Origin of the sequence: Xanthomonas translucens pv. cerealis, assembly GCF_006838285.1 — a bacterium.
GTDB lineage: Bacteria > Pseudomonadota > Gammaproteobacteria > Xanthomonadales > Xanthomonadaceae > Xanthomonas_A > Xanthomonas_A cerealis.
In genome coordinates this window covers 3769565-3827235 of sequence record NZ_CP038228.1, presented here as the reverse complement: position 1 = coordinate 3827235, position 57671 = coordinate 3769565, and the positions used below count along the sequence as shown (strand labels likewise).

Below are 57671 nucleotides of genomic sequence, written 5' to 3'. Positions count from 1 at the left end.
CCGACTGCACAGTGCGCTACAGCGGCAGCGCAATCTGCAACGGGTCGATGCGGCCTTCGCCGCGCATGATCTTCTTGAACTCGGCGCGGCTCACCGACACGTAGCGCTCATTGCCGCCGATCTCCACCTGCGGGCCGTCCTGCATGGCGTGGCCGTCCGCGTCCACGCGCACGGTCATCGTCGCCTTGCTGCCGGTGTGGCAGATGGTCTTGATTTCCTGCAGCTCGTCGGCCCAGGCCAGCAGGTACTGGCTGCCTTCGAACAGTTCGCCGCGGAAATCGGTGCGCAGGCCGTAGCACAGCACCGGGATGCGCAGCCGGTCCACCACCTCGCTGAGCTGCCAGACCTGCGCGCGGCTGAGGAACTGCGCCTCGTCCACCAGCACGCAATGCAGTGCGCCGTCGCGGGCGATGGCGTCCAGCAGCAGCGTCAGCAGGTCGGTGTCCGCCGCGAAGGTATTGCCGTGCGCGCGCAGGCCGATGCGCGAGGCGACCACGCCGCTGCCGTCGCGGTGATCCAGCTGCGGTGTCAGGATCGCGGTGCGCATGCCGCGCTCGCGATAGTTGTGCGCCGATTGCAGCAGCGTGGTGGTCTTGCCGGCGTTCATCGCCGAATAATAGAAATACAGTTTCGCCATGGCCCGATTCTAGCGCGGCGACCGGCTGCGCCGTAGACCGGAAGCGCCAGGAAAATCCGTTCAGCGCCGGCGCGCCCGCACCGACATCGGCGCCGGCCGGCGCCCGTTACAATGCGCGGCCCAGGGAAGTCTTCATGCACGGTCTCAATCCCCCCCAACGCGCTGCGGTGCTGCATTGCGAAGGCCCGTTGCTGGTGCTGGCCGGCGCCGGCAGCGGCAAGACCCGCGTGATCGTGGAAAAGATCGCGCACCTGATCGCCACTGGCCGCTATCCGGCCAAGCGCATCGCCGCGATCACCTTCACCAACAAGTCGGCCAAGGAAATGCGCGAGCGCGTAGCCAAGCGCATCCGCGGCGATGCCGCCGATGGCCTGACCATCTGCACCTTCCACGCGCTGGGGCTGAAATTCCTGCAGATCGAGCACGCCGCGGTCGGGCTCAAGCGCGGCTTCTCGATCTTCGACGCCGACGATGCCGCCGCGCAGATCAAGGACCTGATGCACGGCGCCAAGCCCGATGCGATCGACGACGCCAAGAACCTGATCTCGCGCGCCAAGAACGCCGGGCTGTCGCCGGAGCAGGCGATGGCCGCGGCGCGCAGCAACCGCGAGCAGGAAGCGGCCAGCCTGTACGAGCGCTACCAGGTGCGGCTGAGCACGTTCAATGCTGTGGACTTCGACGACCTGATTCGCCTGCCGGTGCAGGTGTTGGAGGAGAACGAGGACATCGTCATGGCCTGGCGCGAGCGCATTGGCTACCTGCTGGTGGACGAGAGCCAGGACACCAACGACGCGCAGTACCGGCTGCTGAAGATGCTGGCCGGCCCGCGCGGCAACTTCACCTGCGTGGGCGACGACGACCAGAGCATCTACGCCTGGCGTGGCGCCAATCCGGAAAACCTGATGCAGATGGGGCACGACTATCCGGCGCTGCAGATCGTCAAGCTGGAGCAGAACTACCGCTGCTCCAACCGCGTGCTGCGCGCGGCCAATGCGCTGATCGCGCACAACCCGCACGAGCACCTGAAGACCCTGTGGAGCGACCAGGCCGACGGCGAGCGCATCCGCGTGTGGGAATGCCGCGACAGCGAGCACGAGGCGGAGAAGGTCGCCGCCGAGATCGCCTACCTGGGCACCGCCAAGCAGGTGCCGTGGAGCGATTTCTGCATCCTGTTCCGCGGCAATTTCCAGTCGCGGCCGCTGGAAAAGGCCTTGCAGATCGCCGGCGTGCCGTACCACATCACCGGCGGCACCGCGTTCCTGGAACGGCAGGAAGTGAAGGACGTGCTGTCGTGGCTGCGGCTGCTGGTCAATCCCGACGACGATGCCGCGTTCCTGCGCGCGGTGCAGGCGCCCAAGCGCGAGGTCGGCGCGACCTCGCTGGCCAAGCTGGCGGAACTGGCCTCGGCCAAGCATCTGCCGATGTCGCGCGCGGCCGAGTCGATGGGCGCGCTGCAGCAGTTGCCGCCGCGCGCGGCCAACGGCCTGAGCGATTTCGTCGATACGCTGCAGGAGTTGCGCACTGCCTCGCTGACCCTGTCCTCGGCCGACGTGGTGCGCCAGCTTGCCGAGCAGTCGGGGCTGATCCGCGAACTGCGCAGCCAGTGCAAGGACGAAGCCACCTTCCAGCGCCGCCGCGGCAACCTGGAAGAACTGGCCAAATGGTTCGAGGGCGGCCCGCGCGGCGCCACTGTCGGCGACCTGGCCGCGCAGCTGGCGCTGCTGTCGCGCAACGACAAGGACGACGGCGGCAATCAGGTGCGGATGATGACCATGCACGCGTCCAAGGGCCTGGAGTTCCGCTACGTGTTCATCGTCGGCTGCGAGGACGGCGTGCTGCCGCACGAGGTCAGTCTGGAGGAGGGCAACCTGCAGGAAGAGCGGCGCCTGCTGTACGTGGGCATTACCCGCGCCAAGGAACAGTTGTGGATGAGCTACAGCAAGCTGACCCGCAAATTCGGCGAGCATATCCGGCTCAAGCCCAGCCGCTTCTTCGCCGAGATCCCGGCCGAGGAAATGCAGCGCGACGGCGCCGATCCGGTGGCCGACGCCGAGCGCAAGAAGGAGCGCGCCAATGCCGGGCTGGCGGCGATCCAGGCATTGTTTGATTGAGGTGGGATTGGGGATTCGTAACGGCGGTTGTGCGCCGCGCCGCGGGTACTGGGGTGTAGTGCGCACATGTGCTGGAGTTCCCTTCTCCCATCGGGACCACGGTGGTTCCTTCTCCCATCGGGAGAAGGTGGCCCGCAGGGCCGGATGAGGGTACGGGCGCAGCCTGAGAAGTGCGAGCACGCCAGGCTGATGTCGCGCCGAGGTACCCTCACCCCAACCCCTCTCCCGGGGGGAGAGGGGCTAAAAAACAGGTGCTTGTGCATGCCAGCCGGGTGCACTGTGGGAGGGACTTCAGTCCCGACGCGGTTTCACCTGGCTGTGGGACTGCTGGCTTCGTTCGTCGCGACTGATGGCCCACGGCCACCCCGAGTCGCTCCCACAGAAAAACCAGAGGCTGCTTTCGCAGCCTCCGCGCGACTTACGACGACAAATGCTCGATTGCCGCGACGCTGCCGAGGCGGTCGCCCAGGCGCTTGAGCAGGGCCAGGCGGTTGCCGCGCAGCGCCGGGTCCTCGACGTTGACCATCACCCCGTCGAAGAATGCATCCACCTGCGGCCGCAGCCGCGCCAGGACGTTCAGCACGGCGACGTAGTCGTGCTGGCGCAGCGCACCGCCGGTCTCCACGATCGCCGCTTCCACCGTCTCGGCCAGCGCGCTTTCGGCCGGCTCGCGCAGCAGGGTCGGGTCGATCTGTGCCGGAATCGCGCCCTCGGCCTTGCGCAGGATGTTGCGGATGCGCTTGTTGGCCGCGGCCAGCGCCTCGGCCTCCGGCAGGGTGGCGAAGATGCCGATTGCCTCGATGCGGCGGTCGAAGTCGTAGAGCGATCCGTGGGTGGCGGTCGCGGCTGAAGCCGCTCCTACAGAAGCTGCGGTTCCTTCAGCCCCGACCGAGAACAGTGCCGCCACCGCATTGAAGTGCGTCGCCGGCACGCCCTTGTCGGCGTAGTAGCCGCGCAGGCGGTCGAGGATGAAGTCGAAGATTTCCTGAAGCTCAGCAAGCGTGGTGCCACCAATGTTCGGAACAGCATTGGCATCCGCGCCCGAAGCGCGTGCTGTTGCGGCTGCTTTTTCAGCCTGCTTGTCCTTTTGTTGGGTCTTTGCAAACGCAACAGCATCCAGTGCCTGGTCAAGCAGACCGCGCACATCCACATCAAACCCACTCTCGATCACCGTCCGCGCCAACCCCAGCGCATTGCGCCGCAGCGCGAACGGGTCCTTGTTGCCGGTCGGCTTCAGCCCCGCGGCAAACCCGCCGGCCAGGGTGTCCAGGCGCTCGGCGATGGCCAGCACCTTGCCCAGCGGCGACAGCGCGATGTCGTCGCCGGCGAAGCGCGGCTGGTAGGCCTCGTCGATCGCCAGCGCGATCTCGCCCGGCTCGCCGGCGGCCTTGGCGTAGTGGCGCCCGGCGATGCCCTGCAGTTCGGGAAATTCGTTGACCATGCGCGACTGCAGGTCGTTCTTGCTCAACTCGGCGGCGCGCCGCGCCTGTGCGGCGTCCACGCCGACCAGCGGCGCGATCGCCTCGGCCAGCGCGGCCACGCGCCGCACCTTGTCGGCGATGCTGCCGAGCCTGGCCTGGTAGGTCACGCTGGCCAAGCCTTCGCCCATCGCGACCAGGCCCTGCTTGAGGTCCTCGTCGAAAAAGAACTTGGCGTCGGCGAAGCGCGGCCGGATTACCCGCTCGTAGCCCTTGGCCACTTCGGCCACGTCGCGCGAGACGATGTTGGCGATGCCGATGAAGTGCTCGGTCAGCTTGCCGCCGTCGTCGAGCACCGGGAAGAATTTCTGGTTGCTCTCCATCGTCTCGATCAACGCTTCCTGCGGCACCGCCAGGAACGCCGGCTCGAAGCGGCACAGCACCGCCGACGGCCATTCGACCAGGTTCACTACCTGCTCCAGGTTGTCGTCGGAGATGCGCGCGCTGCCGCCGGCCTGACGCGCAGCCTGCTCGACCTCGGCGACGATGCGCGCGCGGCGCGCATCCGGATCCACCAGCACCTGCGCCGCTTGCAGCGCGGCCACGTAGTCGCCGGGGTGGGCCAGCACGACCGGCGCGTCGTGCAGGAAGCGGTGGCCGCGGCTGACCCGGTCGGCTTGCACGCCGAACAGCTGCACCGGCACCACGGCGCTGCCGAACAGCAGCACCAGCCAGTGCACCGGCCGCGCGAAGCCGTAGTCGTGGTCGCCCCAGCGCATCGGCTTGGGGATCGGCATCGCCGCGATCGCCTCGCGCAAGATCTCCGGCAGCAGTGCGGCGGTCTGCGCGCCCGGAGTCACTGCGCGGTGCACGAAACGCTCGCCCTTGGCGTCGCTGGTGCGCTCCAGCGCGGTCCAGTCGATGCCGGCCTTGGCGGCGAAACCGGCCAACGCCTTGGTCGGCTGGCCATCGGCGTCCAGCGCGATGTTGAGATACGGGCCGAGCACTTCCGAGCGCTGCTCCGGCTGTTCGGCGGCCACGCCCGGCAGCAGCACCGCCAGCCGGCGCGGGGTGGACAGCGGCTTGGCGTCGCCGCGTTCGACCGCGATGCCGCGCTTCTCCAGCCCGGCGATCACGCCGTCGAACAAGGCCTGCGCCAGGCCCGGCAGCGCCTTGACCGGCAGTTCCTCGGTACCCAGTTCGATCAGCAGGGGATGTAGTGCGCTCATGTGTCAGACCTTGCTAGCGGTTCCCTTCTCCCTGCGGGAGAAGGTGCCCCGAAGGGGCGGATGAGGGTACGGCGGAGCCTTTGGAAGTTCAGGTCTGCAGGGCTTCGCCCCGTACCCTCACCCCAACCCCTCTCCCGATGGGAGAGGGGCTACGAAGGCTTCAGCGCTTCACGCCGGGGAAGCCCAGCTTCTCGCGTTGCGTGTGGTAGGCCTTGGCCACCGCCTGCGCCAGCGCGCGCACGCGCAGGATGTAGCGCTGGCGTTCGGTCACCGAGATCGCGCGGCGCGCGTCGAGCAGGTTGAAGGCGTGGCTGGCCTTGGTCACCTGCTCGTAGGCCGGCAGCGGCAGGCCGAGCTCGACCAGGCGCTGCGCCTCGCGCTCGCAGGCGTCGAAGCGGTGGAACAGCTCAGCCACGTCGGCGTGCTCGAAGTTGTACGCGCTCTGTTCCACCTCGTTCTGGTGGTAGACGTCGCCGTAGGTCACCGGCGCCCCGTCCGGGCCATAGGTCCATACCAGGTCGTAGACGTTGTCGCAGTTCTGCAGGTACATGCACAACCGCTCCAGGCCGTAGGTGATCTCGCCCAGCACCGGCTTGCACTCCAGGCCGCCGGCCTGCTGGAAGTAGGTGAACTGGGTGACCTCCATGCCGTTGAGCCATACCTCCCAGCCCAGGCCCCAGGCGCCGAGCGTGGGCGATTCCCAATTGTCCTCGACGAAGCGCAGGTCGTGCACCAACGGGTCGATGCCCAGCGCCTGCAACGAGTCCAGGTACAGCTGCTGGATATTGTCCGGGTTCGGCTTCATCGCCACCTGGTACTGGTAGTAGCGTTGCAAGCGGTTCGGGTTCTCGCCGTAGCGGCCGTCGGTGGGGCGGCGGCATGGCTGCACGTAGGCCGCGTTCCACGGCTCGGGGCCGAGCGCGCGCAGGAACGTGGCCGGGTGGAAGGTGCCGGCGCCCACTTCCAGGTCCAGCGGTTGGATCAGCACGCAGCCGTGCTGCGCCCAGAACTGGTTGAGGGTCTGGATCAGACCCTGGAACGTGATCGGAACGGACCGGGAGACGGGCATGCAACAAAGGCCGGCAAAGGGGGTGCGCTAGTATAGCGACCGACTTGCGGGGACTTCCGCGCACCGGACCTGACCATGGATTCGCGACCTGCCGCGCAGCCGCCCGCCGTGCCTGTACCCGCCGCCGTGTCGCTGCCGGCCGGGCGGCTGAGTGTCGCGCCGGTGGCCGCGGCGCTGCTCGCCGACGGCCTGGTCGCGCCGGCCGAGCGCGGCCGCATGCAGTTCTCGGCGCAGTCCGCGCGCACCGTCAGCGACGTGCATCCGCTGGTGCTGCTGTCCAACCTGAAGCTGGCCGCGACCCGTCCGCCGGGCAGTGAGCTGGGCCTGGAGCGGCTGACCGAATGGCTGGCGCAGCGCTGCGGCCTGCGCTACCTGCGCATCGATCCGACCCGGGTCGACGTGGCCGCGGTCACCGCCGTGGTCTCGCATGCCTACGCGCGCCGCCACCGCATCCTGCCGCTGGCGCTGGACGGCGAACGCCTGCTGGTGGCGACCAGCGAGCCGCTGGCGCTGGACTGGCTGGCCGACGTGCAGCACCTGGCGCGGCGCCGGATCGAGATCGCGGTGGTCAACCCGCTGGACCTGCACCGCTACACGATGGAATTCTTCGGTGTGACCCGCTCGGTGCGCGGCGCCAAGGACGGGCGCAACGAGCAGAGCAGCGGCCTGCCCAGCTTCGAGCAGCTGGTGGAACTGGGCCGCGGCGGCGACGTCAACGCCGACGACCACCACATCGTGCACATCGTCGACTGGCTGCTGCAGTACGCCTATGAGCAGCGCGCCAGCGACATCCACCTGGAGCCGCGGCGCGAGGCCGGGCGCATGCGCTTCCGCATCGATGGCGTGTTGCACAAGGTGCTGGAAGTGCCGCCGGCGGTGATGACCGCCATCGTCAGCCGGATCAAGGTGCTCGGGCGCATGGACCTGGCCGAGCGCCGGCGCCCGCAGGACGGGCGCATCAAGACCCGCTCGCCGGGCGGGCGCGAGACCGAGATGCGCCTGTCCACCATGCCCACCGCGTTCGGCGAGAAGTGCGTGATGCGCATCTTCGACCCGGACGCGGCGTTCAAGAGCGTGGACCAGCTCGGCTTCAGCGCGCAGGAAGCGGCCGGCTGGGCAGCGCTGGTCGAGCGCCCGCACGGCATCGTGCTGGTCACCGGCCCCACCGGCTCGGGCAAGACCACTACGCTGTATTCCACGCTCAAGCGCCTGGCCACACCGGATGTGAACGTGTGCAGCGTCGAGGACCCGATCGAGATGATCGCGCCGGAGTTCAACCAGATGCAGGTGCAGACCAACATCGACCTGGACTTCGCCAGCGGCGTGCGCACCCTGCTGCGGCAGGACCCGGACATCATCATGATCGGCGAGATCCGCGACCTGGAAACCGCGCAGATGGCGGTGCAGGCCTCGCTGACCGGGCACCTGGTGCTGTCCACCCTGCACACCAACGACGCGCCCTCGGCGATCACCCGCCTGCTCGATCTGGGCGTGCCGCACTACCTGGTCGCCTCCACCCTCAACGGCGTGCTGGCGCAGCGCCTGGTGCGCACGCTGTGCAGCCACTGCAAGCGCCCGCACACGCTCAGCGACCTCGAATGGGACGCGCTGCGCGTGCCGGGCGAAGCGCTGCCGCAGGCGCTGCACACGCACGCCCCGGTCGGCTGCCTGGAATGCCGCCGCACCGGCTACCTGGGCCGTGTCGGCCTGTACGAACTGCTGCCGGTGACGCCGCGCCTGCGCACGCTGATCCGCGCCGACATGGACTTGGCCGGCTTCAGCCGCGCCGCGCAGGCCGAGGGCGTGCGCAGCCTGCGCCGCGCCGGGCTGGAAAAGGTGGCCGCCGGCCTGACCACCATCGAGGAAGTGCTGTCGGTGCTGCCGCCGCGCGAGTGAGGCGCGCGCTGGCGCACCGACGCCGTCGTCGCACCGGGCACGCCAAGCGCCAGCGTGCGGGCCGGTCACGCATGCCGGGTTCGCTGGCCGGCGGCCGCAAACGACTGTCGTGCAGCTGAATTGCGACGCGCGATCGTGGCGCAGTGCGCCGCCGGCTTGGAAAAAGCCGCGACGGTCTGACTACAATCGGGCTACCCCCCAACCGAGTTGCCACCCGCCGATGACGCCTGCGCCCTTCCTGATCCTCGAAACCGGCGAGCCGGTGGCGACGATGCGGCGCTACGGGCGCTTTCCGCACTGGATCCGCGTCGCCGCCGGCCTGGCCGCGCGCGACACGGTGGTGGCCGATGTCGCCGGCGGCGCCGCGTTGCCGGCGCGCGACGGCTTCGCCGGAATCATCGTCACCGGCTCGGCCGCCTTCGTCACCGACCGCGCCGAGTGGAGCGAGCGCTCGGCCGACTGGCTGCGCGAGGCCGCCCACGCCGGCACCCCGCTGCTGGGCATCTGCTACGGCCACCAGCTGCTGGCGCATGCGCTGGGCGGGGAAGTGGCTTACAACCCGGCCGGGCGCGAATCGGGCACCGTGCACATCGATCTGCACCCGCCGGCGTTCGACGATCCGCTGTTCGCCTGCCTGCCCGAACGCTTCCCGGCCCACGCCACGCACCTGCAGACGGTGCTGCGCGCGCCGGCCGGGGCCACCGTGCTGGCGCGCTCGGCGCAGGACCAGTGCCATGCCTTCCGCTGGGGCGAGGCCGCCTGGGGCGTGCAGTTCCACCCGGAATTCGCCACCCACCACATGCGCGGCTACGTGCACGCCCGCGCCGAGTGTCTACGCAGCGCTGGACGCTGTGCCCGTACCATCGCCCGCGAGGTCAGCGCCGCGCCGCTGGCGCGCAAGCTGTTGCGGCGCTTCGTTCAGCACGCGCGCGGCCAGCAAACCGCCGGCGGCCAGGCAAAACCGCGATAATCTGTACACGCGCCGCGCTGTACGGCGTCCCCCACTTCGGATTGGCAATGATCGAGATTCGCAAGCTGCCGGCTTCGGCCGGCGCGGAATGGCTGTTGAGCGGGATTGCGCTGCTGCGCCGCGCGCCGCTGGCGTTGGGCCTGCTGGGTGTGATCTGGGGCCTGGCGGCGCTGCTGGCGCTGCTGCTGGGCGCACTGAGTCCGACCCTGGGCATGCTCGCGCAATTGCTGCTGGGCCTGGCCGGGCCGCTGCTGTTCGGCGGGCTGGTGTGGGCGGTGCGCGAGGTGGACCAGGGCCGCACCGCGCAGCCGGCGCACCTGCTGCAGGGCCTGCACGACGGCCGCGCGCCGCGCCTGCTGGTGGCGCTGCTGCCGCAGGTGCTGGTCGGCCTGGCACTGGGCGCGCTGGCGCTGGTGGTGGTTGGGCAGAGCGGCTGGGAGCAGCTGGGTACGGTGATGAACAAGCTCAACGAGCTCGGCCAGTCCAGCGCCCAGCCGGATCCGGCGCAGGTCGAGCAACTGGTGGCCGCGCTGCCGGCCATGCGCATCCTGCTGTGGCTGCTGCTGGTGTTAGTCGGCTTCGTGGCGGTGACGCTGACCCTGTTCGTGCTCGCCCCGCAGGTGATGTTCGACGGCCGCAACGGCCTGGCGGCGATGCGCAATAGCCTGCGCGCCTGCCTGCACAACGCGCCGGCGATGCTGGTGTTCTTCGTGCTCGCCTTCATCGCCATGTTCGCGCTGTATTTCTTGCTGGCGCTGGTGGTGCTGCTGGTGCAGGCGCTGGCCGGGCCGACCATCGCCGCCTTGATCGCGCAATTGCTGCTGATGGCGCTGGCGATGCCGACCCTGGCCGGCGCGGTGTACGCGGCGTGGAAGCAGATGTTCGTGCACGGCGGCGATGCCGCGCCGGCGGTGCCGCCGCCGCCGTCGAATGTGTTTGTGGCTTGAGGCTGGGAATCGGGAACGTCGGTGACAGCAACAGCAGGCGGCCCTTCGGGGCCGCTTCTGTGTTGCGCGATGTGCGGGCGCGATCCGGTGGCTGCGGCGGCACTGGCGGTGCCTGCTGCTGCGGAAGGGTTTCGGCCCCGGCGCACCACGCCGTTCCCGTTGCCTATTCCCTGGCCTCGATTTCCGGCTTCTTGGTCACCGCACTGGCGGCGATGATGCCGATCTCGTACAGCAGGCACATCGGGATCGCCAGCATCAGCTGCGAGACCACATCCGGCGGGGTCAGCACCGCGGCCAGCACGAAGATGCCGACCACCGCATAGCCGCGGCCTTCGCGCAGCTGCTGCGGGGTGACCCAGCCGAGCAGGGCCAGGATCACCAGCGCCACCGGCAGCTCGAAGCTGGCGCCGAAGGCGAAGAAGATCGCCAGCACGAAATCCAGATAGGCGCCGGCGTCGGGGGTGAGCTGGATGATGTCGGGCTTGAACGTGGTCAGGAAGTGGAACACCGCCGGCAGCACCAGGAAATAGGCGAAGGCGCAGCCCACGTAGAACAGCAGCACCGCCGAGGCCAGCAGCGGCAGCGCCAGGCGCTTCTCGCGCTGGTACAGGCCCGGGGCGACGAACGCCCATGCCTGGTACAGCAGCCACGGCACGGCGATGAACACGCCCACGAAGAAGGTCAGCTTGAGTGGGGCGAACACCGCGCCTGCCGGGTGGGTGGCGATCACGCTCTGCCCGATCGGCAGCTGCGCCAGCATCGGCGCAGCCAGCCAGGTGTAGATGCGCTTGGAGAAGGGCAGCAGCGCCAGCACCACCACGCCAAGACCAGCCAACGCGCGCACCAGGCGCGCGCGCAGTTCGACCAGATGCTCGATCAGGCTGCTTTCGGCTTCCGGATTCATCGCGGCGGCTCAGGATCGGCGCTGGGCGGTGCGCTGCCAGGCGCCGGCGTTGCGGGGGCCGGGTGTGCGGCGGATGACGTTGCGTCGGCTGGTACGTGCGCATGCGTTGCCGGTGCCGGTTCCGCCGCTGGTGCCGCCTGTGCTGGCGATTCGATGGCGGCAGGCGCCGCGTCGGCGAGCGGTTCCGGCCCGGTCGGGTCGATCTCGCGGCGCAGCGCGTCGGTGTCGCGCCGCAGCTGCTGGCCGCTGTCGCGCAGCTGCGATTCGGCCTGGCGCAGCGAGGCCTGCACGTCCTGCAGGCTGCGCTTGAGCTCCTCGGCTTCCAGTTCGCGCTCCAGTTCCTGTTTCACCGAATCCCACTGCGCGCGCGCGCGGCGCACCCACAGGCCGGCGAAGCGCGCGGCCTTGGGCAGGCGTTCCGGGCCGAGCACCACCAGTGCCACCACTGCGATCAGCAGCAGTTCGCTGAATCCGATATCGAACACGCCGGCGGCTTCCTATTCAGCGCGGGTCGCGGTCGCGTTCGGCCTGGGTCTGGCGGGACTGTTCGCTGCTGCGCGACTCGTCGCCGAGCTGGCCGGCGGGTTTGTCCTCGTCGCGCATGCCTTTCTTGAATTCCTTGACCGCACTGCCCAGATCCTTGGCGCCGCTGGTCAGTCGCTTGGTGCCGAACACCAGCAGCACGATCACCAGCACCACAAGCCAGTGCCAGATGCTAAAACCGCCCATGATCCGCTCGCAGAGAAGTCGTAAGGAACAACGAGGATAACGCACCGCGCCGCGGTGCGTTCAGTGCTGCACGCGGTGCCGCCGATTCTAGTGGTTGCCGTCCAGCGACTCGGTGCGGATCTCGCCTTCGGACACCGGCTGGAAGCCCTGCTGCGCCGGCTTCTGCGGCGGGGCCTGCAAGGGCGCGGTGCTGGTGCCGTCGGCGGCGGCGGGTTCGGCGACCGCTGGCGCTGCGGCTTGCGCCGACGCTTGCGGGCGCGGCGTCGGCGGTGCGCTGGCGGTGCCGCGGTTCTGCCGCGCCGCGTAGGTGGCTTCCTCAAGCTTGTCGCGGAAGGCGACCACGTCGCTGGACGGCAGGCCGGTGGTGCGTCCTTCGAAGATCATGCGCGGGGTAGTGTTGCTGCCGTATACGTTGAGATCGGCGGCATCGTCGATCTGCAGTGCCGCGCCGTCCAGCGCCACGCCGGCGAACAGGCCGCGCGCGCGCGACCACGACCAGATCTCGGCCTTGAGCTGGCCGTCGGTGGCGGCGGAAGCGTTGCGCCCGACCGGGCCGGCGGCGACGCCGGCATCGGCGCCGAGGGTGAACTTGCCGTTGACGATGTTGTCCAGGCTGCGGTCGTTGCGGAACACCAGTACCACGTCGGAGGACTGCACGCCGACCTGGAAGCCGATGCTGCCGCCGGTGAGCTTGACGAACACCGGGTTGGACCAGGTGCCGTCGGGGCGCTTGACCGACATCAGGCCGTGGCCGCGGCGGCCGCCGATGACCAGGCCGGCCTTGAGCGTGTCCGGGATCACCACGATCGCGCGGCCCTCGTCGAGCAGCTTGTCGGGGATGGATTGCTCCGGGATCTGCTGGATGTCGGTCAGCACGCGCAGCGCGTTGCGGGCGCGCTCGTCTTCTTCCGGGCCGGCCACGGCGTGGCCGACGAACAGTGTGGTACTCAACAACAGCGCGAGGCGCGGCAGGCGGGGCATGGCGAGCTTCCGAAATAGGTCCGCAGCAAAATACTGCAAGTCCTTGAATTTAGTCACAGCGCAATGAATCGGCAATGAGCGCGCGCGGCCGTCATGCGCACTGGCGATCGTTGCGATCGACACCATCGCCACGCGCGTGGCGGGCGCCTCTGCCACAATGCACGCATGATCGATACCCCCGATACCGCCGTGCTGGTGGTGAACCTAGGCACGCCCGACGCGCCGACCGCGCCTGCGGTCGCCCGCTACCTGGCCGAATTCCTCGGCGACAAACGCGTGGTCGCCATCCCCAAGCTGTTCTGGTGGCCGCTGCTGAACTGGGTGATCCTGCCGCGGCGCTCGCCGCGTTCGGCGGAGAAATACGCGCTGGTGTGGTTGCCGGAAGGCTCGCCGCTGGCGGTGTACACCCGGCGCCTGGCCGAAGGCATGCAGCGCGAACTGCCCGGCCACCGTGTGGCCTGGGCGATGCGTTACGGCACCCCGGCGCTGGCACCGGCACTGGACGCGTTGCGCGACGCCGGCGTGCGTCGGATCGTGGTGCTGCCGCTGTACCCGCAGTATTCGACCACCACCACCGCCTCGATCGAGGACGTGGCGCAGGCCTGGCAGGCGCGCAATCCGCAGCTGCCGCTGACCCTGATCGAGGACTATCCCACCGACCCGGCCTGGGTCGATGCGGTGGCCGACAGCGTGCGTGCGCACTGGGCGCAGCACGGCCGCGGCGAGACCTTGTTCTTCTCCTTCCACGGTCTGCCGCAGCGCGTGGCCAACAACGGCGATCCGTATCCGCAGCGCTGCGAGGCCAGCGCGCAGGCGATCGCCGCGGCGCTGGGCCTGGGTGCTGACGAATGGCGGCTCGGTTACCAGTCGCGCTTCGGCGCCGAGCGCTGGCTGCAGCCGTATGCGGAGCCGAGCCTGTGGCAGTTGGCCGAGCAGGGCACCAAGCGGGTCGATGTGATCTGCCCGGGTTTCGCCACCGATTGCCTGGAAACGCTGGAAGAAGTGGCGATGGGCTTCGTCGAGACCTGCGCCGCGCGCGGCATGCAAGTGCGCTACATCCCCTGCCTCAACGACGCCCCGGCGCACGCGCGCGCGCTGGCGCAACTGGCCGCGCGCACCGCATGACGCTGCGCGCGTTCGCCTGCCCGTCGCGGGTGGGCACGCTGGCCGGGTTGCGCAGCGGCGATCCGCATGGCCCCAAGATGCTGGCGGTGCATGGCTGGCTGGACAACGCCGCCAGCTTCGTGCCGCTGAGCGCGCAACTGCCGCAGCTGGACCTGGTGATGCTGGACCTGCCCGGCCACGGCCACAGCGTGCCGTTGCCGGCCGGCGCCGACTACCTGCTGACCGGCATGCTGCATCCGCTGCTGGACGCGGCCGACGCGCTGGGCTGGGAGCGCTTTGCCGTGATCGGCCATTCGATGGGGGCGGCGATCGCCAGCACCCTGGCCGCGGCGGCGCCGCAGCGCATCGAGAAGCTGGTCGCGATCGAGATGCTCGGCGGCCTCGCCGAGACTGTGGAAGGCACCCTGGAACGCCTGCGCGACAGCGTCGCCGTGACCCGCCGCGGCAACACCTCGCCGCTGCGCCTCTTCCCCGACCTGGCCGCGCCGGTACGCGCGCGGATGCTGGCCAACCAGCTCAGCGAGCCGGCGGCGCGGCTGCTGGTGGAACGCGGGGTCGAGGCGGTGGAGGGCGGCTACGTGTGGCGCAGCGACCGGCGCCTGACCCTGCCCACTGCGGTCCGGCTGAGCGAGGCGCAGGTGCAGGCGTTGCTGGCCGGCATCGACTGCCCGGCGCGGGTGATCTACGCCGACCCGGCGCAGCCGTACTTCCCCGAGGCGTTGCGCAACGCGCGTGCGGCGCGGCTGCGCCACGGCCGCGTGCACGTGGTGCCGGGCACCCACCATCTGCACATGGAGCAGCCGGCCGCGGTCGCGGCGCTGTTGCACGACTTCTTCTGAGCCGCCGGCCGGCGCCATGCGGGGGAGCGGTCGGATCGCGGCTCAATGCGGCAAATACACACGGCTTGTGAAGCTTGTGTGTAGAAAAAATTTCGCTTAAGTTTCCGCCACGCCTGCCGACAAAACAGGCATAGACGCGATACGTCTTGCGTACGCGGCCCGATCCCGGCGTCCTGACATGCCGGCGTAGCGCCGTTCGGACCGTATCGTTCGCTGGCGCCGGAGGTCGCGCCAGGTGTGAGGTAGGCGGGGAGAGGGGGCCTGCCGGGCGCTGCGCATGGAGTGTTTCTTCCGCAGCGCTGAGGCGAAACCCGCCGATGGTCCGCTGCGTGGCAGCGCGACTCAGTTCAACAGCCGCCGCAATTGCGCCTTCAGGCGCCGTCCCTGCGCATGGAAATAGTCGCGCTCGGCACGCCAGGCCGGGAACCGCGCTTCCACTTCGTGCCAGAACGCCGGCGAGTGGTTGGCTTGCAGCAGATGGCACAGCTCGTGGACCAGCACGTACTCGAACGCCGACGGCCGTCCCAGCACCAGCGCCAGGTCCAGCGCCATCGAACCGTCCGGCGCCAGCGAGCCCCATTGCGAGGACATGACCTTCAGCCGCACCCGCGCCGGCGCGCGCGGCAGCGAGGGCAGGTATTTGGGCAGCCAGTGGCCGACGTCGGTGCGCGCCTGCGCCTCGTAGAACTCGCGCAGCGCGCGCGCGATCGCCGCATCGGTGGCGCGCGCCGGCAACTGCAGCACCGCGCCGTCGGCATCGACCTGTAGCCGCGCATAGCGGCCCTCGCTCCAGCGCAGCGGCAGGCGTTCGCCGCGCAGCGGCAGCCAGCCGGGCACGCCGCGTTGCAGGCCGGGTTCGTCGCCTTCGTCCTGGTAGCGCGCCAGCTGCTCGCCGAGCCAGTGCCGATGTTCGAGCAGGAAACGCTCGCCGGCCACCAGGCTGGCGCGCAGCGGCAGGGTCAGGCGAGCGCCGCGTTCGTCGACGCTGAGCTTGATCCGCCGCGCACGCGGGTCCCGCACGCGCAGCACCTCGATCTCGCGCTCGTCCAACCGCAGGCGGACGAGGTCGCGTTCGACGGCCGCCGTGGGCGGCGCGAGCAGGCGACGAAGGAAATCGGGCATGCGCACAGCATACCGCTCATGCGCGCGCGCGGTGACAGCGCGCACCGATCGTGGTGCATGCTTCAGCTGCGTTACGGTCACAGTCGCCCCGGAGTGTTCGGCAGTGAATCCGGGCAGCCCACGCAGCGGCCCCTGTAGGAGCGGCTTCAGCCGCGACGAACGCAGCCGGGAAATGGGCCGGCTGCGGTGCCGGTCCGGGCCGATGGCTCCAGGCGCGATCCGCCGGGATGTGCCGGCCTCGCCTCAGGTCTCCGCCTTGCTTAGCTTCAACGCCTCTTCCAGCAGCAGGAACAGGCGTCGCACTTCGGCACTCATCAGTGCGAAGCGGGCGTCCAGTTCGGCGCGCACGCCGTCCTGGTCGGCGTTCTCCAGCTGGTCCAGGGCGCCGTCGAGGAACTTCAGCTTGCGGATCACCAGGTCGTCGCCGAGCACGAAGGAGACGTGGTCGTCCAGGATCAGCGCCAGTTTGGTGACCTGCTTGCCGGCTTCCAGGTGCTTGTCGATCTCGTCGCAGCGCAGTTCCTGGTGCTGGCACTTGACCACCGCGCCGCCTTCGATCGGATCCTTCATCTCGCACTCCTCGCCCAGGCTGAGGCCTTCGGGCAAGGGTTCGCCGGCGATCCAGCCGGTCAGGATCGAGCGCGGCGCCACTTCCGCGTTCAGCGGCAGCGCCGGGAAGCTGCCGAGCACGCCGCGGATCTCGGACATCACGTTCTCGCCGCTCTTGCGGCTGGAAGTGTCCACCGCGACGTAGCCGTGTTGCAGGTCGAGCATGGCGTCGGTACGCGAGGATTTGACGAAGGCGCGCGGCAGCAGTTCGTGGATCAGGTCGTCCTTGAGCCGCTTGCGCGCCTTGCCGCCAGGCCGGCGGCCTTCCTTCTCCTCGATCTCGGCGACCTTGCGCTCGAGCAGGTCGTTGACCACCGAGCCGGGCAGGATCTTGTCTTCGCCGCCGACGGTCAGCCACAGGAACTCGGCGATGCGGTGCGACAGCACTTCGCGCTCGTCGCGGCCGAACGGGGAGATGAAGCCGCGCGAACTCATTTCCAGCGGGCCGACCGGCTTGAGCTGCACTTCCGGCAGGAGCTTGTCGATCTCGGAGAAGTCGAGGGTGGTGGGGAAGCGGAACAGGGTCAGGTTGCGAAAGAACATCGAGCATCCAGCAGAAGGAAACGGAACGGCCCGGCGCTGTGCGCAGGGTGGGCGGCGGGCATTGTCGCATCGCTCCCGTCCGGATACCGCAACACGCGGTTCAGCGGCGCGCGCGCAGCGCCGGCGGCGGCCTCACGCGTCGTCGTCGAGCGGCCAGGCGCTGGTGGGCGCGGCATCCGGGCACCAGGCGGCTGACCACCGAATAGCTGTCCTGCTCGATCACGTGCCAGGTCACGCCGAGTGTGCGCAGGTAGTCGGGCAGCACCTGCGCGGGAACGCCGGGTTGCTTCTGCTCCAGGTTCACCGCGACCAGTTCGAACGGCACCGGCGCCTTGCGCTGCAGCTGCAACAGGATGTCCAGCAGGGTCTAGCTGTCCTTGCCGTCTGACAGGCACACCATCACCTTGTCGCCGGCCTCGATCATGCCGAAATCGGCAATGGCCTGGCCGACCTGCCGGTATAGGCGCTTGCCCAGCGACGGCGCGCGCCGCGCGCGCGGCGCGGGATCGGCGAGGCGTTGCGGCAGGGGCAAGGCCGCAGGTGTCATCGGCGCGCATTGTAATCGGCGCGCGGCGCGGATCGCGTCGCCTGGCGCCGTGCAGCGCCAAGCGGGAAGGTCTGCGCGCGCTGGCGCGCACGCTGTGCGCCCCGATGGCGCAGCGCAGCAAGCGTTTCGCCGGTGGGCTGGGTAAAGTCCGCCTGTCACCCCGGCTTGCGAACCGCATCTGATGGCTCCGTCGGCTTCTCTTCGCAGCGACGCCTTTTTTAGCGCGATTTCTGATAGCGCTACCATAACGTCGCGTATGCCGCTGCGCGCGAGGCGATCAAATTGCCGAGCGGAACGTTACGTTGGATCCTGCGTCGCTGTGCAGAACTGCCTGCATTACCCGCAGCACAGCTGCGCTGGCCGACCAAGTCGCTTGCCCCACGCGCGTGCCGGTGGCCGCGTCCCTCACGCCGATCGCCGTCGCTGCGGCAGCGCGACAGCAACGCGCATCCTCTTCCTCCCACTCGACAGGACTCCCTCTCCCATGAGCAACTCCCCCTACATCGGCGCCAAGGAATACTTCCCGGGCATCGGCCGCATCGCGTTCGAAGGCAAGGCTTCGGACAACCCGCTGGCGTTCAAGGTCTACGACGCGCACAAGCGCATCGGCGACAAGACCATGGCCGAGCACCTGCGCTTCGCCGTCGCCTACTGGCACAGCTTCTGCGGCAACGGCGCCGATCCGTTCGGTCCGGGTACGCGCGCCTATCCGTGGGACGCCGGCAGCGATGCGCTGGGCCGCGCCGAGGCCAAGGCCGATGCGGCGTTCGAATTCTTCACCAAGCTCGGCGTGCCGTACTACTGCTTCCACGATATCGATCTGGCGCCGGACGCGGACGATGTGGGCCAGTACGAGAAGAACCTCAGGCATATGGTCGGCATCGCCAAGCAGCGCCAGGCCGACACCGGCATCAAGCTGCTGTGGGGCACCGCCAACCTGTTTTCGCATCCGCGTTACATGAACGGCGCTTCGACCAATCCGGACTTCAACGTGGTCGCGCGCGCGGCGGTGCAGGTCAAGGCCGCGCTGGATGCCACCGTCGAACTGGGCGGCGAGAACTATGTGTTCTGGGGCGGCCGCGAAGGCTATGCCAGCCTGCACAACACGCAGATGAAGCGCGAGCAGGACCACATGGCGCGCTTTTTGACCATCGCCCGCGACTACGGGCGCAGCATCGGCTTCAAAGGCAATTTCCTGATCGAGCCCAAGCCGATGGAGCCGATGAAGCACCAGTACGACTTCGACAGCGCCACGGTGATCGGCTTCCTGCGCCAGCACGGGCTGGATCAAGACTTCAAGCTCAACATCGAGGCCAACCATGCCACGCTGTCGGGCCACAGCTTCGAGCACGACCTGCAGGTGGCCAGCGACGCGGGCCTGCTCGGCAGCATCGACGCCAACCGCGGCAACCCGCAGAACGGCTGGGACACCGACCAGTTCCCGACCGACCTGTACGACACGGTCGGGGCGATGCTGGTGGTGCTGCGGCAGGGCGGGCTGGCGCCGGGCGGGCTGAACTTCGACGCCAAGGTGCGGCGCGAGTCGTCCGATCCGCAGGACCTGTTCCTGGCCCACATCGGCGGCATGGACGCGTTCGCGCGCGGGCTGGAAGTGGCCCATGCGCTGCTGACGTCCTCGCCGCTGGAGCAGTGGCGCGCCGCGCGCTACAGCAGCTTCGACAGTGGTGCCGGCGCGGCGTTCGCGGCCGGCAACAGCACGCTGGCGGAGCTGGCGGCGCACGCGGCCAAGGCCGGCGCGCCCAAGCAGGTCAGCGGTCGCCAGGAAGCCTACGAGAACCTGATCAACCAGTATCTGATCCGCTGATGCGGAACTTGCCGCCCGCCGCCGCGTCAGTGCCGTTTGCTACGCGCGGCGGCCGGTGCGGCCACCGAATCGCGCTTGATCAGCTGATGAGCGAGCACATGATCGATCTTCGTCCGAGCCGTGCGTTCCTTGCTGCGGATGCTGCGCAACAGGATGTCGATCGCCGCATCGGCCATGGCCGCGATCGGCTGGCGGATGGTGGTCAGTTCCGGCCACACGGTGGTCGCCGCCGAGGTGTCGTCGAAGCCGACCACCGACAGGTCGCGCGGCACATCCAGGCCGCGCCGGTGCGCGACGGAGATCGCCGCGGCGGCCATGTCGTCGTTGCTGGCAATGATCGCGCTGGGACGATGGCGGCGCGACAGCAGTTTCTCGGCGGCGTCCAGGCCGGAGCGGTAGGTGTACTCGCCTGGCTGCAGCAGGTGCCGGTCCAGGCGCAGCCCGGCCTCGGCCAGCGCCGCCTGAAACCCTTCGAAGCGGCGCGCGCTGGCCGACAGGTTGGAGCGGCCGGCGATGTAGCCGATGCGGGTGTGGCCGCGCGCGATCAGGTAGGCGGTAATGTCCTTGCTGGCGTTGAACTCGTCGATGTGCACGCAGTCCACCTGCTTGCTGAAGCGGTCGGAGGCGATCGCCACCACCGGCACCTTGGCGCGTACCAACTCGCGGACCGCCGCATCCGATTCGCACAGCGGGGGCGGCAGGATCACCCCGGCCACGCCGCTCTTGGCCAGCTTGCGCGCAGCCTTGCGTTCGGCTTCGGCGCCAAGGTCGTCCCAGTAGTCCATCACCACCTGGATGGAGGTACGCGAGGCCGCGCGCAGCACTCCGACCAGCAACTCGCCCAGGTAGGCGCCGCCGGGGTTGCTGTAGATCAGCGCGACCCGCGTGCTCTGCGCGGCGGCCAGCGCGCTGGCTGCCAGGTTCGGCGTGTAGCCGAGCGTGTCGACCGCGCGCATGACCTGTTCGCGGGTACTGTCGCGTACGTTGCCTCGGCCGTTGATCACCCGCGATACGGTCATCGGCGAGACCCTGGCCAGTGCGGCCACCTCGTCGATGGTCACGGCGAGGCTCTTGCGGCGAACCGATTTCCTGACCTTCTCCAAGATGCGCCTCTTCGTTGGCTTGCGGGCGTCGATCGCGACCGGGGACGTGCTGCGCCAGCCGCGTTTGCGGCGCCGCCGCGACACGGTCCGGATCCCGACACGAGTAACGCCTGCATGGTACCGGGAAGCCGGCTGAGCGGCGACCGCAGGCGTGCGCCGCTGCCGCGGCGCGGGAGACGCGCATGAGCGCGCGCTTGCGCGCGTTGGCGGCGGCGTTGCGTACGTGGCCGCTGTCGATGCAGCGCCTGCCTGAGGCTAGCGCTTCTATTTCCGATCGCCATGGCCCAGGCCGAGGACGGCTACGATCTATGGTTGAGCGACCAGCCGCTGGCCGCCCGCTCACCGCCATCCGCACCACCATCGTGCATGTCGGCGGCATCACCCATGTACGCCGGCTGGCCGACTTCGCCGCGCTGCATCAGGTGCGCACCGGCTTCTACGGCGCCACCGACCTGTCGCCGGTGTGCATGGGCGGCGCTGCACTTCGACACCTGGGTGCCGAACTTCGGCATCCAGGAATACATGTTCCATTCCGACGAAGCCAACGCGGTGTTCCCGCACGACTACAGCTTCCATGCCGGCCGCCTGCATTGCGGCGAGACGCCCGGGCATGGCGTGGACATCGACGAAGCCCTGGCCGCACGCTATCCGTACGCGCCCAAGCAGCTGCCGGTGGCGCGGCTGGAAGACGGCGCGATGTGGGACTGGTGAGGCGCATGCGCTGGGGACGCGCACTGCTGTGGGTGCTGCTGGGGATCGTGGCGATGCAGAGTGCATCGGCGCAGCGCGGGCCGGCCGCCAACAGTGCCGAATTCGATTGGTTCGAATACCGCGGCGACGATGCGGTGTTCGCCACGCCGCTGCCGCCCGGCCACTACCGCAACCCGGTGCTGGCCGGCTTCCATCCCGACCCCAGCGTTGTCCGTGCCGGCGACCGCTACTACCTGGTCAATTCCAGCTTCGCCTATTTCCCGGCGCTGCCGGTGTTCGAGAGCCGTGACCTGGTGCACTGGCGGCAGGTCGGCAACGTCGTCGAGCGCGCCGGGCAACTCGATTACGACGGCCTGCGCGCGCGTCCGGGCTGGCTGACGCTGCAACCCGATACGCATGGTCTGGACGGCAGCGGCAATCCGGCATTCCTGGCCTACGGGCAGCAACACATGCGCTTCGACGCCAGCACCGCCGTGCAGATACCGGCGCAGCCGGGCCTGGTCGCCGGCCTGGCCGCGTTCCAGAATGCCGATGCCTGGTACGTGCTCGGCGTACGCCGCCGCGGTGCGCGCGCCGAAGTGTTCCTCGACAAGCGCGACGGCAAGCGCACCACCACTGTCGCGCGCAGCGCGGTCGATACCAAGGGCGCGCTGCGCCTGAAGATCGCCGGCGACGGCGGCCGCTATGCCTTCGCGTACGCCGCCGACGGCCAGGTCTGGTATTGGCTGCGCCGCGGCGACCATGCGGCGATGCTCAGCACCGCCGTGGCCGGCGGTTTCACCGGCACCACCCTCGGGCCGTACGCCCGCCGCGAACCGGATCGATCCAGCAAGGAGTAGGCAATGCACACCGAGACTGCGCCGTACCAAGGACGTGGCCGCCGCCTGGCGACGCTGGCGCTGCTGTTGGCCATCGCGCCGTGCGCGGCGCCTGCCGCGCAAGCGCCGCCGTACCTGGACACCCAGCGCAGCTTCGAGCAACGCGCCGCCGACCTGGTGTCGCGAATGACGCTGGAGGAGAAGGCCGCGCAGATGCAGAACGCCGCGCCGGCGATCCCGCGCCTGGGCGTGCCGGCCTACGACTGGTGGAACGAGGCGCTGCATGGCGTGGCCCGCGCCGGCGGCGCCACCGTGTTCCCGCAGGCGATCGGCATGGCGGCCACCTTCGACCTGCCGCTGATGCACGAGGTCTCCACCGCGATCAGCGACGAGGCGCGCGCCAAGCACCACGAGGCCCTGCGCCACGACCAGCACGAACGCTACCAGGGCCTGACCTTCTGGTCGCCGAACATCAACATCTTCCGCGACCCGCGCTGGGGCCGCGGCCAGGAGACCTACGGCGAGGATCCGTTCCTCACCGCGCGCATGGGCGTGACCTTCGTGCAGGGCCTGCAGGGCGAAGGCGCGGATGCGCCGAAGAACGCACAAGGCGAGGCCTACCGCAAGCTCGACGCCACCGCCAAGCATTTCGCCGTGCATAGCGGCCCGGAAGCCGACCGCCACCACTTCGACGCGCACCCGTCGCAGCGCGACCTCTACGAAACCTACCTGCCGGCATTCGAAGCGCTGGTCAAGCAAGGCCAGGTGGATGCAGTGATGGGCGCCTACAACCGCCTGTACGGCGAATCGGCCAGCGCCAGCAAATTCCTGCTGCGCGACGTGCTGCGCGATCGGTGGGGCTTCGACGGCTATGTGGTGTCCGACTGCTGGGCGATCGTGGATATCTGGAAGAACCACAAGATCGTCGCCACCCGCGAGCAAGCCGCCGCGCTGGCGGTGAACAACGGCACCGAACTGGAATGCGGCGAGGAGTACTCCACGCTGCCGGCCGCGGTGCGCAAGGGCCTGATCAGCGAAGCCGACGTCGACAAGGCGCTGCAGAAGCTGATGTATGCGCGCATGCGCCTGGGCATGTTCGATCCGCCGGACACCCTGCGTTGGGCGCAGATTCCCCTCTCGGCCAACCAGTCGCCCGAACACGACGCGTTGGCGCGGCGCACCGCGCGCGAATCGCTGGTGCTGCTGAAGAACGACGGCGTGCTGCCGCTGTCGCGGGCGAAGATCAAGCGTATCGCCGTGATCGGCCCCACCGCCGACGACACCATGGCGCTGCTCGGCAACTACTACGGCACGCCGGCCGCGCCGGTCACCGTGCTGCAGGGCATCCGCGAGGCCGCGCCCGATGCCGAAGTGCTCTACGCAAGAGGCGCCGACCTGGTCGAAGGCCGCGAGGATCCCGCCGCCACGCCGCTGATCGAACCGCAATACCTGCGCCCGTCGGCCGATTCGCCCGAGCGCGGCCTGCGCGGCGAATACTTCCGCAACCGCGACCTGTCCGGCACTCCTGCGCTGGTGCGCACCGATGCGCAGATCGGCTTCAAATGGGACCGCGGCTCGCCCACCGACACCCTGCTCGCGCGCGGCGAAGCCGGCCCGGACCAGGCCATCCCGGCCGACAACTTCAGCATCCGCTGGAGCGGAACGCTGGTGCCGCCGGCCACCGGCACCTACCACCTGGAAACCGCGGCCGACGACGGCGTGCGCCTGTATCTGGACGGCAAGCGCCTGATCGACCGCTGGAGCACCAGCGACCGCCTGCACGCCGACGGCGTCGATGTGCGCCTGGAAGCAGGTCGCAGCTACGACCTGCGCCTGGAGTACTACGAAGGCGAGCGCGACGCCGGCATCCGCCTGGCCTGGCGCCAGCCCGGCGCCAAACCGCCGCTGGACGAAGCGCTGGACGCGGCACGCCGCGCCGACGTGGTGGTGTTCGTCGGCGGCCTCACCGGCGACGTGGAAGGCGAGGAGATGAAGGTCAACTATCCCGGCTTCGCCGGCGGCGACCGCACCGACCTGCGCCTGCCCAAGCCGCAGCGCGAGCTGCTCGAAGCGCTGCACGGCACCGGCAAACCGGTGGTGGCGGTGCTCACCACCGGCTCGGCGCTAGCCATCGACTGGGCGCAGCAGCACGTGCCGGCGATCCTGCTGGCCTGGTACCCCGGTCAACGCGGCGGCAGCGCCGTGGCCGACGTGCTGTTCGGCGACGCCAACCCCGGCGGCCGCCTGCCGGTGACCTTCTACAAGGAGAGCGAAAAGCTCCCCGCGTTCGACGACTACGCCATGCGCGGCCGCACCTACCGCTACTTCGCCGGCACTCCGCTGTACCCATTCGGGCATGGCCTGTCGTACACCCAGTTCGCCTATTCCGACCTGCGCCTGGACCGCAGCAAGCTCGCGGCCGACGGCAGCCTGCACGCCACGCTGAAGGTGAAGAACACCGGCCAGCGCGCCGGCGACGAAGTGGTGCAGCTGTACCTGCACCCGCTGTCGCCGCAGCGCGAACGCGCGAGCAAGGAACTGCGCGGCTTCCAGCGCATCGCCCTGCAACCCGGCGAAACCCGCGAAGTGCGTTTCGCCATCTCCCCGCAGAGCGACCTGCGCCTCTACGACGAAGCGCGCAAGGCCTACGTGGTGGACCCGGGCGACTACGAACTGCAGGTCGGCGCCTCCAGCAGCGACGTACGCGCACGCCAGCGTTTCAGCGTGCAACCGTCGCCCGCCGCGGAGGCAACGCCGCGCCAGTAACCGCGATCGGTGGTGCGAGCCGTCAACGCTCGCGCCACCGAAGCAGTAGCCGTGGATGGCCGAGGTCAGCCCCAGGCACGTCACCGACCACGCACCGGACCCCCCCGCGGTCCCCTGTAGGAGTGGCTTCAGCCGCGACCGCCTCACCGACCAAACCCCAGCTCGCCTCAACGCCACTGTGGGAGGGACTTCAGTCCCGACAGCCTTACCGACCATGCCTCAGACCGAAATCGCCCTCCTGGACCGCCCGTGACCGAACCACGCCTCACCGCCGCCACGCTCCCCAACCTGCCGCCGGCCATCGCCCGCCCCACCTACGCCCTGGACCGCACCCGCATCGGCATCGTCCACTTCGGCGCCGGCGCCTTCCATCGCGCCCATCAAGCGGTCTACATCGACGACCTGCTCGCCAACGAACCGGACTGGGCAATCAGCGCCGTCTCCCTCCACAGCCCGCAGGTGCGCGACGCCCTGCGCCCGCAAGACAGCCTCTACACCCTCGCCCTGCTCGACGCACACCCCGAGCTGCGCATCATCGGCGCCATCCGCGAAGTGCTCTGCGCGCAGGACGAACAACCCGCCGTCCTCGCCCGCCTGGCCGACCCGGCAGTGCGCCTGGTCACCCTCACCGTCACCGAAAAAGGCTACTGCCTGGCCGGCGGACCACTCGACGTCGCCCATCCGGACATCGTCCACGACCTCGCCGCCGCGCATGCCCCGCGCAGCGCCATCGGCTACCTCGTCGCCGGCCTGCGCGAACGCCAGCGCCTGGGCATTGCGCCGTACACCGTGCTCAGCTGCGACAACTTGCCCGACAACGGCGGCAAGCTGCGCCGCGCCGTGCTGCAGTTCGCCCACGCCCTCGACCCGGCACTGGCCGCCTGGATCGAAGCCGAAGCCACCTTCCCGCGCTCGATGGTCGACAGCATCACCCCGGCCAGCGACGACGCCCTGCGCGAACGCGTTGCCACGCAACTGGGGTGCGAAGACGCCTGGCCGATCCAGCGCGAGCGCTACAGCCAATGGGTGATCGAAGACCGCTTCTGCAACGACCGCCCCGCCTTCGAGCGCGCCGGCGTCACCCTGAGCGACGACATCGCCGGCTTCGATCGCGCCAAACTGCGCCTGCTCAACGGCCCCCACTCCGCGCTGGCCTACCTCGGCTCCCTGCTCGGCCTGGACACCGTCGCCGACGCCATGCGCCACCCGCAACTGGCCGCCTTCGTCGAAACCCTGATGCGCGACGACATCGCACCGACGCTGCAACCGACGCCCGGCTTCGACCCGCAGCACTACACCGGCGCCATCCTCGCCCGCTTCCGCAACCCCGCCATCGCCCACCGGCTTGCGCAGATCGCCTGGGACGGCTCGCAAAAACTCCCGGTGCGCCTGCTCGGCAGCATCGCCGACGCCCTGGCCGCCGGCCGCCGCATCGACCGCCTGTGCCTGCCGATCGCGGCGTGGATGCAGTTCGTGCGGCGGCAGGCGCGCGCTGGCGTGGCCCTGGTGGACCCGATGAGCGAGGTGCTGACCGAGATCGGGCGCGCCGCGACCGGCGACGCGGGGCACGATGCGGGCGTCTTCCTCGCGCTGGACGCCGTGTTCGCGCCGCTGTCGGGCGATGCGCGCTTCGTGGAGGCATTGCGCAGCGCTTATACTGCGCTGGGCGACGGAAGTCCCGCGAGCACACGGCAAGCACTCGTGCCGACGTAAATTCCGTAGGCCAACAAAGGGGCCGGAGGATATATGCGTTTGAAATGCATATTCCCTCTGGCCCCTTTATGGACGATAGACACGAAAAGGCAAGGAACCTCTGAGAATTGGAACGATTGACGACAGCCAACGACTCGGGGAGGATCTTGTTATGCCACGTTTAAGCGGTCCAATAGTAGTTAGGGGGCTTGATGAACCACATCGAATTTCAAGTAAAAGGTTCTGCTGACGAGCCGTATATCGTCACGTTCGCCAAGCATGGCGCAAACGTCACAGCACTGTGCACATGCCAAGCCGGACAGTCACGGCAATCATGCAAGCATCGCCTTGCCATTCTGTCCAACTCGACTGCAGGGGTTGTTAGCTCCAACACTGCAGATGTTGCGGTCGTTGCGGGCTGGCTTCCCGGGAGTTCCATTGAGGCTGCAATAGCAGCGTTATCTCATGCAGAGGCTGAGCAAGAGACTGCAAAGCGCAAAGTGTCAGCTGCCAAAAAAGATCTTGCCGCAGCAATGCATGCAGCTCCCTAAAAATTCATTTAAGCCGAGCTGGCTTCGCCAATCGGCTTAACTTAGGCGTTATCCTTCATAGGAGAGTTCATGGGCATTCTTGTTCTACTACTTGCTCTTGTACCGCCAGTGCTTGCCGGGCTTGGGCGTATCTCGCCATGGTGGATAGTTGTCTCCCTGCTGATCCTCTACGCCAGATCTATCGTTTCAATGAGCAAGATTACCGGTGACTTCCGAGACCAGAATCCTGAGCAGTTCATCCGCAATGACAAGCTCATAAAGGTTCGCACCTTCATCGGCATGTTCATTGTTTTATTCGTCTATTTCATTGTTAGGGTAGTGACGCAATGAGGTCTAACAATTCATTCAAGCCGAACCCGCTTCGCGTGTCGGCTTAATACAAATGTTAGGCTGCACAGCACAACCATCGGATTTGCCCGCGATACTCTTCGAAGACAGCAAATGAACACTCTGCCGAACAACGAACCCAGCATCTCAGACGTCGCTACTGAGCTTCGTCGCTACGATGCGGCATGCGCCGAACTGTTGTCGCTTCTGAGACGTCAACAGCGGACGCGGCAAGATGACCATCTATGTGTCAATGGCTATGCAGAACTCAAGAAACAACTTAAACGCGATTCTGCTCACGGGACCATTGGCGGCGTTAAGCGAAGCATGAGCGATGCTGAGCGCTTCTTCTTTGAGTATGCGGTGAGGCATGCCGCGCAAGCCTTGAAGCCGGCGATCAATTATTCACGCGTTGTCGCGACTTGGGCGTCCGCAGTGTCAAATGCCCAATCTGAACTTCAGTACAAGTTGCACGATTTAGAGAAGAGATACCCGGGTAATTGAACCGCGTTCCAGTCCACGTGCGACACGGCCAAGCAATGGGGTCAAGCGCCTAGTGCGGCCTAATAATTTTTTCGCCAAAGGGGCAAGAGGGAATATGCGTTTGAAATGGATATTTCCTCTGGCCCTTTTGGCCCTCACAGCTTGGGCCCAACAAAGGGGCCGGAGGATATATGCGTTTGAAATGCATATTCCCTCTGGCCCCTTTATGCTCCGGTAGACACCTGATTCGTTTTCTCAAGGGCTTCTGTTTCCGACGAGATTTTTGAAAGGGTGCATGCATGCCTGTTGACAGGGTCGAATGCCAAGTCGCATGATCGAATTGCTGCGGCACATTCCGCAGCCGGGATTGACAGCCTGAAACCACAAGGCGCACCAGCGCCCATTGCTCGATGTCGGCGCTTTTCTTTTGTCCGGCTTTCGGGATGGGGCGCGTGCTCGCCCTATGGCGGGCGGTGTGCGGAGGCCGAAAGGTCTGCCGGTTCCTTGTGGCCGGTCTGTCAACCGCGCACCGTCCGCCACCTCGGTTGACAGCGAGTCGGTGGATTCCTCAGCACACAAGGAGTCCGACATGCACCGTTTCAACAGCACCAACTTCACTCCCTCCAAGGCTGCGTCCGCGTCGCGTACACCCAAGCGCAGCGCTCGATCAGCCGACACGCAGGCCGCTGAGCACCCGGCGACCGCCGATGCTTCCCCCTTTATCACACCCGCCGCGTCGCGCCTGCGCTTCCGCGTGCCCGAGCGCTGCACGATGGGTTACCAGCATTACAACGTGCGCCGCGCCGAGGATATCGTCGGCTGCGCCGTGCCCAAGCTGCGCCTGTCCGGGCGCTGGCTGGAGCAGTACGGTTTTGCGGTGGGCGATGCGTTGCGGGTGACGGTGGGGCGTGGGGTGTTGTTGATCAGCCGCGTGCCGGCTGCGGTCGTGCCATCGGCGCGGGCTGTGGGCACGAAGAAGTCGCGGGCAGCGCGCGCCGCTCCAAATCCGCTGCGATCCAAAGTCTGACGCCATTGGTGGGCGCACGCGCGTGTTGCGTGCGCCGCCGGGGCCACGCCAGCGTCGCGTTAGGCGGCGACTGGCGTGGTGGTGGTGGTCGGTTTCTCGCTGCGATGGCGCCGGCCTCGATCCCGAGAGTCACGCGGCATTGCCAAGACCGAAACATCGCCCTGTTCCCTGGGAATCGTTGGATTGCAGTGCGTCCACGGCGGATGCCTGCCGTGAACGCACCAGCCTGACGCGTCGTGCAAATGCCTCGGCCGGACGTACCCTCATCCGACTCTGCGCACCACCTTCTCCCGGTGGGAGAAGGGAGCGGCATTGTCGGCGTCTTGCCGCGATTGATGGCCTGGGGCCACTCTGAGCCCTTCTTGCAAAAGCGCCGCCGCCGCTACGGCGCAAATCCCAGCCCCGTCGCCTTCACCCGCACCCGTGCCAGGATCGTGTGCGAGGTCATGTACAGGGTGTGGCCGTGGTCGCCGAAGGCGCAGTTGGCGACGGGGCCGCCGGTTTCGATGCGGCCCAGGCGGCGGCCATCTGGCGCGAACACCAGCACGCCGCCGGGGCCGGTGGCGAACAGGCGGCCGTCGCTGGCCATGGCCATGCCGTCCGGCAAGCCTGGGTTGGCGTCGCCGACGATGTCGGAGGCGTCGGCGAAGATGCGCTTGCCGGTGACCGCGCCGCGCGCGTCGAGCGTGTAGGCGGTCCAGATCGGCCGCGCCGGGTCGGTGTTGGCCACGTACAGGGTGCGTTCGTCGGGCGACAGGGCGATGCCGTTGGGCAGCTTCAGGCTGTCGTCCAGCAGGTGCACGCCGCCGTCGGGGTCCAGCCGGTACACGCCGTTGAAGCGCAGTTCCTTGACCGGGGAGGTGTCGCCGCCCTTCAGGCCGTACGGCGGGTCGGTGAAGAACACCACGCCGTCGCTACGCCGCACCAGATCGTTGGGGCTGTTGAAACGGCGGCCGTCGTAGGCGCTGGCCAGCGGGGTCTTGCGCCGCGTGGCGGGATCGAGCCGGGCGATGCTGCGGTTGCCCGAATCGGCGAGCAGCACGCTGCCGGACGGTTCGGCCTGCAGGCCGTTGGCGCCGGCCTCGCGCAAGGCCTCCAGCGGCGGACCGGCGTAGCCGGACGGCTTGAGGAACACCGACAGGCCGTCGCGCTCGGACCAGCGGTACATGGTGTTCTGCGGCACGTCGTTGAACAGCAGGTAGCCGCCGTCGCGCACCCAGGCCGGGCCTTCGGACCAGGTGAAGCCTGCGGCGATGCGCTCGATGCGCGCGTCCGCGGGCACCGTCTCGCTGAACGCGGGATCGAACGCGGTGACATGGCCGATCACCGGGAAGCGCGGTGCGGGCGGCTGGCGCTTCGCGCAGCAGGCGAACAACGCCAGCACGGCGGCGGCAAGCAGGGCCCGGTTCGGAAATCGCATCGGAGCATTCCTGGGTGGTGTCGGGCGATGGTGCCATCTGGCGGGTGCGTGTTCTTCACCTCTGTGCGCACGCGCGGCTTCGGTGATGGCGATCACTTCGATGCCGAAACGATCGAACAGCGCGCGCGGCCGGAACGCCGGGGTCTCCAACGTCTCGCCGATGCGGTCGTACTGCAGGTCGGCGCTGGCCGCATCCAGCCGCACGCGCAGGCCGAACACCGCGTGCAACACATGGTTCAGCCACAGCGCCGAGGGTGTGCCGCGCAGCAAGTGGAAACGCTCGGCGAACACGCGCCAGGCCGCGCGCGGGTTCACCGCGGCACGGTTGCCGTCTGCGTGCGGGATGCCCAGCGCGTCCAGGTCCGCGCCCTGGCTGTAGAGCATGCGGAACACTTAGTGGTCGGGCACCAGCAGTAGTTCGGTGGCGTCGGCGAACCAGGACGGGTTGGTGTGGCCGTGCGGGCTGACGAAGGGCAGCGCGGCGTCCTGTGCTTACAGGCGCCGCGCGATCGCCCGGATCCCTGGCTCCGGCTGCAGGAGGCGGTCGGGGTGCAGGGACAGGGCGGGAGAGGACACGATGGAGTCTAAGTCCGGGAAACGGAGAGGGCTAACGCGCCGCGCTACGGCCTGCTCGCCACATAGCTGCGCAGCCAGGCCATTGCCGGGCGCTCGCTGTTATTGTCGCGTTCCAGGTAGGCGCCTTCCTTGTCGCGCCACAGGCCGCGGCGGAAGCCCCACATGGTCACGCCGCGCACGCTCGGGTGCTCCCAGAACAGCGGGAACACGCGCTGGTAGTTGGCCAACTGCTGGGCGTCGTTCGGCCCGTCCAGGTCGAACTCGGTGATGTAGATGGGCAGGCCGGTCGTGGCCAGTAGGTCCAGGTTGGCGCGATGCACCGGAATCGGCGCGTACGGTTCGGTCTCGAAGGCATGTTCCTGCAGGCCGATCGCATCGATCAGGTGTTCCTGCTGCAGCAGCTGGATGGTGTGCAGGTACTGGCGCGTGGCGGTGTTATCGCTGGTGATGCCGAAGTCGTTGATCATCAGCTTGGTCCTCGGGAAATACTGCCTTGCCAGACGGAACGCCTGCAGCACCCAGTCAACGCCGGTGCTGCCGGTGCCGCCCAGCGCCTGGATGTAGTTGCCGCTGTCGCTCTTCCTGTTGTCGGGCTGATTGTGGCCCGGCAGGGTTTCGTTGGCCACCTCGAGCAGATCGATGTTCGGATAACGCTGCGCCACCGCGGCAAACCAGTGCTCGATGGCAGCGCGCTGCTCTGTCGGCGACAGGGTGCGCATCCATGCCGGCTGTTGGGAGCCCCAGACCATCACGTGCATCTGGAACGGCATGTTGTTGCGCTTGGCCAGGTTATAGGCTTCATCGAGCTGGCCCCAGTCCATGCGCCCGCGGACGGCTTCCACGCTGCCCCATTTGCCGGCGTTCTCGGGGGTGACCTTGTTCCAGTCCTTGGTGAAATCCTGTGCTTGCGGCGGACTGTAGGCGCAGCCCAGGAAGCGCTGTTTGCCGGCCGCGATGGGCGCGGCGCCCGCTGCAGCGGTAAAGACCAGTAATAGTGCGAACAAGAGCGAAGTGAGAGTTTTCATCATTGCGTCTCGATGGTTTGGGGTTTGGGGTTGGGGGTTGGGGGTTGGGGTGGGGGAACGTTGTCGGGATGGACGCAGACACACGCGTGTGCCCGCGAGGCGCGGCGTAGGCCGGGTACCGCGTGGCGGCGGCCGGCTAGGCATGTGCTTGCAGCCGCACCGGCTGCAACCGCGGCGCCAGCCAGGGCACTAGCGCCAGCAGGTAGGCCGAACCGGCCGTCAGCAACACCGGCGCATCACTGCCGGTGGTTTCGAGCAGCAAGCCGATGAAGGTGGCGCCGCGTGCGCAAGCCGTCGGATGCTGCAACGCAGCACGCAAGTTGGGTTGTGTGCGGCTTGGTGCATTTGCTTCGATCCTCACAAGGCGCCGCGGTCACCGCAGTCTGGTAGCGTTACCTTCATGATGTGAGGTCAGGAAAGCCATCGTGCGCAGCGATACGAAACGTCATGACAACATGCGAAGCGTGATACGCATCAACGGAGTTTTAGAACACGTGTCAAGAATATGTCACCGTAAGACAGTCGCAATGTTGCCGTGCAGCGTGACAGACGTCTTGATAGCGCTACCATTCGTGATCACGGCCCACGACTCCGGCAGCGCAGTCGCTGCACGTTTTTCCGTCGCTCGGGCAATGCGTCGGCTGGCCGCTGCGCGTGGCATCGCAGCGCTGCAACTCAGCTGTTTAGGGGAGGATCACGGTGAAGAACAGTGATGCGCGGACTACGGATCTCACCGACAAACCGCAGCGCACCACCTTCCAGTATCCAAACGCCAGCTACGACCTGTGCACGCCCGGCCGCACCATCATGCTCGGCATCCGCGGTTCGTTCTGATCCTGCGCGCTGGCGGCGTGGTTTCCTCGGGGCCGCGCCGACCGGCGTGCAGATTCGCCGTACCCTTGTCCTCCGCCCCCTCTCCCGGCGCAGAGGGCAGCACGCTCCCCCCGCGACTCCCAGGCCCATGACCAGCACGCACCGCCTCCCGCTCAGCGAAAAGATCGGCTACAGCCTGGGCGACCTGGCCGCCAACCTGATCTTCCAGACCCTGATCACGTTCCTGGCGTTCTTCTACACCGACATCTACCGCATCCCCGCCGGCACCGCGGCCACGCTGATCTCGGTGGTCGGCCTGTTCGGCGCCTTGGTGTTCACCCCGCTGGTGGGCATCCTCGCCGACCGCACGCGCACGCGCTGGGGCAAGTTCCGGCCGTGGATCCTGTGGACCGCGCTGCCGTTCGGCGCGATCTCGCTGCTCGCCTTCAGCACCCCGGCGCTGAGCGAGCAGGGCAAGGTGGTCTACGCGTTCGTGACCTACACCTTGCTGGTGCTGATCTACGTCGCCAACAACCTGCCGTACTCGGCGCTCAGCGGCGTGCTCACCGGCAGCATGGCGCAGCGCAACAGCCTGTCGGCGTACCGCTTCTTCGCGGTCACCATCGCCCAGTTCGTGATCCAGGTGCTGCTGCTGCCGCTGGTGCTGATCCTGGGCAACGGCGACAAGGCGCAGGGCTTCCAGCGCACCATGGCGCTGTTCGCGGTGGTCGGCACGCTGTGCTTCCTGATCACCTTCCTCAGCACCCGCGAGCGGGTACTGCCGATCGCCGCGCAGCGCTCCAGCGTGCGCAAGGACCTGGGCGACCTGGTCGGCAACAAGCCGTGGCTGGTGATGCTGGCGCTGACCATCCTGGTGTTCGTCAACCTGGCGATGAAGGGCGGCATGTACGTGTACTACTTCAAGTACTACCTGGATGCGGCGGCGCTGACCCGCTTCCTCGACCAGGCCGGGTTCAACGGCTTCATCGCCGGCATCAACGGCTTGCTCGCCAGCGCCGGGCTGACTGTGCTGCACTGGCCGCAGGACGCGCCGACCTCCGCCTTCAGCGTGTTCAGCGCCGGCGGCATCCTGGCGATGATCGTCGGCATCGCCTGCTCCAAGCGCCTGGCCGACCGCTACGGCAAGCGCAATGTGTTCGGCGCGGCGCTGCTGGTGTCCACGCTGTTCCTGCTGGCGTTCGCGGTCTATCCGCCGCAGGCGATCGGCCTGGTGTTCGGCTCCTACGTGCTGCACGGGTTCTTCTATGGCATCACCATCCCGCTGCTGTGGGCGATGATCGCCGACGTGGCCGACTACTCGGAGTGGAAGAACCACCGCCGCGCTACCGCGATCATCTTCTCGGCAATGCTGTGCGGGCTGAAGGTCGGCCTGAGCGTCGGCGGCGCGCTGGTCGCCGGCCTGCTCGCGTTCTACGGCTACGATGCCGCGTTGCCGCAGCAGAGCGCCGCGGTGACAGGCGGCATCCGCCTGGCGGTCAGCGTGTACTGCGCGATCCCGTTCCTGCTCGGGGTGGCGCTGCTGTTCCTGTACGAGATCGACAAGGCGCTGGAATCGCGCATCGAACGCGAACTGGACGCGCGCCGCCTGCAGGCCGCCGCGCTCGGCAACTGACGTTTCTTCCCCACACGCTAGGTACGCAATGTCTGCCGACACCGATGCCGCCGACCTGCAAGCGCTGGCCCGCAAGGCCATCTCGCAGCCCCTGGTCACCCACATGTACACCGCCGACCCGTCCGCGCACGTGTTCGAGGGTGCGCTGTACATCTATCCCTCGCACGATATCGACGCCGGCATCGCTTTCAACGACGACGGCGGCCATTTCGACATGCAGGACTACCACGTGTTCCGCATGGACAGCGCCGACGGCCCGGTGGTGGACTGCGGCGTGGCGCTGCACGTGAAGGACGTGCCGTGGGCGCAGCGGCAGATGTGGGCGCCGGATGCGGCGTGCAAGGACGGGCGCTATTACCTGTACTTCCCGGCCAAGCGCGCCGACGGCATCTTCCAGATCGGCGTGGCCATCGGTTCGCGCCCGGAAGGGCCGTTCACTGCCGAACCGCAGGCCATCGACGGCAGCTACTCGATCGATCCGGCCGCGTTCGCCGACGACGACGGCGCGCATTACCTGTATTTCGGCGGGATCTGGGGCGGGCAGCTGCAGAAGTACCGCGACAACGCCTATGCGCAGGCGCACGAGGAACCGGCCGATGCCGAGCCGGCGCTGGGGCCGCGCGTGGCGCGGCTGCGTGCGGACATGACCCAGTTCGCCGAGCCGCCGCGCGAGGTCAGCATCGTCGACGAACACGGCCAGCCGCTGCTGGCCGGCGACCATGCGCGCCGTTTCTTCGAAGCGCCGTGGCTGCACAATTACGGCGGCCGCTACTACCTGTCGTACTCCACCGGCGACACCCATCTGCTGTGCCACGCGATCGGCGATTCGCCCTACGGCCCGTTCACCTACCAGGGGCCGATCATGAGCCCGGTGGTCGGTTGGACCACGCATCATTCGATCTGCGAATTCCACGGCGCCTGGTACCTGTTCTATCACGACGCGATGCTGTCCGGCGGCGTCACCCACCTGCGTTCGATCAAGCTCACCGAACTGCAGCACGATGCGCAGGGGCGCATCGCGCTGGTCCATCCTTACGGGCAGTGAGGCCGCTGCAGGGCCGGTGCGCCGACCCGGACCGCACGCGCAGCGCCAACGGCCGCTGCACGTGCGCAGGCGCTGCGCGGCTTACGGAATACAGGCCAGGTTCTGGGTCTGCGGATCGGCGGTGACCTTGTCGATCTTGCCGGCAGCGTCGAAGGACACCTGGAACTCGCCGAAGCTGGTCAGCCAATAGCGCCACAGCCTGGCGTCCAGGTTCGGGTTCTCGCTGCTGATCGGGTAGCCCAGCGCCATCAGCGTCTGTTCGCGGGTCATACCCTTGGTGACGCGGCTGCTGCCGATCGTCTCGCGGATCTTCGGCGGATATGCCGCCAGCTTGAGCTTGGGATCCTGCGCGATCACGTAGCGCTTGGCAAAGGCGTCGTCGTCCAGGTCGCGGCTGTAGTGGTTACCGATCGATCGGTTGTGGCCGTCGATCAGCAGGTTGACCCGGTAGCGGCCGGAGCCGGTGACCTTGACCGGGGTGCCGGCCGGGATCACCCGCGTGCCGTTCTCGGCATAGTTGCTGTCGCTGATCCAGCTGCCGTCGCTGCGCATGTTGCAGCACAGGAAACCGCCGTACTTGGGGTCGGCCGCGGCGGCCAGGCCGGGAGCGGTGATGGCCAGGGCGAGGACCAACAGGGAAGGGCGCAAACGCATCGAGACTCCTTTCCGGGCGGCGATCCTGCCGCCGGTAATGCGGACGGTGGGAATTGGCGCCGCCTCCGCTGCGGCGCCGTGGACAGTGTCCCGGCCCCGCGCCGTGCCGACAAAGTCGCCGTCGTCGCCTACGGTGACGGCAGACCCGTTGCCTGTGTATGCTCGGAGCTCGTGGAAGACATGACGCCCGCCGAGATCTCCCTGCGCATCGACGCCCTGCGTCGCGAGCATCGTGCGCTCGACGAACAGATCCAGCGCACCCCGGCCAACCTCGACGACGAGCTACAGGCCAAGCGGCTGAAGAAGCGCAAGCTGCAGCTCAAGGATTGCATCATGCGCCTGGAAAACCTGTTGATCCCCGACGAACCGGCGTGAGCGCGGCGGCGTTTTTCAGCGTCGGCCATTCCACCCGTCCCCTGCAAGCATTCCTGGACATCCTGCACGGCGCGCAGGTCACCCAACTGGCCGACGTGCGGGCATTCCCGTCGTCGCGGCGTTTCCCGCAGTTCGACGGCCGCGCGCTGGCGCACAGCCTGGCCGCCGCCGGTATCGGCTACCGGCACTTCCCCGCGCTGGGCGGGCGCCGCGCCAAGCAGCCCGGCATCGACCCGCAGCGCAACGGCCACTGGCGCCGCGCCGGTTTCCACCACTATGCCGACTACGCACTGGGCGCCGACTTCGGGGCGGCGCTGGCCGAGCTGCGCGCCCTCGGCAGCGTCGGCGCTTGCGCGCTGATGTGCGCCGAAGCCGACTGGCGCCAATGCCATCGCCAGATCGTCTGCGACCACCTGCTGCACCACGGCCACCCGGTGATCCACCTGCTCGACGGCAAGCGCCGCGAGCCGGCCGTCCTCAACCCTGCCGCGCGCACAGATGCGCATGGACAATTGGTCTATCCGGCAGACGTCGCGCCTGCCGGGCCGGTCACTGGCGATCTGTTCGGAGGCTGAGCCATTCGCTCCGCACGCTGTCACCTGTAGGAGGCTTCAGCCGCGACAACTTCCGAAGCCGGAAGGTCCGCCGCTGCGTTCGTCGCGACTGAAGTCGCTCCCACAAGGATTCCACCGGCGCCGTGGACTCGTGTGGGAGGGACTTCAGTCCCGACTGCATGCCCGTTCGGAACATTCACCACTTAGCTCGTCGTGGCTGAAGACAGTTGCTCCTACAAGTCTGTCGCTAGCGGCGAGAAAAGCACCATGCGGCCGCCTCAATCCTGCGCCACCGCCGGCTCTTCCGGCTTCGCCGCTTTCGGGCTGGCCCGCTCGATGGTGTGGCGCAGTTCGCGGCACGCCAGACAGACGCATCGGCGCCGTGATGACGAACGCGCCGCCACGCGTTTAGTCCCTACCGCAGTAACAGTGCTCTCACTCCGAAACCGGAGCCTCTTCCGGCTTCGCCGCCTCCGGGCTGACCCGTTCGATCGTATGGCGCAGTTCGCGGCCAAGAATGAACTTGGCGTCCTTGGCCCATGCGTCCAGGCGCTCGTCGAACATCAGCTTGCTGTTCGCGTCCGGCCACACCAGCTTCAGTTCGCGCAGCTTCTGGATGAAGCCGCGGAACAGGGTCTTGTCGAAGAACTCCGGCGCGGCCGGGGCGTACAGCAGGCTCAGGCGTTGCGCGGCCTGCTGGCACAGGCTTTCCAGTTCGCCTGCGCCGAGCTTGCCGGGGCCGTTCTTGACCAGCACCGAAATGGCGATGTAGTAGCGCTCGAACGCCTGCTGCAGCGAATGCCCGATCGCGCGCAGGCGGAACACCTCGTCGGTCTGCCCGGTGTTGCGCGCCAGAACCCCGCCATCGTCGTCGTTGACCTGCAGCAGCAGGCCTTCGCGCGCGAACACCTCGATGGTGCGCTCGATGCGTTCGGCGAACTGGTCCTCGCTCCACGGCAGGAACAGTTCGGCCTGCAGGAACGGGTAAACAGTGCGGCCCAGCCGCAGCAGGCCGGAGCGGCTCATGCGGCGGTTGTTCTGGAAGCAGCACGCCACCCACGAGGAGGCGGTGAACAGGTGCAGCACGTTGTTGCGGAAGTAGCTCAGCAGCACCGCGTTGTCGCCGTTGACGCTGAGCACGTCGCCGAGCGGATGCGGCGTGCGGGTCAGCACGTTGATCTCTTCGGCGTGGGCGATGATGCGCTCGGGCGAATGCGGGGTGACGGTGACCCGGTCCGAGTACGGCAGTTCGGCCAGCAGCTTCTTGCACAGTTCGATCTGCGCGATCATGTCGGCTTCGCCCATCGCGTGCTTGGGCGTGGACAGCAGCGCTAGCGCCAGCAGGTTGACCGGATTGACGTCGGCGGCGGCGTTGATGTGCACCTGGATCTGCTGCGCCAGCGCATCGACGGTGCCGTTCAACCAGTTCGGTTTCTCGTCCTCGCCCAGCGGCTGGCCGTCCCAGTCCGGCGCGCGCTGCGCCAGCACCTGGCTCAGCGCGATCGGCTCGCCGAAGTTCACCACCACCTGGCCGTAGTTCTGCTTGAGCACCTTGGGGATGCTCCACAGCAGGCCCCAGATCGACTCTTTCTCCTTGGGCCGGCCACTGAGTTCGTCGAGATAGCTGTTGCCTTCCATCAGCTTCTCGTAGCCGACGTAGATCGGCTGGAACAGCACCGGCTTGCGCGGTTGGCGCAGGAACGCGCGCAGGGTCATCGCGATCATGCCGCCCTTGGGCTGCAGCAGGCGGCCGGTGCGCGAGCGGCCGCCTTCGACGAAGTACTCGATCGAGTAGCCGCCGGCCACCAGCTGCGCCACGTATTCGCTGAGCACCGCCGAGTACAGCGCATTGCCGCGGATCGAGCGGCGGATGAAGAACGCGCCGCCCTTGCGCAGCAGGGTGCCGACCACCGGCAGGTTGAGGTTGATGCCGGCCACGATGTGCGGCGGCACGATGCCGCGTTCGTACAGCAGGTAGGACAGCAGCAAGTAGTCCATGTGGCTGCGGTGGCTGGGCACGTAGATCACTTCGTGCCCGGGCGCGGCCTCTTTCAGCTTGTCCAGGTGGTGCACCAGCACGCCGGCATAGATGCGGTTCCACACGTGGGTGAGCAGGAAGCTGGCCGAGCGCACCACCGGGCTGGAGTAGTCGGCGGCGATTTCCCAGGCATAGGCGTGGGCCTTGCGCCAGGCGTCCATCGGCTTGCTGGTGTCGCGCTTGGCCTGCGCGGCGATCGCCTCGCGCACCGGCTCGGCGGCCAGCACCTGGTCCACCAGCAGCCGGCGGGTCGACAGGTCCGGCCCGATCACCGCCTCGCGGATGCGCCGGAAATGGGTGCGCAGCACGCGCTGCAGCTTGCGCACGGTGCGTTCGGGCGGCAGCCCTTCCTCGATCGTCAGCCGCATCGACACCGGCGGGGCGAAGCGCACGATGGTGCTGCGCCCATTGAGCAGCACGCCGAGCAGGCGGCGGAAGCTGCCGACCAGCGCCCAGTTTTCCGAGAACAGCACCGCAAACCAGCCGCTTTGCTTGTCCGGGGCGCGGCCGACGAAGATCGACACCGGCACCAGGTGGATGTCCAGGTCCGGGCGTTCGCGATGCGCCTGCAGCAGCTTGGCCAACGAGTCGGAGTGGGTCTTGGCGCCGCGCTGTTCGGGGATCAGCGCGTTGTTGCTGCTGCGCCGCGACAGCGCCAGGTAGGCGCGCTTGCGCCCCAGCGGGTCGCCGGGCAGCGGCACCAGCGGCGACGGCAGGCCCGCCTCGCGGCAGGCCTTGTCCAGGATCAGCGCGTTGGACAGGCCGTAGTCCTCCAGCACGTAGACCACCGGGCGGCCGTCGTCGTACTGGCTGGGTTCGGCCGGTTCGATGTTCAGGCCCAGCCACGGATCGGCCACGCGCCCGAGCAGGCGCGCCCACAGCGGCCGCTTGGCGGCGCGCGCGGCCAGCGCCTGGCTTGGCAGCGCGGCAGCGCCGTTGGCCGGCGGCACGCTGCCCGCGGCATCGCCACTGGCAGCGGGGGCGGGCGCGGACGCCGGGTCCGAGGCGCGCGCAGCCGCGGCGGCGTCGGGGAAGGGAAGGGGATTTTGTTCTGGCATCGACGGCATTATCGCTTAGCCGGCGCTGCGTGGTCGGCGGCCGGCGCCGCCGGGGGGCGGCAGGGGCGGCGGGTGCCGCGGCGGCCAGCAGCGCGTCCACCGCGTGCAGGGTATCGCGCAGATACCAGTGCCCCCGGCGGCGGACCAGCAAGGCGGTGGTGTCGATCTGCGCGCTGCCCAGCGGGTACTGGATGCGCACCACGGCCTGGTCGCCTTGCTGGCTGACCAGCCCGGTGCGCAGTTCGCGCGCGCTGGTGTCCAGGTCCAGGCCGTAGCCGGCCAGCACCGTCTTCAGCTCTCCCAGGAACGGGCCGAGCCGCTGCAGGCTCTGCTCCATGCCCTGGCTGCGCAGGTCGGCGTCGCTGCGCAGGCCGGTGCGGCGTGCGGCGGCGCTGAGCTGCGCGATCGCCGCCTGCGCGCGCTTGCGCTCGGCCAGCGGCGCGTGTTCGGCCCAGCCGCTCAGCCCCTGCACCAGCTGCACGTAGTGGCCGCGCTGCTCCGGCGTGTAGTCGCCCTGGTTGCGCAAATACTGCACGCCGAACAGGCCCAGCGAGTGCGCGGCCTGGCGCAGGCTCGCGGTCTGTCCGCCGAACTGCGCGTCGAAGGCGCGCTGCAGCTGTCGCTCGGCGTCCGCCGCGGCCAGGGTGTCGAGCACTTCGGGCAGGCGCTCGGCCAGCGGCAGCTGGGTCAGTGGCCAGCGGCTGCGGTCCTCGCTCCAGGCCTGCTGCAGGCGTTGGTACCGCTCGGACGGGACCGCGGCACGGGCATAGCCGGCCAGGTCGTTGCGCTGCAGCGTGCGCGCCAGCTCGCGCACGGCCGCGGCCGGTTCGGCGCTGGCGCCGGGCAGCTCGGCGGGGCTGCGCTTGCAGCCGGACAGAGCCAGCGCGGCCAGCAGCAGCGCTGGGACGACATGCAAGGGCGTGAGCCAGGTCGGGCGTGGCGGCGACATACTCTATTCGGCTCGTTCCCCAAAACGTTCAGCATCTTGCTGCGCGCGCGCGATTCCGGCAAGCCGCGCGCCCGTGCGGTGCCGTCGCGGCGGCTGCGGGACGCGATGTCGATGTCGCTGCAGGACAATGCTTGGCCCGATCGTCCTGGCCGAGACAACGATAGCGGCGCGACGTCGGCGTATCGCACGGTGTGCCGCCCCATTGCGCAATGCTGCGGCGCATCATGTCACCGCTTGCAGTTGCTGTTACCGTCCGCCAACCTCATCTTGGGGTGGTACTGGACGGGGGTCCCAGTGCGATACATGTTCGAAATCTTCCGAGAGCTGCATCACACTGATATCGCCCGCTGCGGCGTGGCGCTGGGCAAGCCGTTGCGGGCCCCGTAGGCACGCTGGTGAATCCGCGCATCGCACACCCGCCCGCGCAGCGCGCGAGCATCACCATCAAGGATGTGGCGCGCCTGGCCAACGTCTCGGTGGCGACCGTATCGCGCACCATGAACGGCCACCAGCACGTGGCCGAACCGGTGCGAGCGCGCGTGCTGGAAGCCGCGCGCACCCTGCACTACGTGCCGCACCACGCCGCGCGCAGTCTCAGCAGCCGCCGCACCCACACCATCGGCGTGGTCCTGCCCGACCTGCACGGCGAGTTCTTCTCCGAACTGATCCGCGGCATCGACATGATCGCCCGCGAGCGCGGCCTGCATTTGCTGGTGTCCAGCTACCACGGCGAGCCGGAAGAGCAGCGGCTGGCGGTGCGGCGCCTGCCCGGACGCGTGGACGGGCTGCTGCTCATGTCGCCCTATCTTGGCACCGCTACCGAGGACGCCGCGGACATGCTGCCCGGTGCGCTGCCGGCGGTGCTGATGAACTGTGCCGAGCGCATCGCCAATGCGCAGGTGCTCAACGTGGACAACTACGGCGGCGCGCGCGCGATGACCCGCCACCTGCTCGACAGCGGCCACCGCCGCATCGCCTTCATCGCCGGGCCGGACGCCAACTTCGATGCACGCGAACGCCTGCGCGGCTACCGCGACGAGTTGCGCGAGCGTTGCCCGCAGGTGCCGCCGCGGGTGTTGCCGGGCGATTTCGACGAAGCTTCCGGCTACCGGGCCGGGCAGGCGCTGCTGCAGGGCCTGCGTCCGGACGTGGTGTTCGCGGCCAACGACATGATGGCGCTCGGTTGCCTGTTCGCTTTCACCCACGCCGGCCTGCGCGTGCCCGACGACATCGCCCTGGCCGGTTTCGACGACGTGCCGATGGCGCGCTACGTGCACCCGGCGCTGACCACGATGCGCGTGGACATCGCTGGCTTCGGCGCGCGCGCGATGCAACTGCTGATTGCCGCGCTGGAACCGCAAGCCGCCGCAGCGGCCGCGGAAGCGCCGCTCGCCACCGATATCGTTCCGCAATTGATCGTCCGCGCGTCCAGCGGCCAGCGAGGGACCGCCATGGACTGACAGCGCCCATCGCGTTTCGCCGTCACCGTCTGCATCCAACTAGAACAAACAACGAATGAACCCGTTTACTGCCCTGGGAGGGGTTTTTGTCATGAAGAGAAAGCGTTCCGCTTCCACCATGCCCGCACGCAGCCTGCTGTGCTGCGCCCTGGCCACCAGCCTGTTCGCGACGATGCCGGCGATGGCGCAGACCAGCACCGCGATCCTGCGCGGCCATGCCCAGGCCGGCGCCGAAGTGGTCGTGACCAATACCGCCACCGGTTCGGTGCGACGCACGCCGGCGGGGGCCAATGGCAACTACACCGTGATCGGCCTGCCGCCGGGCAGCTATACGGTCGAGGCCAACGGCATCAAGCGCAATGTGACGCTGCAGGTCGCCTCCTCGTCCACGGTCGATCTCGACGCCAGCACGGCCGCCGCGCCGGGTGGCGACGCCACCACGCTGAGCACGGTCAACGTCACCGCGCCGCCGTCGATGAAGGACGTCAAGACCTCGGAAGTGGGCAACGTGGTGTCGCTGCACCAGATCCAGCAGCTGCCGCAGGCCACGCGCAACTTCCTCGAGTTCGCCGACACCGTGCCGGGCATGGTGTTCCAGATCGATGGCAACGGAAATACCAAGCTGCGCGGCGGCGCCTCCAACGCCAGCGCCAGCAACCTGTACATCGATGGCGTCGGCCAGAAGAGCTATGTCAAGGGCGGCGGCATCGCCGGCCAGAGCGACACCCAGGGCAATCCGTTCCCGCAGCTGGCGATCGGCGAATACAAGGTCATCACCTCCAACTACAAGGCCGAATACGGCCAGATCAGCGGCGCGGCGATCACCGCGGCGACCAAGTCCGGCACCAACGAGTTCCACGGCGAGGCGTTCTACCGCTATACCGACCAGGATCTGCGCGACAAGCGTCCGGACGAGCAGAAAAACGGCAAGATCGATTCGCAGACCAAGGAATACGGCTTCGCCCTGGGCGGCCCGATCATCCAGGACCGCATGCACTTCTTCGTTGCCTACGAGGGCAAGGACAACATCGCGCCCAAGAGCATCCAGGCCGATGCCAACGCTGGTTCCTACACGGGCTTTCTGCCCTCCAACCTGAGTAGCCAGTATGGCGCGGCGAACATGCCGTTCTCGGAAGACCTGTATTTCGGCAAGATCGATTTCGAGCCGACCGATCGCGACCGCATCGAGCTGAGCGGCCAGTACCGCGACGAAACCCAGGTCGCCAACGTCGGCGGTACCAGTGCCACCGACCACGGCACCAACAAGATCAACAAGGACAAGCGCGCGAGCCTGCGCTGGCAGCACAGCGCCGACAACTGGTTCAACGAGCTGATCGTCGGCACCGAGAACTCGGAGAACAACCCCACGCCGATGAGCATCGGCAACGGTATCGCGTACAAGTATCTCAACTACAACGACCCGAACATCGGCGAGTACACCTTCCTGGAAACCGGTTCGGCTGGCGGCTTGAACGTGCAGCGCAAGAGCCAGAAGGGTTGGTCCCTGCAGAACGACCTGACTTTCACCAGCTTCCAGTGGCACGGCGAACACACCATCAAAATGGGCGTGAGCTACAAGGACATCAAGCTGACCTCGCAGGACGCGGCCGCGTTGAATCCGCAGTTCAGCTACTCGGTCGATGCCAATGGCATCGTCGCCATCCCGTACCGCGTGGATTTCGTCGCGCCGTACGCCACGCCGGGGCAGAAGGCGACGGTGGAATCGCCGTCCAAGCAGTACGGTATCTACATCCAGGACGATTGGGCCGCGACCGACAAGCTGATGATTAACGTCGGCGTGCGTTGGGACTACGAAAAGAACCCGGCCTACACCGACTTCGTCACCTCGCAGGACTTCGTCAACGCACTGTACTCCGACGATCCGGCCAACCCGGGCCAGCCCTGGGCCAACCGCCTGCTGCCCAGCGGCATCAATGTCGCCGATTACATCAGCACCGGCAACAACCGCAAGAACTTCAAGGATGGCTGGGCGCCGCGCCTGGGCTTCTCCTACGATTTCTTCGGCGACGAGCGCGCGGTACTGCACGGCGGCGCGGGCCGTTCCTACGACCGCAACCTGTTCGAGCAGCTGGCGCTGGAAACCAGCAAGGCCGCGTTGTCGCCGGTGGTGGTCTACTTCAAGGACCCAACCGCCAGCGCGTGCTACAAGGCCGACCGCGCTTGCGCCGATTGGGATCCCCGGTACCTGCAGGGCGTGGACCAGCTGAACACCATTCCTGGCGTCAGCGGCAGCGCCGAACTGTTCATGTTCAACAACAAGATCAAGACTCCGTACAGCGACCAGTACAGCATCGGTATCAGCAACCAGGTCGGCGACTGGCTCACCGATGTGACCTTCCAGCGCATCCTCAGCTATGACGGCTTCGCGATGTCGCTGATCAACCGCTACCCGGATGGGTCTTACTTCGATGCCACCGGCAGCGCACCTTGGGGTGAGCCGGTCCCCGGCTACCAGAACACGATTCTGGGCAGTAACGGCCTGGAACAGCGCAGCAGCCAGGTGCTGTTGTCGGCGGAGAAGCCGTATACCAAGGAATCGGGCTGGGGCCTGACCCTGTCCTACACCCACACCAGCGCGCGCCAGAACCGCAACATCGACGAGCCGTACGGGTTCGACAAGGCGACCATCCACGATTACCCGTTCGTGAAGTCCGATGCCGCGGCATCGCACCGCTTCGTCGCGTCCGGTTCGATCGACGGACCGTGGGGCATCACCTTCGGCGCCAAGGTCGTGTTGGCCACCCCGGAACCGGTCAATACCATCGCCTGCTTCGGCCACACCGATGCCGACGGCGCCACCTGCCAGCAAATCGGCTTCGTGCCGCCTGGCAGCGGCAAGTTCCTGGTCGGTGGCAAGATCTGGGGCTACCGCACGGTGGACTTCCAGGCTACCAAGGACTTCACCGTGTACAACGACTTCAAGCTGTCGGCGCGCATCAATCTGCTCAACGCCTTCAACTTCAAGAACTACTCGAGTTACATCTACGGTGGCCCGGATGAATCGGGCAACTACTTCGGCACCGGCGGACGGTTGGACACCAGCTATGTGGGCTTGAACACCACCGGCGACATCAACTACGTCCCGCGCACCGTGACCTTCGAAATCGGCGCCAAGTTCTGATCCACCGCATCGCCCGCGCGTGTGCCCGACCGGCGCGCGTGGGGTTTTTCCGGACGGGGGAGCTTGGCCCCGTTCGCGTATCGGATACTCCCTTCTTTCCGTACAGGACCGCGCACGCATGATCGCCGCCCCTCTCCGCAATCTGGTCATCGTCGGCGGCGGCACCGCCGGCTGGATGGCCGCCGCCGCGCTGGCGCGCGTGCTGGGCCCGGACTACCGCATCACCCTGATCGAGTCGGAACAGATCGGCATCGTCGGCGTCGGCGAGGCCACCGTGCCGCACATCAAGGCCTTCAACAACCTGCTCGGCATCAACGAAGCCGAGTTCGTGCGCCAGACCCAGGGCAGCTTCAAGCTCGGTATCGAGTTCGTCGACTGGCAGCGGCCGGGCACCACCTACATCCATGGCTTCGGCACCGAGATCGGGCATTCGCTCGGGCTGCTGCCGTTCCAGCAGTACTGGTTCAAACAGGCGCTGGCCGGCAAGGCCAAGCCGCTGGGCGCCTACACGCTCAACACCGTGGCCGCCAGGCGCGGCAAGTTCATGACCTCGGCCAGCGATGCGCCGCCCAATTCGCCGCTGGGCAACATCGCCTACGCCTACCATTTCGACGCCTCGCTGTACGCGGCGTTCCTGCGCCGTTTTTCCGAGCAGCGCGGGGTGACCCGGCGCGAAGGCATCGTCGAGCAGGTGCAGCTGCATCCGGAATCGGGCGATGTGCGCTCGGTGCGGCTGGCCTCGGGCGACACGATCGCCGGCGATCTGTTCATCGACTGCTCCGGGTTCTGCGGCCTGCTGATCGAGCAGGCGCTGCACACCGGCTACCACGATTTCACCCACTGGCTGCCGTGCGACCGCGCGCTGGCGGTGCCGTGCGCCAAGGTCGGCCCGCCGACGCCGTACACCCGCGCCACCGCGCGCGCGGCCGGCTGGCAATGGCGCATCCCGCTGCAGCACCGCACCGGCAACGGCTATGTGTATTCCAGCGCGCACATCAGCGACGACGAGGCCGCGGCCACGCTGCTGGCCAATCTGGACGGCGCGGCGCTGGCCGATCCGCGCCCGCTGCGTTTCGTCACCGGCCGCCGCAAGCAGGTCTGGAACCGCAACGTGGTCGCCCTGGGCCTGGCCAGCGGCTTCATGGAGCCGCTGGAATCCACCAGCATCCACCTGATCCAGTCCGGCATCTCCAAGCTGCTGGAGTTGTTCCCGCGCGAGGGCATCAGCCCGGTGCTGGTGCAGCGCTACAACGACCGCATCGCCTTCGAGTTCGACCGCATCCGCGATTTCCTGGCGCTGCACTACACCGCCACCGAGCGCGAGGACAGCGACTTCTGGCGGCAGTGCCGCACCATGGCGATCACCCCCGAACTGCAGGCGACGCTGGACCTGTTCGGCGACAGCGGCCGTTTCTACCGCAATGGCGATGAGATGTTCGCCGAGATCAGCTGGGTGCAGGTGATGGTCGGGCAGGGCATCCTGCCGCGCGCCTACCACCCGCTGGTGGACCAGGTGCCGGCCGCGGACATCGAACGCTTCGTCGCCAGCATCGAGCAGACCATCGGCCATTGCGTGGACGCGATGCCGCCGCACCAGGCCTTCATCGACCGCTACTGCGCGGCCGCGCCGCGCTGAGCGGGCCTCCCGGCCGCGCGCCGGGCAAAAAAAAGAGGCCACGCGCACCAAGGCGCGGGCCTCTTCAAAATCCGACCGAGGCCGGAGAACGGTTTGTGGCACATCTCCGGCAACGCCGGACGCTGCGCATGCTACCGACAGTGCGCAGCTAATGCAATGGTTTAAGTTTTAGTGGCTAAATCATTGATATTTATTGAGAGATCAGCACGCCGCCGTATTCGCAAGGGTGGCGGCGATCTCGCGCTGGATCGCCTCGGCCGCGGCGCGCGGGTCGGCGGCCTGGCGGATCGGGCGGCCGACCACGATCGCATCGGCGCCATCGGCGAAGGCCTGGGCCACGCCGACGGTGCGCTGCTGGTCGTCGCCGACCGGGCCGCCGGGGCGGATGCCCGGGCACACGATCGAGAAGCCGGCGCCGGTGGCACGGCGGATCGGCGCCGCTTCCTGGCCGGAGGCGATCACCCCGTCGATGCCGGCGGCCTGCGCGGCCAGGGCGCGCTCCACCACCACCTCCTGCGGTTCGCGGTCGATGCCCATCGATGCCAGGTCGGCGCGGCCCATCGAGGTCAGCACGGTCACCGCCAGCAGGCGCATGTCGCCGCCGTTGGCGGCGGCCGCGGCCTGCATCATCGCCGGGTGCCAGCCGTGGATCGTGCAGTAGTCCACCGGCCACTGCGACAGGCGCCGGATCACCCCGCCGACGGTGGCCGGGATGTCGAAGAACTTCAGGTCCACGAACACGCGCTTGCCGCGTGCGGCCAGCGTCTCCAGCACGTCGAAGTATTCGCCGGAGGCCAGCAGCTCCATGCCGATCTTGTAGAACGCCACCGCGTCGTCGAGCCGCTCGATCCACTGCAGCGCCTCGCTGCGGCCGGGCACGTCCAGGGCGAAGATCAGCCGTTCGCGCGCGTCCAACGCCAGCGGCGCGCGGCTCACTGCGCCAGCTCCAGCGCGTCGCGCTTGGCCTGGTGGCGCGCGGCGCGCGGCTGCGCGAAGTCGTTGTTGAACAGCGCCGGTTCCCAGGCGCCGTAGCTGGGGTTGGGCAGCATCCACCAGCGCTCGCCGAACCAGTCGTGGTAGTGCTGCAGCAGCTGCGCGCGGCCGTCGGGGGTATTGGCCACCACCTGCACGAAATCGCCGAGCTGGTCGCCGAACTGCATCAGCACGCGGTACTGCTGGCCGACCAGCTTGCGCCGGCAGTTCTTCTCCGCGCCGTTCTGCTCGCAGCCCTTGACCACGGTGCCCAGGCCCAGCAGCACGCTGTTGTCGGCCACCGGCAGGCCGGCGCTGCGCAGGTTGGCCAGGGTCGCGTCGGTCAGGTGCACCGCGCGGTTGGACACGTACAGCACGGTGATGCCCTTGGCGGTGGCCGCCTTGGCGAAATCGACCACGCCAGGGATCGGCTTGGCCTTCTTCTCGGCCACCCACTGGTCCCAGCTGACCTCGTCGTATTCCTTGCCGTTGCGGATCAGCCGCGCCTGGTACGGCGCGTTGTCCAGCACGGTTTCGTCCACGTCCATCACCACCGCCGGCTTCAGCCCGGCCGTGGCGTTGCCGCGCTCCTCCGGCACCAGCGCGTCCCAGTTCGGCTCCTTCAGCGCCGCATCCAGGCGGTCGGCGGCCGCGCGGTAGGTCTGCTCGGCCACGGCCCGGTACTCGGCCGAGCGCTGCATCCACAGCACCGCGTTGAGGTTGTCGTCGCCGGCCACTGCGGCGTCGGCGGTCTTGGCGGTGGGCGGTGTCGTGGCATCGGTGGCCGGCGCCTGCGGCTTGCAGGCGGACAGGGCGAGCACGGCGCAGGCCAGTGCGGTGCGGGCGATCGGGGTCATCGGGCGCGGGAACCTAGGCGGGCAATCGACCGATTTTAGCGGGTTGGGGCCGTTGGCGTGGCGGGACGGACACGCCAACGCGGCGTTCGGGCCAACCCGCCAACGCCCCGCCACGCGTGTACACAACCGTAGACAAATGCGGCCTGGGGCGATGCGGTTCCGAATAGAACGCGTTCTGCGTCACGTAACGCTGCAGGTGTTAGGGGATCTCCCGACATCCTGTCAGGGAGACCCGGATTTTCCAGTCATGTGGCGTGCACCACAGTGCGTCCCGCATGCACGGGAGGCGCAGCGCCAGTCGGAAGGATGCGATCGACGCCTTGCGCAGGCAGGGAGACGCCGGATGCGTAACAGGGGAACTACCGTGGTGTCGTTGAGAAAGGGAACCGTCCTTGCCGCTTTGGCGGTGTGCGCCTGCGCAGGCCGCGCGTTGCCGGCACTGGCTCAGGAGCAGCCGACCACGCTCGACCGGCAGGAGCAGCTGCGCCAGGCCGAAGAGGTGCAGCGCAAGCAGGAGCAGGACCGCCAGGCGCCGTTCGCCGGCCCGCGCGAGCCGGCGGCGCCGGCCGACATGCGCAGCCTTGCGCTGCCTACCGAAACCCTGTGCTTCCCGATCCAGCGCATCCAGCTGGGCGGCGCCGGTGCCGATGGCGCGCGCTTTGCCTGGCTGTGGCTGTACCTGCGCCAGTACCAGGGCCGCTGCATCGGCCGCGAAGGCATCGACCTGATCCGCCGCCGCGCGCTCGATCAACTGGTCGCGCGCGGCCTGGTCACCACACGCATCGGCGTGCCCGAGCAGGCGCTGTCCAGCGGCCAGCTGCGTTTCGAACTGATGCCCGGCCGGCTGCGCCAGGTGCGCGTGCAAGCGGCCGACGGCCGTGCGTTCTGGCGCGGCGCCTTGCCGCTGCGGCCGGGCGACCTGGTCGATCTGCGCGCGATCGAGCAGGCCGTGGAACAGTTCAAGCGGGTGCCGTCGCAGGACGCCAAGATCGACATCGCCCCGGGCGAGCAACCCGGCGAATCGGACCTGGTGATCACCCTGCAGCAGGGCCGGCGCTGGCGCAGCGTGCTCAACGCCGACGACTCCGGCGTGCGCGCCACCGGCCGCGCGCAGGGCGGCATCGACGTCGCGCTGGACGCGCCGCTGGGCATCAACGACCTGCTGTCGATCGGCTACAACCACGACCTGGTGGATCGCGGCGCCGAGCGCGGCACGCACGGCAACAGCCTCAGCTACAGCGTACCGTGGGGCTGGTGGACGTTCGCGCTGTCGCTGTCGTCCTACCGCTACCACCAGCGTGTGGACGGCTATCTGCAGAGTTTCCAGTCCAGTGGCGCGTCCAACAGCGCCCAGCTCGACCTGCAGCGGGTCATCCATCGCAACGGCAGCAGCAAGACCACCGCCGGCGTGGTGGTGGCCAAGCGCGAGGCGCGCAGCTACCTGGACGGCATCGAGATCGGCATCCAGCGCCGCCACACCACCAGCGCCGAGGCCTCTCTGAGCCACCGCCGCTACCTGGGACCGATGCAGCTGGACCTGCGCCTGGCGCACCGCCGCGGTACACCGTGGTTCGACGGGCAATGGACCGGTTACGACCCGGCAGTGGGTTTCCCCAGCTTCCGCTACGGCGTCACCACCCTGGATGTGAGCACCGGGCTGCCGTTCAAGCTCGGCAGCGTGGCCGCCAGCTGGGACAGCAGCCTGCACGCGCAGACCGCCTCGCAGCTGCTGCTCGGCTCGGAATTCATCAGCATCGGCGGGCGCTACAGCGTGCGCGGCTTCGATGGCGAACGCACCCTCGGCGCCGAGCGCGGCGCGTACTGGCGCAACACGCTCAACCTGCCGGTGCAGCGCCTGGGCATCGTTCCGTACCTGGGCGTGGATGCCGGCCGCATCGGCGGCCCCAGCGCCAGCGGGCAGGACGGACGCAGCCTGGTCGGCGCCTTCGCCGGCGTGCGTGGCGCGCGCGGCGGGCTCACCTGTGACGGCTTCGCCGGCTGGGATCTGCACGCGCCCCGCGATTTCGATACCGCGCAGCCGGCCTACGGCGTGCGTGTGACCTATCAGTTCTGATCCCCTGGCCGCCGTCGGGCGGACCGGGTTTTGTTTTTTGAGCGCCGGTGGCGCGATGAGAGAGATGGCGATGGACAAGGATTCCGCTGGCATGGGCACCACGATGGCCGAGCGCTGCAAGCGCGCACTGGCGATGCTGCTGTGCTGCACCGTCACCTGGACCTCGCTGCCGCTCTACGCCCAGGTCGTGCCGGTCGCCAATCCCGGCGGGCAACAGCCCGGCCAGCAGGCTGCGGCCAACGGCGTGCCGGTGGTCGATATCGTCGCCCCCAACGCGCGCGGCGTCTCGCACAACCGCTATTCGCGCTTCGACGTCGGCAGCAACGGCCTGATCCTCAACAACAGCGGCAACATCTCCAAGACCGAACTCGGCGGCTATATCGCCGGCAACGACAACCTGAAGAACAGCGGCGCGGCCACGCTGATCCTCAACGAAGTCACCTCCAGCGCCAGCCGCCTGCAGGGCTATACCGAAATCGCCGGGACCAGGGCGCAACTGGTGATCGCCAACCCGAACGGCATCAGCTGCGACGGCTGCGGCTTCCTCAACGCCTCGCGGGTCACCCTGGCCACCGGCACGCCGCAACTCGGCAGCGACGGTGCGTTGAACGGTTTCAGCATCACCGGCGGCGCACTGAGCATCGGCAGCAACGGCCTGGACGCGTCCAACGTCGATCGCCTGGACCTGCTGTCGCGCCAGCTCAGCGTGGGCGGCTCGGTGTGGGCCAAGGACCTGCTCGCCAGCACCGGCACGCAGCGCATCGGCTACGACGGCATGCTGCTGGAACTGCTGCCGGGCAGCGACGGCGCGGCGCCGTCGATCGGCATCGACGTGGCCTACCTCGGCGGCATGTACGCCGACCGCATCCGCCTGATCGCCACCGAAGCCGGCGTCGGCGTGGTCAGCCGCGGCACCCTGGCCGCGCAGAGCGGCAGCCTGCAGATCGACAGCGCCGGCCAGCTCAGCCTGAGCGGCAACACCGTCGCCCGCGACGACGTGGACCTGCGCGCCGCGGGCGCGTTGACCCAGCAGGGCACGCTCGGCTCGCAGCAGGCCGGCATACGCCTGCGCGCCGCGCAAGTGAGCCTGAGCGGCGACACCGTCGCCAGCGGCCTGTTCGACGCGCGCGCCAGCGGCAGCGTCGACCATCGCGGGCGCAGCAGCGCCGGCGCGATCAGCCTGTTCGGCTCCGAACTCGACGCCGGCGGCACGCTGTACAGCAGCGGCACGCTGAGCCTGGACGCGAGCGGCAGCCTGCGCAGTAGCGGCGTGGCCTACGCCGGCGGTGCAGTGGCGCTGCGTGCCGGCGGCAGCTGGCTGCAGAACGCCGGGACGCTGCAGAGCGGCGGGGCGATGAACGTGCAGGCGGCGCGGATCGATGCTGCGGGAACGCTCGATGCCGGCACCGGCCTGGGCTTGCGCAGCGATGGCGACATGCGCCTGTCCGGGTTGGTGCAGTCCTGGCAGGACGCCGCGCTGCAGGCCGGCGGCCGCCTCGACAACGCCGGCCAGCTCAGCGCCGGCGGCCGCGTGCACATCACCGCGGCGGCGATCGGCAACGGCGCCAAAGCCGTGCTGTCCGCCAGCGGCGACCTCGCCCTGGCGACCACCGGTACGCTGGACAACGCCGGCACCGTGTACGCCGGGCGCGACCTGCGGATCGACGCGGCGGCCTTCGCCAATGCCGGCAGCAGCTATGCCGGCCGCAACGCGGACATCGCCAGCAGCGGCGCCATCCGCAGTGGCGGCAGCCTGGTCGCCGGCGACGTGCTGCGCGTGGACGCGGCGCAATTCGCCAGCAGCGGCGAACTCGGCAGCCAGCGCGGCGCCACCAGCCTGCGCAGCCGCGGCGATCTCATGCTGGACGGCGCGGTGGCGGCGAAGGGCGCGCTGACCGCGCAGGCCGCAGGCGACCTGCACCAGTCCGGCACGCTCAATGCAACCAGCGCGCAGCTGCAGGCCGGCGGCGACGCGCTGCTGGATGGCACGTTGAAGACCGACGGCGCCTTGCAGTTGAGCGCCGACGGGCAACTGCGCAGCACCGCGACCATCGTCGCCGGCGGCGACGCCGATCTGCACGCGCAGGGCGCGCTGCTGCAGGCCGGGCAAGTCCAGGCGGGCGGCGCGCTGCGCCTGCAAGGCGCGGACATCGACCAGTCCGGCGTGCTCGACGCGGGTACCACGCTGTCCCTGCGCAGCGGCAACGGCATGCGCCTGGCCGGCACGCTGCAGGCGCGCGGCGACGTGTCGCTGGACAGCGCCGCGGCGCTGCAGAACCAGGCGCAGGTCGTGGCTGGGGGCAACCTGGCGGTGGCCGCCGGCAGCCTGGACAACGCCAGCGGCGCGGCATTGTCGGCGAGTGGCGATGCCACCATCGCCAGTGTCTCCACGCTGCGCAACGCCGGCAACGTGCATGCCGATGGCGCGCTGCGCCTGAGCGCCGGCAGCTTCGCCCAGACCGAGACCGGCAAGGCCTACGGCGGCGCGAGCCTCGACCTCGCCGCGACCGATGCACTGGACAACCGCGGCGACCTGATCGGCGGCGGCGATGTGCACATCGCCGCCGGCAGCATCGCCAGCAGCGGCCAGCTGGGTAGCCAGCATGGTCAGCTCGCGCTCGACAGCCGCGGCGACCTCAACCTGGACGGCGTCGTGGTCGCCGCCGGTGCCTTGCGCGCCGCCGCGCTCGGCGACCTGCAACAGCGTGGCACCGTGCAGGCGCAATCGGCGCAGTTGCAGGCGGGCCGCGATCTGACCCTGGCCGGCACGCTGCGCAGTGCGACGACGCTGCAGCTGCAGGCGCAGCGCGCGCTGCGCGTGGACGGCCAGGCCGTCGCCGGCGGCGATCTGGGCATGCGCGGCGACAGCGTCGCGCTCGGTCAGGACGCCGTGGTGCAGACCGCCACGGCGCTGCAGCTGGACGCGGGCACGATCGACAGCCGCGGCGCGCTGGATGCCGGCACCGATCTGAGCCTGCGCAGCAGCGGCGCCATCGCCCTGTCCGGCATCGCCCAGGGCGGGCGCGATGTCGCGCTGCAGGCGGATCAGGCCTTGGACAACCAGGCCCGCGTCTTCGCCGGCCGCGATCTGACCCTGAGCGCGGCTAGTGCGACCAACCGGGCGCAGGGCGAACTCTCGGCGCAGGCGGCGCTCGACGCCCACGTGCGAGGCGCACTCGACAACGCCGGCACGCTGCAGGCCGGACAGGCGCTGAGCCTGAGCGCAGGCAGCCTGCAGCAGAGCGGCCGCGCCTACGCTGGCGACACGCTGACCGTGCAGGTCGATGGCGCACTCGACAACCGCGGCGACCTGATCGCCAAGCGCGATGTGCGCGTGGAGGCCGGCAGCGTCGCCAGCAGCGGCCAGCTCGGCAGCCAGGAGGGACAGCTGCTGGTCGATAGCCGTGGCGACGTACAGCTGGACGGCAGCCAGATCGCCGCCACCGCGCTGCGCGTGCAGGCAGTGGGCGATCTGCAACAGCGCGGCACCACCAGGGCGCAGTCGCTGCAGTTGAGCGCCGGGCGCGACCTGAGCGTCGCCGGTTCGCTGCAAAGCGCGGCGAATCTGCAATTGCAGGCGCAGCGCGCGCTGAATCTGGATGGCCAGGCCGTGGCCGGCGGCGCTGCGCAACTGAGCGCGGCGAGCATCGCCACCGGCAGCAACGCCGTGCTGCAGAGCGCTGCGGCGATCACGCTCGACGGCGCAAGCATCGACAGCCGCGGCGCACTCGATGCCGGCACCGATCTGAGCCTGCGCAGCCAGGGCCAGCTGACCCTGGCCGGCATCGCCCAAGGCGGCGGCGATGTCGTGCTGGAGGCCGGCGCGGCGTTGGACAACAGCGCCCAGGTCGTCGCCGGTCGCGACCTGCAGGTGAGCGCTGCCAGTGCGGTCAACCGTGCCAGCGGCACCCTGGCCGCGGCGGACACGCTCGACCTGCGCGTCGCCGGCCTGCTCGACAACGCCGGTCGCCTGCGCGGCCAGACATCCCTGCTGCTGCAGGCCGGCAGCTTCCAACACAGCGGCGAGCTGTACGCGGGCCAGACGCTGGATCTGCACAGCGCCGGCGCGCTGGACAACCGCGGCACGCTGATCGCTGGCGGCGACCTGCGCATCGACGCCGGCAGCCTCGGCAACAGCGGCCAGATCGGCAGCGAGACCGGCAAGGTGACGCTGAGCAGCCAGGGCGACATACAACTAGGCGGCAGCGTGATCGCCGCGCAGGCGCTGAGCGCCAGCGCGCTGGGCGATCTGCAGGTGGATGGCGCACTCAAGGCGCAGTCGGCCACGCTCGCCGCCGGCCGCGACCTGAGCGTCGCCGGCGGCGCGCAGACCGCCGCCGCGCTGGAGTTGCAGGCACAGCGCGCGCTGCGTGTCGATGGCCAGGTCCTGGCCGGCGGCGATCTGCACCTGAGCGGCGCCAGCATCGCCACCGGTACGGCCGCGGTGCTGCAAGGCGCCGCGGCCGTGACCCTGCAAGGCGGCGCGATCGACAGCCGCGGCACGCTCGCTGCCGGCACCGACCTCAGCTTGCGCAGCGACGGTGCGCTGGCGATCGCCGGCGTGGCGCAGGCCACGCGCGACATCGCGCTCGATGCCGGCGCAGCGCTGAGCAATGCCGGCCAGATCGTGGCCGGTCGCGACCTCAGCGTCGCCGCGCACAGCATCGACAATGCCGCCAGCGGCACGCTGGCCGCGCAGGGCGCGGTGCAACTCTCCACCCCGGGGACCCTCAACAATGCCGGCAGCCTGCAGGCCGGCCAGGCCATGAGCCTGGACGTCGGCACGCTGCAACACAGCGGCCGGGCCTACGCGGGCGATCGCCTCACGCTACGCGCCAGCGGCGCGGTGGACAACCAGGGCGAACTGATCGCCAGACATGATCTGCAGGTGGACGCCGCCAGCATCGCCAGCAGCGGCCAGCTCGGCAGCGAGACCGGCCAGGTCGCGCTGACCAGCCAGGGCGACCTGCGCCTGGGCGGCACCGTGGCCGCGGCCACGCAACTGCAGGCGCAGGCACAAGGCGACCTGCTGCAGTCGGGCAGCCTCAGTGCGCAGGCGTTGGATCTGCACGCTCGCGACATCGCCCTGGCCGGCCAGGTCACGGCTGCGCAGGCGTTGCAGGTCCAGGCCCAGCGCGACCTGCGCCTGGACGGGCAAGCCAGCGGCCAGGCCGCGTCGCTGAGCGCGGGCGCGACATTGAGCACCGGCAGCCAGGCCGTGCTGCACAGTGCCGGCGCGATTGCGCTGACCGGCGCACGCATCGACAGCCAGGGCGCGCTGGATGCCGGCACCACGCTGGCGCTGACCAGCAGCGGCGATCTCGCGCTCGCCGGCATCGTCCAGGCAGCGACGACGTTGAAGCTGAGCGCCGGCGGCGCACTGAGCAACGCCGCCCAGGTCGTGGCCGGCACCGATCTGACGCTGACCGCGGCCAGCGTCCACAACGCCGCCAACAGCCTGCTCGCCGCGCAGGGCGATGCCACCCTGACCGTGAGCGGCGCGCTGGACAACGCCGGTGCGCTGCGTGCGCGCCAGCGCCTGCAATTGGATATCGGTTCGCTGCAGCAGACCGGGCGCAGCTACGGCCTGCAGCGCCTGGGCCTGACCGCCAGCGGCGCCGTCGACAACCGCGGCGACCTGATCGCCGGCAGCGCGCTGCGCGTGGAAGCGGCCAGCGTTGCCAGCAGCGGCCAGCTCGGCAGCGAAAGCGGCGACGTCGCCCTGGTCAGCCACGGCGATCTTGCGCTGGGCGGCACACTGGCCGCGGCCGGTGCGTTCAGCGCCCAAGCCGGCGGCGCGCTGTCGCAGAGCGGCACGCTCAGCGCGGCGACCACGCTGCAACTACAGGCGCACGGCGACCTGACCGTGGCCGGCAGCCTGTCGGCCAACCAGCTCACGCTGACCAGCGATGCCGCGCTGCTTCAGCGCGGCATCGTCAACGGCAGCAACATCGCCCTGCAGGCGCAGCGCATCGACAACGCCGGGCAGACCCTGTCCAGCGGCAACCTGAGCCTGCATGCCGGCGACATCGCTATCGGCGGCGTCGCCGCCGCCGGCGTGCGCAGCGACGGCAGCCTCGGCAGCAGCGGTGCGCTGGACCTGCGTGCCGACCGCATCCTGAGCGCCAGCGGCAAGCTGATCGCCGCCGGCAACCTCACCGCGCAGGCCACCCAACTCAACCTGGCCGGCAGCACCACCCGCGTCGGCGGCGATGCCAGCCTGACCGCGAGCAACGGCCTGGACCATCGCGGCGCCGATCTGCTCGCCGGCGGCCTGCTGACCGTGCGCGCCGGCGGCAGCTTCGACAACAGCACGCTCAACGGCGTCGGCGGACAACTGCAGGCCGCACGCCTGGATCTGGGCGCAGCGTCGTTGCGCAACACCGGCGGCACGCTGGTCCAGAGCGGCAG

Annotated in this window: 41 protein-coding genes and 4 pseudogenes (1 of these 45 cut by a window edge); 26 read left to right on the top strand and 19 right to left on the bottom strand. The window is 68.7% G+C overall.

Going from position 1 to position 57671, the window contains the following annotated elements; translation table 11 throughout:
* Positions 1 to 16: 16 nt before the first annotated feature.
* The gene (locus E4A48_RS16905) at positions 17 to 637 is read right to left on the bottom strand and encodes a thymidine kinase (protein WP_039008605.1); all 621 of its coding nucleotides are present in this window, start codon (positions 635 to 637) and stop codon (positions 17 to 19) included.
* A gap of 134 nt (positions 638 to 771) precedes the next feature.
* Between E4A48_RS16905 and rep the strand changes: the two genes are divergently transcribed.
* Positions 772 to 2748, top strand: a complete 1977-nt coding sequence (gene rep / locus E4A48_RS16900; protein WP_142742834.1) for a DNA helicase Rep — start codon at positions 772 to 774, stop codon at positions 2746 to 2748.
* A gap of 418 nt (positions 2749 to 3166) precedes the next feature.
* Here the strand turns inward: rep and glyS are convergent, their stop codons facing one another.
* Positions 3167 to 5395, bottom strand: coding sequence for a glycine--tRNA ligase subunit beta (gene glyS, locus E4A48_RS16895; protein ID WP_142742833.1), 2229 nt, complete (start codon positions 5393 to 5395; stop codon positions 3167 to 3169).
* A 160-nt stretch (positions 5396 to 5555) separates the two neighbouring features.
* Positions 5556 to 6464, bottom strand: coding sequence for a glycine--tRNA ligase subunit alpha (glyQ, locus tag E4A48_RS16890; protein WP_142742832.1), 909 nt, complete (start codon positions 6462 to 6464; stop codon positions 5556 to 5558).
* A gap of 75 nt (positions 6465 to 6539) precedes the next feature.
* Here glyQ and E4A48_RS16885 point away from each other — a divergent pair, with 75 nt between their 5' ends.
* The 3 genes from E4A48_RS16885 (at position 6540) to E4A48_RS16875 (ending at position 10277) form a co-directional block, all read left to right on the top strand.
* Positions 6540 to 8360, top strand: coding sequence for a GspE/PulE family protein (locus E4A48_RS16885; RefSeq protein ID WP_039008599.1), 1821 nt, complete (start codon positions 6540 to 6542; stop codon positions 8358 to 8360).
* A 220-nt stretch (positions 8361 to 8580) separates the two neighbouring features.
* Positions 8581 to 9330 (top strand): glutamine amidotransferase, encoded by a 750-nt coding sequence (locus E4A48_RS16880; protein WP_039008597.1) that lies wholly within the window; start codon positions 8581 to 8583, stop codon positions 9328 to 9330.
* A gap of 47 nt (positions 9331 to 9377) precedes the next feature.
* Positions 9378 to 10277 (top strand): BPSS1780 family membrane protein, encoded by a 900-nt coding sequence (locus E4A48_RS16875; protein ID WP_142742831.1) that lies wholly within the window; start codon positions 9378 to 9380, stop codon positions 10275 to 10277.
* A gap of 163 nt (positions 10278 to 10440) precedes the next feature.
* On the opposite strand, the gene tatC is transcribed toward E4A48_RS16875, so the two are convergent.
* From tatC to E4A48_RS16855, 4 genes are all read right to left on the bottom strand, one after another.
* A complete protein-coding gene (gene tatC, locus E4A48_RS16870; RefSeq protein ID WP_039008594.1) occupies positions 10441 to 11181 on the bottom strand; it encodes a twin-arginine translocase subunit TatC in 741 nt (246 codons plus the stop codon).
* The gene (gene tatB / locus E4A48_RS16865) at positions 11178 to 11666 is read right to left on the bottom strand and encodes a Sec-independent protein translocase protein TatB (protein ID WP_142742830.1); all 489 of its coding nucleotides are present in this window, start codon (positions 11664 to 11666) and stop codon (positions 11178 to 11180) included. The genes tatC and tatB overlap by 4 nt, the downstream gene beginning before the upstream one ends.
* 16 nt (positions 11667 to 11682) lie before the next feature.
* Complete coding sequence (gene tatA / locus E4A48_RS16860; protein WP_039008592.1) at positions 11683 to 11910, bottom strand: Sec-independent protein translocase subunit TatA; 228 nt, start codon at positions 11908 to 11910, stop codon at positions 11683 to 11685.
* Positions 11911 to 11997: 87 nt separating this feature from the next.
* Positions 11998 to 12891: a lipid-binding SYLF domain-containing protein gene (locus tag E4A48_RS16855; protein WP_039008590.1), complete on the bottom strand. Its 894-nt coding sequence runs from the start codon at positions 12889 to 12891 to the stop codon at positions 11998 to 12000.
* Between the two features lie 165 nt (positions 12892 to 13056).
* Between E4A48_RS16855 and hemH the strand changes: the two genes are divergently transcribed.
* Positions 13057 to 14016, top strand: a complete 960-nt coding sequence (gene hemH / locus E4A48_RS16850) for a ferrochelatase (protein ID WP_039008589.1) — start codon at positions 13057 to 13059, stop codon at positions 14014 to 14016.
* A complete protein-coding gene (locus tag E4A48_RS16845; protein WP_039008587.1) occupies positions 14013 to 14855 on the top strand; it encodes an alpha/beta fold hydrolase in 843 nt (280 codons plus the stop codon). The genes hemH and E4A48_RS16845 overlap by 4 nt, the downstream gene beginning before the upstream one ends.
* Positions 14856 to 15197: 342 nt before the next feature.
* Here the strand turns inward: E4A48_RS16845 and E4A48_RS16840 are convergent, their stop codons facing one another.
* From E4A48_RS16840 to E4A48_RS16830, 3 genes and pseudogenes are all read right to left on the bottom strand, one after another.
* Positions 15198 to 15977, bottom strand: coding sequence for a M48 family metallopeptidase (locus tag E4A48_RS16840; RefSeq protein WP_039008585.1), 780 nt, complete (start codon positions 15975 to 15977; stop codon positions 15198 to 15200).
* A gap of 243 nt (positions 15978 to 16220) precedes the next feature.
* Positions 16221 to 17129, bottom strand: a complete 909-nt coding sequence (locus E4A48_RS16835; protein ID WP_039008583.1) for a recombination-associated protein RdgC — start codon at positions 17127 to 17129, stop codon at positions 16221 to 16223.
* A gap of 136 nt (positions 17130 to 17265) precedes the next feature.
* Positions 17266 to 17676 (bottom strand): annotated as a pseudogene (locus tag E4A48_RS16830) (tRNA 2-thiocytidine(32) synthetase TtcA); the annotation flags it as partial.
* 484 nt (positions 17677 to 18160) lie between these two features.
* Between E4A48_RS16830 and xylA the strand changes: the two are divergent.
* Complete coding sequence (gene xylA, locus E4A48_RS16825; RefSeq protein WP_068830559.1) at positions 18161 to 19501, top strand: xylose isomerase; 1341 nt, start codon at positions 18161 to 18163, stop codon at positions 19499 to 19501.
* A gap of 26 nt (positions 19502 to 19527) precedes the next feature.
* Here xylA and E4A48_RS16820 read toward each other — a convergent pair whose 3' ends face one another.
* The gene (locus E4A48_RS16820) at positions 19528 to 20604 is read right to left on the bottom strand and encodes a LacI family DNA-binding transcriptional regulator (RefSeq protein WP_142742829.1); all 1077 of its coding nucleotides are present in this window, start codon (positions 20602 to 20604) and stop codon (positions 19528 to 19530) included.
* A gap of 347 nt (positions 20605 to 20951) precedes the next feature.
* On the opposite strand from E4A48_RS16820, the pseudogene E4A48_RS16815 reads away from it, so the two are divergent.
* The 8 genes and pseudogenes from E4A48_RS16815 to E4A48_RS21270 all read left to right on the top strand — a co-directional run.
* Positions 20952 to 21315, top strand: a pseudogene (locus tag E4A48_RS16815) (enolase C-terminal domain-like protein); the annotation flags it as partial.
* Between the two features lie 26 nt (positions 21316 to 21341).
* Entirely contained in the window at positions 21342 to 22154 is an 813-nt protein-coding gene (locus tag E4A48_RS16810) for a beta-xylosidase family glycoside hydrolase (RefSeq protein WP_185910784.1), read from the top strand.
* 3 nt (positions 22155 to 22157) lie between these two features.
* Positions 22158 to 24899, top strand: a complete 2742-nt coding sequence (locus E4A48_RS16805; RefSeq protein WP_142742828.1) for a glycoside hydrolase family 3 protein — start codon at positions 22158 to 22160, stop codon at positions 24897 to 24899.
* Between the two features lie 249 nt (positions 24900 to 25148).
* Positions 25149 to 26612, top strand: a complete 1464-nt coding sequence (locus E4A48_RS16800) for a mannitol dehydrogenase family protein (RefSeq protein ID WP_142742827.1) — start codon at positions 25149 to 25151, stop codon at positions 26610 to 26612.
* A 191-nt stretch (positions 26613 to 26803) separates the two neighbouring features.
* Positions 26804 to 27142: a hypothetical protein gene (locus E4A48_RS16795; protein ID WP_142742826.1), complete on the top strand. Its 339-nt coding sequence runs from the start codon at positions 26804 to 26806 to the stop codon at positions 27140 to 27142.
* Positions 27143 to 27211: 69 nt separating this feature from the next.
* Positions 27212 to 27472, top strand: coding sequence for a hypothetical protein (locus tag E4A48_RS16790; RefSeq protein WP_142742825.1), 261 nt, complete (start codon positions 27212 to 27214; stop codon positions 27470 to 27472).
* Positions 27473 to 27583: 111 nt separating this feature from the next.
* Positions 27584 to 27973 (top strand): hypothetical protein, encoded by a 390-nt coding sequence (locus E4A48_RS16785; RefSeq protein ID WP_142742824.1) that lies wholly within the window; start codon positions 27584 to 27586, stop codon positions 27971 to 27973.
* Between the two features lie 568 nt (positions 27974 to 28541).
* The gene (locus tag E4A48_RS21270) at positions 28542 to 28979 is read left to right on the top strand and encodes a SymE family type I addiction module toxin (RefSeq protein ID WP_260607983.1); all 438 of its coding nucleotides are present in this window, start codon (positions 28542 to 28544) and stop codon (positions 28977 to 28979) included.
* A 382-nt stretch (positions 28980 to 29361) separates the two neighbouring features.
* Here E4A48_RS21270 and E4A48_RS16775 read toward each other — a convergent pair whose 3' ends face one another.
* The 4 genes and pseudogenes from E4A48_RS16775 to E4A48_RS16760 form a co-directional block, all read right to left on the bottom strand.
* Positions 29362 to 30399 carry an SMP-30/gluconolactonase/LRE family protein gene (locus E4A48_RS16775; RefSeq protein WP_142743196.1) on the bottom strand — a complete coding sequence of 346 codons (1038 nt, stop codon included), beginning with the start codon at positions 30397 to 30399 and terminating at the stop codon, positions 29362 to 29364.
* Between the two features lie 77 nt (positions 30400 to 30476).
* Positions 30477 to 30876, bottom strand: a pseudogene (locus E4A48_RS16770) (glucuronate isomerase); the annotation flags it as partial.
* A 143-nt stretch (positions 30877 to 31019) separates the two neighbouring features.
* Positions 31020 to 32000, bottom strand: a complete 981-nt coding sequence (locus tag E4A48_RS16765) for an endo-1,4-beta-xylanase (RefSeq protein WP_141696399.1) — start codon at positions 31998 to 32000, stop codon at positions 31020 to 31022.
* Between the two features lie 136 nt (positions 32001 to 32136).
* A pseudogene (locus E4A48_RS16760) lies at positions 32137 to 32277 on the bottom strand (MFS transporter); the annotation flags it as partial.
* 422 nt (positions 32278 to 32699) lie between these two features.
* On the opposite strand from E4A48_RS16760, the gene E4A48_RS21265 reads away from it, so the two are divergent.
* From E4A48_RS21265 to E4A48_RS16750, 3 genes are all read left to right on the top strand, one after another.
* Positions 32700 to 32834: a hypothetical protein gene (locus E4A48_RS21265; RefSeq protein ID WP_256057832.1), complete on the top strand. Its 135-nt coding sequence runs from the start codon at positions 32700 to 32702 to the stop codon at positions 32832 to 32834.
* A 127-nt stretch (positions 32835 to 32961) separates the two neighbouring features.
* A complete protein-coding gene (locus E4A48_RS16755) occupies positions 32962 to 34446 on the top strand; it encodes an MFS transporter (protein ID WP_142742823.1) in 1485 nt (494 codons plus the stop codon).
* A gap of 28 nt (positions 34447 to 34474) precedes the next feature.
* The gene (locus E4A48_RS16750) at positions 34475 to 35491 is read left to right on the top strand and encodes a glycoside hydrolase family 43 protein (protein WP_142742822.1); all 1017 of its coding nucleotides are present in this window, start codon (positions 34475 to 34477) and stop codon (positions 35489 to 35491) included.
* Positions 35492 to 35572: 81 nt separating this feature from the next.
* On the opposite strand, the gene E4A48_RS16745 is transcribed toward E4A48_RS16750, so the two are convergent.
* On the bottom strand, positions 35573 to 36145 hold the full coding sequence (locus E4A48_RS16745) for a hypothetical protein (protein WP_142742821.1): 573 nt from the start codon (positions 36143 to 36145) through the stop codon (positions 35573 to 35575).
* Positions 36146 to 36325: 180 nt separating this feature from the next.
* Here E4A48_RS16745 and E4A48_RS16740 point away from each other — a divergent pair, with 180 nt between their 5' ends.
* Together E4A48_RS16740 and E4A48_RS16735 are read left to right on the top strand one after the other, a co-directional pair.
* Positions 36326 to 36520, top strand: coding sequence for a YdcH family protein (locus tag E4A48_RS16740; protein ID WP_003469862.1), 195 nt, complete (start codon positions 36326 to 36328; stop codon positions 36518 to 36520).
* On the top strand, positions 36517 to 37095 hold the full coding sequence (locus E4A48_RS16735; protein WP_068830344.1) for a DUF488 domain-containing protein: 579 nt from the start codon (positions 36517 to 36519) through the stop codon (positions 37093 to 37095). The genes E4A48_RS16740 and E4A48_RS16735 overlap by 4 nt, the downstream gene beginning before the upstream one ends.
* A 414-nt stretch (positions 37096 to 37509) precedes the next feature.
* On the opposite strand, the gene plsB is transcribed toward E4A48_RS16735, so the two are convergent.
* Complete coding sequence (gene plsB / locus E4A48_RS16730) at positions 37510 to 40179, bottom strand: glycerol-3-phosphate 1-O-acyltransferase PlsB (RefSeq protein WP_039008559.1); 2670 nt, start codon at positions 40177 to 40179, stop codon at positions 37510 to 37512.
* A gap of 94 nt (positions 40180 to 40273) precedes the next feature.
* Here plsB and E4A48_RS20650 point away from each other — a divergent pair, with 94 nt between their 5' ends.
* From E4A48_RS20650 to E4A48_RS16710, 4 genes are all read left to right on the top strand, one after another.
* Complete coding sequence (locus E4A48_RS20650; protein ID WP_185910670.1) at positions 40274 to 41506, top strand: hypothetical protein; 1233 nt, start codon at positions 40274 to 40276, stop codon at positions 41504 to 41506.
* 8 nt (positions 41507 to 41514) lie between these two features.
* Positions 41515 to 42579, top strand: coding sequence for a LacI family DNA-binding transcriptional regulator (locus E4A48_RS16720; protein WP_080763484.1), 1065 nt, complete (start codon positions 41515 to 41517; stop codon positions 42577 to 42579).
* A 91-nt stretch (positions 42580 to 42670) separates the two neighbouring features.
* Positions 42671 to 45721, top strand: a complete 3051-nt coding sequence (locus tag E4A48_RS16715; protein WP_142742820.1) for a TonB-dependent receptor — start codon at positions 42671 to 42673, stop codon at positions 45719 to 45721.
* Between the two features lie 118 nt (positions 45722 to 45839).
* Entirely contained in the window at positions 45840 to 47357 is a 1518-nt protein-coding gene (locus tag E4A48_RS16710; RefSeq protein ID WP_039008555.1) for a tryptophan halogenase family protein, read from the top strand.
* Positions 47358 to 47558: 201 nt separating this feature from the next.
* Here E4A48_RS16710 and pyrF read toward each other — a convergent pair whose 3' ends face one another.
* Both pyrF and E4A48_RS16700 read right to left on the bottom strand, forming a co-directional pair.
* Complete coding sequence (gene pyrF / locus E4A48_RS16705; protein WP_142742819.1) at positions 47559 to 48293, bottom strand: orotidine-5'-phosphate decarboxylase; 735 nt, start codon at positions 48291 to 48293, stop codon at positions 47559 to 47561.
* Entirely contained in the window at positions 48290 to 49186 is an 897-nt protein-coding gene (locus E4A48_RS16700; RefSeq protein ID WP_142742818.1) for a 5'-nucleotidase, lipoprotein e(P4) family, read from the bottom strand. Before E4A48_RS16700 ends, pyrF begins: the two co-directional genes overlap by 4 nt.
* A 343-nt stretch (positions 49187 to 49529) precedes the next feature.
* Here E4A48_RS16700 and E4A48_RS16695 point away from each other — a divergent pair, with 343 nt between their 5' ends.
* Complete coding sequence (locus E4A48_RS16695; protein WP_260607982.1) at positions 49530 to 51260, top strand: ShlB/FhaC/HecB family hemolysin secretion/activation protein; 1731 nt, start codon at positions 49530 to 49532, stop codon at positions 51258 to 51260.
* A gap of 70 nt (positions 51261 to 51330) precedes the next feature.
* Positions 51331 to 57671, top strand: partial view of a hemagglutinin repeat-containing protein gene (locus tag E4A48_RS16690; RefSeq protein ID WP_260607981.1) — the 5' portion only. The gene runs 7753 nt beyond the window's last position; the window shows 6341 of its 14094 coding nt (coding positions 1-6341); the start codon lies at positions 51331 to 51333; its stop codon lies off the right edge, out of view.

Excerpts from the sequence above, each read along its gene's own strand:
- E4A48_RS16905 (WP_039008605.1), bottom strand. The coding sequence starts at position 637 with ATGGCGAAACTGTATTTCTATTATTCGGCGATGAACGCCGGCAAGACC.
- rep (WP_142742834.1), top strand. The coding sequence starts at position 772 with ATGCACGGTCTCAATCCCCCCCAACGCGCTGCGGTGCTGCATTGCGAA.
- glyS (WP_142742833.1), bottom strand. The coding sequence starts at position 5,395 with ATGAGCGCACTACATCCCCTGCTGATCGAACTGGGTACCGAGGAACTG.
- glyQ (WP_142742832.1), bottom strand. The coding sequence starts at position 6,464 with ATGCCCGTCTCCCGGTCCGTTCCGATCACGTTCCAGGGTCTGATCCAG.
- E4A48_RS16885 (WP_039008599.1), top strand. The coding sequence starts at position 6,540 with ATGGATTCGCGACCTGCCGCGCAGCCGCCCGCCGTGCCTGTACCCGCC.
- E4A48_RS16880 (WP_039008597.1), top strand. The coding sequence starts at position 8,581 with ATGACGCCTGCGCCCTTCCTGATCCTCGAAACCGGCGAGCCGGTGGCG.
- E4A48_RS16875 (WP_142742831.1), top strand. The coding sequence starts at position 9,378 with ATGATCGAGATTCGCAAGCTGCCGGCTTCGGCCGGCGCGGAATGGCTG.
- tatC (WP_039008594.1), bottom strand. The coding sequence starts at position 11,181 with ATGAATCCGGAAGCCGAAAGCAGCCTGATCGAGCATCTGGTCGAACTG.
- tatA (WP_039008592.1), bottom strand. The coding sequence starts at position 11,910 with ATGGGCGGTTTTAGCATCTGGCACTGGCTTGTGGTGCTGGTGATCGTG.
- E4A48_RS16855 (WP_039008590.1), bottom strand. The coding sequence starts at position 12,891 with ATGCCCCGCCTGCCGCGCCTCGCGCTGTTGTTGAGTACCACACTGTTC.
- hemH (WP_039008589.1), top strand. The coding sequence starts at position 13,057 with ATGATCGATACCCCCGATACCGCCGTGCTGGTGGTGAACCTAGGCACG.
- E4A48_RS16845 (WP_039008587.1), top strand. The coding sequence starts at position 14,013 with ATGACGCTGCGCGCGTTCGCCTGCCCGTCGCGGGTGGGCACGCTGGCC.
- E4A48_RS16840 (WP_039008585.1), bottom strand. The coding sequence starts at position 15,977 with ATGCCCGATTTCCTTCGTCGCCTGCTCGCGCCGCCCACGGCGGCCGTC.
- E4A48_RS16835 (WP_039008583.1), bottom strand. The coding sequence starts at position 17,129 with ATGTTCTTTCGCAACCTGACCCTGTTCCGCTTCCCCACCACCCTCGAC.
- xylA (WP_068830559.1), top strand. The coding sequence starts at position 18,161 with ATGAGCAACTCCCCCTACATCGGCGCCAAGGAATACTTCCCGGGCATC.
- E4A48_RS16805 (WP_142742828.1), top strand. The coding sequence starts at position 22,158 with ATGCACACCGAGACTGCGCCGTACCAAGGACGTGGCCGCCGCCTGGCG.
- E4A48_RS16795 (WP_142742826.1), top strand. The coding sequence starts at position 26,804 with ATGAACCACATCGAATTTCAAGTAAAAGGTTCTGCTGACGAGCCGTAT.
- E4A48_RS16790 (WP_142742825.1), top strand. The coding sequence starts at position 27,212 with ATGGGCATTCTTGTTCTACTACTTGCTCTTGTACCGCCAGTGCTTGCC.
- E4A48_RS16785 (WP_142742824.1), top strand. The coding sequence starts at position 27,584 with ATGAACACTCTGCCGAACAACGAACCCAGCATCTCAGACGTCGCTACT.
- E4A48_RS21270 (WP_260607983.1), top strand. The coding sequence starts at position 28,542 with ATGCACCGTTTCAACAGCACCAACTTCACTCCCTCCAAGGCTGCGTCC.
- E4A48_RS16775 (WP_142743196.1), bottom strand. The coding sequence starts at position 30,399 with ATGCGATTTCCGAACCGGGCCCTGCTTGCCGCCGCCGTGCTGGCGTTG.
- E4A48_RS16765 (WP_141696399.1), bottom strand. The coding sequence starts at position 32,000 with ATGAAAACTCTCACTTCGCTCTTGTTCGCACTATTACTGGTCTTTACC.
- E4A48_RS16755 (WP_142742823.1), top strand. The coding sequence starts at position 32,962 with ATGACCAGCACGCACCGCCTCCCGCTCAGCGAAAAGATCGGCTACAGC.
- E4A48_RS16750 (WP_142742822.1), top strand. The coding sequence starts at position 34,475 with ATGTCTGCCGACACCGATGCCGCCGACCTGCAAGCGCTGGCCCGCAAG.
- E4A48_RS16745 (WP_142742821.1), bottom strand. The coding sequence starts at position 36,145 with ATGCGTTTGCGCCCTTCCCTGTTGGTCCTCGCCCTGGCCATCACCGCT.
- E4A48_RS16740 (WP_003469862.1), top strand. The coding sequence starts at position 36,326 with ATGACGCCCGCCGAGATCTCCCTGCGCATCGACGCCCTGCGTCGCGAG.
- plsB (WP_039008559.1), bottom strand. The coding sequence starts at position 40,179 with ATGCCGTCGATGCCAGAACAAAATCCCCTTCCCTTCCCCGACGCCGCC.
- E4A48_RS16715 (WP_142742820.1), top strand. The coding sequence starts at position 42,671 with ATGAAGAGAAAGCGTTCCGCTTCCACCATGCCCGCACGCAGCCTGCTG.
- E4A48_RS16710 (WP_039008555.1), top strand. The coding sequence starts at position 45,840 with ATGATCGCCGCCCCTCTCCGCAATCTGGTCATCGTCGGCGGCGGCACC.
- E4A48_RS16700 (WP_142742818.1), bottom strand. The coding sequence starts at position 49,186 with ATGACCCCGATCGCCCGCACCGCACTGGCCTGCGCCGTGCTCGCCCTG.
- E4A48_RS16695 (WP_260607982.1), top strand. The coding sequence starts at position 49,530 with ATGCGTAACAGGGGAACTACCGTGGTGTCGTTGAGAAAGGGAACCGTC.